This is a genomic window from Solihabitans fulvus (assembly GCF_008386585.1).
Taxonomy (GTDB): domain Bacteria; phylum Actinomycetota; class Actinomycetes; order Mycobacteriales; family Pseudonocardiaceae; genus Solihabitans; species Solihabitans fulvus.
Genome location: NZ_VUOB01000023.1, coordinates 55,487 through 112,082, shown reverse-complemented (window position 1 = coordinate 112,082; position 56,596 = coordinate 55,487). Strand labels below are relative to the sequence as shown.

The 56,596-nt window shown below is 71.7% G+C and carries 53 protein-coding genes (2 of these 53 cut by a window edge); 24 read left to right on the top strand and 29 right to left on the bottom strand.

What is annotated here, in order from left to right; all coding sequences use genetic code 11:
* From F0L68_RS14970 to F0L68_RS14940, 7 genes are all read left to right on the top strand, one after another.
* Window positions 1-555: the end of a pyridoxal phosphate-dependent decarboxylase family protein gene (locus F0L68_RS14970; protein WP_223198804.1), read on the top strand. It extends 1,005 nt beyond the left edge of the window; the window shows 555 of its 1,560 coding nt (coding positions 1,006-1,560); the start codon falls outside the window, past its left edge; the stop codon is at window positions 553-555.
* Complete coding sequence (locus tag F0L68_RS14965) at window positions 552-2,324, top strand: IucA/IucC family protein (protein ID WP_149850155.1); 1,773 nt, start codon at window positions 552-554, stop codon at window positions 2,322-2,324. Before F0L68_RS14970 ends, F0L68_RS14965 begins: the two co-directional genes overlap by 4 nt.
* Entirely contained in the window at window positions 2,321-2,893 is a 573-nt protein-coding gene (locus tag F0L68_RS14960) for a GNAT family N-acetyltransferase (protein ID WP_149850154.1), read from the top strand. The genes F0L68_RS14965 and F0L68_RS14960 overlap by 4 nt, the downstream gene beginning before the upstream one ends.
* On the top strand, window positions 2,890-4,224 hold the full coding sequence (locus F0L68_RS14955; RefSeq protein ID WP_149850153.1) for a lysine N(6)-hydroxylase/L-ornithine N(5)-oxygenase family protein: 1,335 nt from the start codon (window positions 2,890-2,892) through the stop codon (window positions 4,222-4,224). Before F0L68_RS14960 ends, F0L68_RS14955 begins: the two co-directional genes overlap by 4 nt.
* On the top strand, window positions 4,221-6,032 hold the full coding sequence (locus F0L68_RS14950) for an IucA/IucC family protein (RefSeq protein WP_149850152.1): 1,812 nt from the start codon (window positions 4,221-4,223) through the stop codon (window positions 6,030-6,032). The genes F0L68_RS14955 and F0L68_RS14950 overlap by 4 nt, the downstream gene beginning before the upstream one ends.
* Before the next feature lie 133 nt (window positions 6,033-6,165).
* The gene (locus F0L68_RS14945; protein WP_149850151.1) at window positions 6,166-6,630 is read left to right on the top strand and encodes a hypothetical protein; all 465 of its coding nucleotides are present in this window, start codon (window positions 6,166-6,168) and stop codon (window positions 6,628-6,630) included.
* A 73-nt stretch (window positions 6,631-6,703) separates the two neighbouring features.
* Window positions 6,704-7,111: a hypothetical protein gene (locus F0L68_RS14940; protein ID WP_149850150.1), complete on the top strand. Its 408-nt coding sequence runs from the start codon at window positions 6,704-6,706 to the stop codon at window positions 7,109-7,111.
* 89 nt (window positions 7,112-7,200) lie between these two features.
* Here the strand turns inward: F0L68_RS14940 and F0L68_RS14935 are convergent, their stop codons facing one another.
* Window positions 7,201-8,853, bottom strand: a complete 1,653-nt coding sequence (locus F0L68_RS14935; protein ID WP_149850149.1) for a purple acid phosphatase family protein — start codon at window positions 8,851-8,853, stop codon at window positions 7,201-7,203.
* Window positions 8,854-8,959: 106 nt separating this feature from the next.
* Window positions 8,960-10,348, bottom strand: coding sequence for a replication-associated recombination protein A (locus F0L68_RS14930; RefSeq protein WP_223198803.1), 1,389 nt, complete (start codon window positions 10,346-10,348; stop codon window positions 8,960-8,962).
* Between the two features lie 88 nt (window positions 10,349-10,436).
* On the opposite strand from F0L68_RS14930, the gene F0L68_RS14925 reads away from it, so the two are divergent.
* Window positions 10,437-11,093, top strand: coding sequence for a uridine kinase family protein (locus tag F0L68_RS14925; protein WP_223198802.1), 657 nt, complete (start codon window positions 10,437-10,439; stop codon window positions 11,091-11,093).
* A gap of 33 nt (window positions 11,094-11,126) precedes the next feature.
* Here F0L68_RS14925 and F0L68_RS14920 read toward each other — a convergent pair whose 3' ends face one another.
* Both F0L68_RS14920 and F0L68_RS14915 read right to left on the bottom strand, forming a co-directional pair.
* Window positions 11,127-11,885, bottom strand: coding sequence for a bestrophin-like domain (locus F0L68_RS14920; RefSeq protein WP_149850148.1), 759 nt, complete (start codon window positions 11,883-11,885; stop codon window positions 11,127-11,129).
* A 366-nt stretch (window positions 11,886-12,251) separates the two neighbouring features.
* Window positions 12,252-13,076, bottom strand: coding sequence for a helix-turn-helix transcriptional regulator (locus F0L68_RS14915; protein ID WP_149850147.1), 825 nt, complete (start codon window positions 13,074-13,076; stop codon window positions 12,252-12,254).
* 109 nt (window positions 13,077-13,185) lie between these two features.
* Here F0L68_RS14915 and F0L68_RS14910 point away from each other — a divergent pair, with 109 nt between their 5' ends.
* Window positions 13,186-14,373 (top strand): MFS transporter, encoded by a 1,188-nt coding sequence (locus F0L68_RS14910; RefSeq protein ID WP_149850146.1) that lies wholly within the window; start codon window positions 13,186-13,188, stop codon window positions 14,371-14,373.
* Here F0L68_RS14910 and F0L68_RS14905 read toward each other — a convergent pair.
* The 7 genes from F0L68_RS14905 to F0L68_RS14875 form a co-directional block, all read right to left on the bottom strand.
* Window positions 14,370-15,512 (bottom strand): low temperature requirement protein A, encoded by a 1,143-nt coding sequence (locus F0L68_RS14905; RefSeq protein WP_188316587.1) that lies wholly within the window; start codon window positions 15,510-15,512, stop codon window positions 14,370-14,372. The genes F0L68_RS14910 and F0L68_RS14905 overlap by 4 nt on opposite strands.
* Before the next feature lie 2 nt (window positions 15,513-15,514).
* Window positions 15,515-16,543, bottom strand: coding sequence for an aldo/keto reductase (locus F0L68_RS14900; RefSeq protein WP_149850144.1), 1,029 nt, complete (start codon window positions 16,541-16,543; stop codon window positions 15,515-15,517).
* A 49-nt stretch (window positions 16,544-16,592) separates the two neighbouring features.
* Window positions 16,593-17,693 carry a pyridoxal-phosphate-dependent aminotransferase family protein gene (locus tag F0L68_RS14895; RefSeq protein WP_149850143.1) on the bottom strand — a complete coding sequence of 367 codons (1,101 nt, stop codon included), beginning with the start codon at window positions 17,691-17,693 and terminating at the stop codon, window positions 16,593-16,595.
* Window positions 17,694-17,737: 44 nt separating this feature from the next.
* Window positions 17,738-18,583, bottom strand: a complete 846-nt coding sequence (locus F0L68_RS14890; protein WP_223198801.1) for an SGNH/GDSL hydrolase family protein — start codon at window positions 18,581-18,583, stop codon at window positions 17,738-17,740.
* A 96-nt stretch (window positions 18,584-18,679) separates the two neighbouring features.
* Window positions 18,680-19,879: a hypothetical protein gene (locus tag F0L68_RS14885; RefSeq protein ID WP_149850142.1), complete on the bottom strand. Its 1,200-nt coding sequence runs from the start codon at window positions 19,877-19,879 to the stop codon at window positions 18,680-18,682.
* A gap of 174 nt (window positions 19,880-20,053) precedes the next feature.
* A complete protein-coding gene (locus tag F0L68_RS14880; RefSeq protein ID WP_149850141.1) occupies window positions 20,054-20,974 on the bottom strand; it encodes a DUF389 domain-containing protein in 921 nt (306 codons plus the stop codon).
* Between the two features lie 90 nt (window positions 20,975-21,064).
* Window positions 21,065-21,817 carry a GbsR/MarR family transcriptional regulator gene (locus F0L68_RS14875; protein ID WP_149850140.1) on the bottom strand — a complete coding sequence of 251 codons (753 nt, stop codon included), beginning with the start codon at window positions 21,815-21,817 and terminating at the stop codon, window positions 21,065-21,067.
* Window positions 21,818-22,078: 261 nt separating this feature from the next.
* On the opposite strand from F0L68_RS14875, the gene F0L68_RS14870 reads away from it, so the two are divergent.
* Complete coding sequence (locus tag F0L68_RS14870) at window positions 22,079-23,143, top strand: serine hydrolase domain-containing protein (RefSeq protein WP_149850139.1); 1,065 nt, start codon at window positions 22,079-22,081, stop codon at window positions 23,141-23,143.
* Window positions 23,144-23,204: 61 nt separating this feature from the next.
* Window positions 23,205-24,428 carry a serine hydrolase domain-containing protein gene (locus F0L68_RS14865; RefSeq protein ID WP_149850138.1) on the top strand — a complete coding sequence of 408 codons (1,224 nt, stop codon included), beginning with the start codon at window positions 23,205-23,207 and terminating at the stop codon, window positions 24,426-24,428.
* A 105-nt stretch (window positions 24,429-24,533) separates the two neighbouring features.
* Here the strand turns inward: F0L68_RS14865 and F0L68_RS14860 are convergent, their stop codons facing one another.
* A complete protein-coding gene (locus tag F0L68_RS14860) occupies window positions 24,534-25,670 on the bottom strand; it encodes a serine hydrolase domain-containing protein (protein WP_149850137.1) in 1,137 nt (378 codons plus the stop codon).
* 416 nt (window positions 25,671-26,086) lie between these two features.
* On the opposite strand from F0L68_RS14860, the gene F0L68_RS14855 reads away from it, so the two are divergent.
* Window positions 26,087-26,995, top strand: coding sequence for a helix-turn-helix domain-containing protein (locus F0L68_RS14855; protein WP_149850136.1), 909 nt, complete (start codon window positions 26,087-26,089; stop codon window positions 26,993-26,995).
* A gap of 134 nt (window positions 26,996-27,129) precedes the next feature.
* Here the strand turns inward: F0L68_RS14855 and F0L68_RS14850 are convergent, their stop codons facing one another.
* Genes F0L68_RS14850 through F0L68_RS14815 form a run of 8 tightly spaced genes read right to left on the bottom strand, consistent with a single transcriptional unit; the run spans window position 27,130 to window position 37,731 of the window.
* On the bottom strand, window positions 27,130-28,698 hold the full coding sequence (locus F0L68_RS14850; RefSeq protein WP_149850135.1) for an AMP-binding protein: 1,569 nt from the start codon (window positions 28,696-28,698) through the stop codon (window positions 27,130-27,132).
* A 16-nt stretch (window positions 28,699-28,714) separates the two neighbouring features.
* Window positions 28,715-29,872, bottom strand: a complete 1,158-nt coding sequence (locus F0L68_RS14845) for an acyl-CoA dehydrogenase family protein (RefSeq protein WP_149850182.1) — start codon at window positions 29,870-29,872, stop codon at window positions 28,715-28,717.
* A gap of 8 nt (window positions 29,873-29,880) precedes the next feature.
* Window positions 29,881-31,845: an acetyl/propionyl/methylcrotonyl-CoA carboxylase subunit alpha gene (locus F0L68_RS14840; RefSeq protein ID WP_149850134.1), complete on the bottom strand. Its 1,965-nt coding sequence runs from the start codon at window positions 31,843-31,845 to the stop codon at window positions 29,881-29,883.
* 7 nt (window positions 31,846-31,852) lie between these two features.
* The gene (locus F0L68_RS14835; protein WP_149850133.1) at window positions 31,853-33,463 is read right to left on the bottom strand and encodes an acyl-CoA carboxylase subunit beta; all 1,611 of its coding nucleotides are present in this window, start codon (window positions 33,461-33,463) and stop codon (window positions 31,853-31,855) included.
* The gene (locus F0L68_RS14830; RefSeq protein WP_149850132.1) at window positions 33,460-34,641 is read right to left on the bottom strand and encodes an acyl-CoA dehydrogenase family protein; all 1,182 of its coding nucleotides are present in this window, start codon (window positions 34,639-34,641) and stop codon (window positions 33,460-33,462) included. The genes F0L68_RS14835 and F0L68_RS14830 overlap by 4 nt, the downstream gene beginning before the upstream one ends.
* On the bottom strand, window positions 34,638-36,314 hold the full coding sequence (locus tag F0L68_RS14825; protein WP_149850181.1) for an acyclic terpene utilization AtuA family protein: 1,677 nt from the start codon (window positions 36,312-36,314) through the stop codon (window positions 34,638-34,640). Before F0L68_RS14825 ends, F0L68_RS14830 begins: the two co-directional genes overlap by 4 nt.
* 17 nt (window positions 36,315-36,331) lie before the next feature.
* Window positions 36,332-37,123: a TIGR03084 family metal-binding protein gene (locus tag F0L68_RS14820; RefSeq protein ID WP_149850131.1), complete on the bottom strand. Its 792-nt coding sequence runs from the start codon at window positions 37,121-37,123 to the stop codon at window positions 36,332-36,334.
* On the bottom strand, window positions 37,120-37,731 hold the full coding sequence (locus tag F0L68_RS14815) for a TetR/AcrR family transcriptional regulator (RefSeq protein WP_223198800.1): 612 nt from the start codon (window positions 37,729-37,731) through the stop codon (window positions 37,120-37,122). Before F0L68_RS14815 ends, F0L68_RS14820 begins: the two co-directional genes overlap by 4 nt.
* Before the next feature lie 117 nt (window positions 37,732-37,848).
* Here F0L68_RS14815 and F0L68_RS14810 point away from each other — a divergent pair, with 117 nt between their 5' ends.
* From F0L68_RS14810 to F0L68_RS14790, 5 genes are all read left to right on the top strand, one after another.
* A complete protein-coding gene (locus tag F0L68_RS14810; protein WP_149850130.1) occupies window positions 37,849-38,415 on the top strand; it encodes a mycothiol transferase in 567 nt (188 codons plus the stop codon).
* Between the two features lie 111 nt (window positions 38,416-38,526).
* Window positions 38,527-38,838, top strand: a complete 312-nt coding sequence (locus F0L68_RS14805) for a DUF6191 domain-containing protein (RefSeq protein WP_149850129.1) — start codon at window positions 38,527-38,529, stop codon at window positions 38,836-38,838.
* A 50-nt stretch (window positions 38,839-38,888) separates the two neighbouring features.
* The gene (locus F0L68_RS14800; RefSeq protein WP_149850128.1) at window positions 38,889-39,413 is read left to right on the top strand and encodes a GNAT family N-acetyltransferase; all 525 of its coding nucleotides are present in this window, start codon (window positions 38,889-38,891) and stop codon (window positions 39,411-39,413) included.
* 35 nt (window positions 39,414-39,448) lie between these two features.
* Window positions 39,449-39,955, top strand: a complete 507-nt coding sequence (locus F0L68_RS14795; protein WP_149850127.1) for a DinB family protein — start codon at window positions 39,449-39,451, stop codon at window positions 39,953-39,955.
* A 50-nt stretch (window positions 39,956-40,005) separates the two neighbouring features.
* The gene (locus F0L68_RS14790) at window positions 40,006-40,686 is read left to right on the top strand and encodes a GNAT family N-acetyltransferase (protein ID WP_149850126.1); all 681 of its coding nucleotides are present in this window, start codon (window positions 40,006-40,008) and stop codon (window positions 40,684-40,686) included.
* Window positions 40,687-40,698: 12 nt separating this feature from the next.
* Here F0L68_RS14790 and F0L68_RS14785 read toward each other — a convergent pair whose 3' ends face one another.
* Window positions 40,699-41,178: a GNAT family N-acetyltransferase gene (locus F0L68_RS14785; RefSeq protein WP_149850125.1), complete on the bottom strand. Its 480-nt coding sequence runs from the start codon at window positions 41,176-41,178 to the stop codon at window positions 40,699-40,701.
* 88 nt (window positions 41,179-41,266) lie between these two features.
* Window positions 41,267-41,914, bottom strand: a complete 648-nt coding sequence (locus tag F0L68_RS14780; protein ID WP_149850124.1) for an NAD(P)-dependent oxidoreductase — start codon at window positions 41,912-41,914, stop codon at window positions 41,267-41,269.
* 101 nt (window positions 41,915-42,015) lie between these two features.
* On the opposite strand from F0L68_RS14780, the gene F0L68_RS14775 reads away from it, so the two are divergent.
* Window positions 42,016-42,393 (top strand): winged helix-turn-helix transcriptional regulator, encoded by a 378-nt coding sequence (locus tag F0L68_RS14775; RefSeq protein ID WP_149850123.1) that lies wholly within the window; start codon window positions 42,016-42,018, stop codon window positions 42,391-42,393.
* Window positions 42,394-42,403: 10 nt separating this feature from the next.
* On the opposite strand, the gene F0L68_RS14770 is transcribed toward F0L68_RS14775, so the two are convergent.
* From F0L68_RS14770 to F0L68_RS14760, 3 genes are all read right to left on the bottom strand, one after another.
* A complete protein-coding gene (locus tag F0L68_RS14770; protein WP_223198799.1) occupies window positions 42,404-43,027 on the bottom strand; it encodes a DUF4865 family protein in 624 nt (207 codons plus the stop codon).
* A 97-nt stretch (window positions 43,028-43,124) separates the two neighbouring features.
* Window positions 43,125-45,917 (bottom strand): AfsR/SARP family transcriptional regulator, encoded by a 2,793-nt coding sequence (locus F0L68_RS14765; protein ID WP_149850122.1) that lies wholly within the window; start codon window positions 45,915-45,917, stop codon window positions 43,125-43,127.
* Window positions 45,918-46,054: 137 nt separating this feature from the next.
* Complete coding sequence (locus F0L68_RS14760) at window positions 46,055-47,098, bottom strand: Rv2578c family radical SAM protein (RefSeq protein ID WP_149850121.1); 1,044 nt, start codon at window positions 47,096-47,098, stop codon at window positions 46,055-46,057.
* Between the two features lie 132 nt (window positions 47,099-47,230).
* On the opposite strand from F0L68_RS14760, the gene F0L68_RS14755 reads away from it, so the two are divergent.
* Entirely contained in the window at window positions 47,231-48,085 is an 855-nt protein-coding gene (locus F0L68_RS14755) for a hypothetical protein (RefSeq protein ID WP_149850120.1), read from the top strand.
* A gap of 556 nt (window positions 48,086-48,641) precedes the next feature.
* The gene (locus F0L68_RS42360) at window positions 48,642-48,911 is read left to right on the top strand and encodes a PDZ domain-containing protein (protein ID WP_188316586.1); all 270 of its coding nucleotides are present in this window, start codon (window positions 48,642-48,644) and stop codon (window positions 48,909-48,911) included.
* Between the two features lie 166 nt (window positions 48,912-49,077).
* On the opposite strand, the gene F0L68_RS14745 is transcribed toward F0L68_RS42360, so the two are convergent.
* The 3 genes from F0L68_RS14745 to F0L68_RS14735 all read right to left on the bottom strand — a co-directional run bounded on the left by F0L68_RS14745 (window position 49,078) and on the right by F0L68_RS14735 (window position 53,586).
* Window positions 49,078-49,500 (bottom strand): hypothetical protein, encoded by a 423-nt coding sequence (locus F0L68_RS14745; protein WP_149850118.1) that lies wholly within the window; start codon window positions 49,498-49,500, stop codon window positions 49,078-49,080.
* Window positions 49,501-49,687: 187 nt separating this feature from the next.
* Entirely contained in the window at window positions 49,688-49,924 is a 237-nt protein-coding gene (locus F0L68_RS14740) for a hypothetical protein (protein ID WP_188316585.1), read from the bottom strand.
* A 413-nt stretch (window positions 49,925-50,337) separates the two neighbouring features.
* Entirely contained in the window at window positions 50,338-53,586 is a 3,249-nt protein-coding gene (locus tag F0L68_RS14735) for an AfsR/SARP family transcriptional regulator (protein WP_188316584.1), read from the bottom strand.
* 388 nt (window positions 53,587-53,974) lie between these two features.
* Here F0L68_RS14735 and F0L68_RS42355 point away from each other — a divergent pair, with 388 nt between their 5' ends.
* A complete protein-coding gene (locus F0L68_RS42355; protein WP_188316583.1) occupies window positions 53,975-54,355 on the top strand; it encodes a hypothetical protein in 381 nt (126 codons plus the stop codon).
* 38 nt (window positions 54,356-54,393) lie between these two features.
* Here the strand turns inward: F0L68_RS42355 and F0L68_RS14730 are convergent, their stop codons facing one another.
* Window positions 54,394-55,434, bottom strand: a complete 1,041-nt coding sequence (locus F0L68_RS14730; protein ID WP_149850116.1) for an NAD-dependent epimerase/dehydratase family protein — start codon at window positions 55,432-55,434, stop codon at window positions 54,394-54,396.
* A gap of 93 nt (window positions 55,435-55,527) precedes the next feature.
* Here F0L68_RS14730 and F0L68_RS14725 point away from each other — a divergent pair, with 93 nt between their 5' ends.
* The 3 genes in view from F0L68_RS14725 to F0L68_RS14715 are tightly spaced (at most 50 nt apart) and all read left to right on the top strand, a layout consistent with a single transcriptional unit that may run on beyond the window.
* The gene (locus F0L68_RS14725) at window positions 55,528-56,109 is read left to right on the top strand and encodes a TetR/AcrR family transcriptional regulator (RefSeq protein ID WP_149850115.1); all 582 of its coding nucleotides are present in this window, start codon (window positions 55,528-55,530) and stop codon (window positions 56,107-56,109) included.
* Between the two features lie 50 nt (window positions 56,110-56,159).
* On the top strand, window positions 56,160-56,558 hold the full coding sequence (locus F0L68_RS14720; RefSeq protein WP_149850114.1) for a (R)-mandelonitrile lyase: 399 nt from the start codon (window positions 56,160-56,162) through the stop codon (window positions 56,556-56,558).
* A gap of 20 nt (window positions 56,559-56,578) precedes the next feature.
* A protein-coding gene (locus tag F0L68_RS14715) for a DUF4865 family protein (protein ID WP_149850113.1) crosses the window boundary here: on the top strand, window positions 56,579-56,596 show its 5' end (the start). 579 nt of this gene lie beyond the right edge of the window; the window shows 18 of its 597 coding nt (coding positions 1-18); the start codon lies at window positions 56,579-56,581; its stop codon lies beyond the right edge, outside the window.

Below are 56,596 nucleotides of genomic sequence, written 5' to 3'. Positions count from 1 at the left end.
GACCGGGCCGCGTTCGCCGCCCTCGACCGGTCGGTGGACTACCTGAACCCAGCCGACGACCGCGCCGCAGGCTACGACGGGCTGCTTGGCCGCACCCTGCAAACCACCCGGCGGCCCGACGCGGTCAAGATCGCCGCCACCCTGCTCGCCTACGGGCGGCACGGGCTCGGCCAGTTCGTGGACACCTGCCACCGGCTGGCCAGGCACGCCGAGGCCCGTATCGCCGCCGAACCCAGGCTGGAACTGGTCGCCGGGGCGGAGCTGACCACCGTGGTGTTCCGTTACCTTGCCGAGGATCCGGCCACCCGCGACCGGGTCAACGGCGAGCTGCGCCGCAGGCTGCTGCATCGGGGCACCGCGCTGATCGGCCGCACCTCCGCGCGCCCGGCCGGGCCGGCCGACGAGCCCGTCACCTGCCTGAAGCTGACCCTGCTCAACCCGACCGCGACCGAGGCCGACATCGACGACCTGCTCGCGCTGGTGTTGGACGCGGGCGCGGCCTGCGAGCGCCACTCCCCGACCGTCGCCGAGGCGCACGAAGAAGGTGCCGCATGACCAGCAACAGCGCCGTCCACACGGACGCCCCCGCCGATCGGCTCGACGCGGCCAGCCCGAGGACCTCGGCCGAGCACGCGCATCTGGAGGCGCTGCTGCGGTGTTGGCTGCGCGAGACCGGGACGGACGTGCCGGCCGGCCAGCTGCGGGTGCCGCTGCCCGCCACCGGCCTGACCCTGGCCACCGAGGTCCTGCACCGCTCCCCCACCGGCTGGCACCGCTTCGGCCCGGTCTCGCTGCTGCGCGCCGACGGCGTCCCCGTCGGCCCGGCCGACCCCGTGCTCGCGGTCGCGCTGGTCGCCCAGGAGGCGGCCGCGCGCGGCGGCGTGCCGGCCGGCGAGGCGGACGACCTGGTCGAGCGCACCGCCGAGTCCGTCCGGCGGGTCACCGGGTACGTGGCGCACCGCCGCGCGGAGACCGCCGTGCCCGAGGGGGTCAACGGCTTCCTCGACGCGGAACAGGCCCTGCTGCTCGGGCACCTCAACCATCCCGCGCCGAAGAGCCGGGACGGCGTCTCGGTCGCCGAGGACGCCGCCTACGCCCCCGAGCTGCGCGGCTCGTTCCGGCTGCACTGGTTCGCGGCCGACGAGTCGGTGGTCTCGCACGACGCGGTGGCCGGCTCGTCCTCACTCGGCGGCCGCGACACCGTCGCGTTGCTGGCCGAGCTGAGCGAACGACGGCTGGCCGACGGCAGGGTGCTGATCCCCGCGCACCCGTGGCAGGCCCGCGACCTGCCGCACCGGCCGAGGATCGCGGCGCTGTTGGCCGACGGGCGGCTGGAGGCGCTCGGCGAGCTCGGCCCGCGCTGGTGGCCGACGTCCAGCCTGCGCACGGTCTACCGGCCCGACGCCCCGGTGATGCTCAAGCTCTCGCTCGGGTTGCGCATCACCAACTCCCGGCGCGAGTCCACCCGCACCGAACTGCGGCGCGGGCTGGAGATCCATCGCCTGCTGGACGCGGGCTACGCGGCCGGCACCGAGCTGGCGCATCCCGAGTTCCACGTGGTGCGGGACCCGGCGTGGCTGGCCGTCGACGAACCGGGCCGCGCGGCGGGCCCCGAGGTGACGGGTCTCGACGTCGCGGTGCGGGAGGTGCCGGCCGGGATCGACGCGCTGCGGTGCCTGGTCGGGCTGGTCGCTCCCCGGCCGGGTCTTGGCCGCAGCCGCCTCGGCGAGCTGGTGGCGGCGTCCGGTCCCGGCGCGGCTCGGCGCTGGGTCGGCGACTACGTCGACCACGTGCTGGTGCCGATGCTCCGGCTGCACGCCGAGACGGGCATCGGGCTGGAGGCGCACCAGCAGAACACGTTGGTGCGGCTGAACGAGCGCGGCGAGGTCGTCGGCGGCGCGTTCCGGGACAACCAGGGCTACTACCTGGCCGCCTCGCACCTGCCGGGACTGCTGGCCCGCGCCGAGGCCGACACGAGCACGCTCGCGGTGGTCGACGACGCGATCGTCGACGAGCGGCTGTCCTACTACCTGCTGCGCAACCAGGCGCTCGCGGTCGTCGGCTGCCTCGCGGTCGACGGGCTCGCCAGCGAGGAGGACCTGCTCGGCGTGGTCGCCGAACGCCTGGACGCCGCACTGGGGTCGCTCGCCGACGCCGGACCGGACGGGGATCGGTTGGCGCGCCGCTGGCTGGACGCGGACACGTTGCCGTGCAAGGGGAACCTGCTCACCAGGCTGCACGGGATCGACGAGGTGCTCGCGCCGCTCGACGCCCAGTCGGTGTATCTGGACGCGCCGAATCCACTGCGGGGGGCGCGGCGATGAGTGAACAGTTGGTTGGCGTTTCGGCGCCGCCGGTACCTGTGCTCGGGGACGGTTGGGCGTTGCGGGTGGTCGATCCGGACAGCCCCGACCTCGACCTCGTCCAGCGCTGGATGCAGGCCCCGCACGTGGCCGCGTACTGGCTCCAGGCGTGGCCGAGGCAGCGCTGGCACGAGGAGCTCAGCAGGCAGCTCGGCGGCACGCACTCCCGGCCATGCCTGGTCAGCCGGGACGGGATTCCCGTGCTGTACCTGGAGATCTACCGCCCGGTCCTTGATCAGCTCGGGGCCTGCTACCCCGCGCGGCCGCAGGACGTCGGGCTGCACCTGGCGATCGGCGAGTTGGGCAGGACGGGCCGGGGGCTGGTCAGCTCGCTGCTGCCGGTGCTCACCGCCGCGTTGTTCGAGGCCGATCCGTTGTGCGGCAGGGTGTTGCTGGAGCCCGACGTCCGCAACACGGCCGCCGTCAGGGCGTTCGGCTCCGGCGGCTTCCGGCTCGCCGGCGAGATCGACCTACCAGACAAGACGGCCGCGCTGTTCGTGTGTCCGCGCACCGAGGAGGACATGCTGTGACCGACCACCGGACACCCGCGCAGGAGACCAGCGAGCACGACGTGATCGCGGTCGGCTGCGGCCCGTTCAACCTCGGGCTGGCCGCGCTCGCGTCCACGGTCGACGGCCTCGACCTCGTGGTGCTCGAGGCACGCCAGGAACTGCGCTGGCACAGCGGGCTGATGTTCGACGACGCGCTGCTCCAGGTCAGCTTCCTGGCCGACCTGGTGAGCCTGGTCGAGCCGACGCACCCGCTGTCGTTCCTGGCCTACCTGCGTGACAACGACCGGCTGTACCCGTTCTACATCCGCGAGCGGTTCCACCCGACCCGGCGGGAGTACGAGGACTACCTGCGCTGGGCCGCGTCCCGGCTGCCGTCGGTGCGGTTCTCGCACCGGGTCGAGTCGGTGCGCTGGCGCGAGAGCGACGGCCGGTTCGAGGTGCGGGTGGTGCGCGGCGACGGCGCCAGGTTGCTGATGCTGGCCAAGGACGTGGTGGTCGGGGTCGGCACCGAGCCCTCGGTGCCGCGCTCGCTCGCGAACCTGCCGGGCGACCGACTCATGCACACCAGCGAGTACCTGCACCGACAGTCCGATGTGGACAAAGCAGGTCACGTGACGGTGGTCGGCTCCGGGCAGTCCGGGGCCGAGGTGGCGCTGGACCTGTTGCGGCGCAACCTGGCCGGCGGTGGCGGGATGAGCTGGCTGACCAGGACACCGACCTTCGCGCCGCTGGACTACACGAAGCTCGTGCTGGAGATGACCACTCCGGCCTACGTCAGGTACTTCCACGAGCTGCCAGAGCGGACCAGGGACGAGCTGGTCGCCGAGCAGTGGCGGCACTACAAGGCGATCTCGGCGGAGACACTGGAGGAGCTGCACGACCTGCTCTACCGGCGGGAGCTGACGCACGGGCTGGCCGACGTCGAGCTGCGCTGCGCGACCGCGATCCAGGACTCGGCGGTGGACAGCGCCGGCCGGGCGGTGTTGACCTGCCTGCACCGGGACACCGGGCGGACCTTCACGCACACCACGGACCTGGTGGTCGCGGCGACCGGCTACCGGCAGCGCCGACCCGTGTTCCTGCAACCCGTAGAACCGTTGCTGCGTAGGGACGACAGCGGCAGGTACCGGGTGCGGCTGGACCACTCCGTTGAGCTGGATCACGCCGTGACCGGGCGGATCTTCGTGGCCAACGCCGATCTGCACAGCCACGGGCCCGCCGCGCCGGACCTCGGCATCGGCGCGGTCCGCAACGCCACCATCCTCAACGCGGTGACCGGGCGCGAGGCGTACCGGCTGCCCAAGCGGACGGCGTTCACCAGCTTCGCGGCACCGGGAGACCTGGCGTGAACACGACGGAACTCTGGCTGGACCGGTCGGCCGCGCTGCTGGCCAAGACGATCGGTGAGCTGTGCTTCGAGCAGCTGCTGACACCTGAGCCCGTGGCCGGCGGCGCCGAGGACGACGCGGGCTTCGTCGGCTACCAGCTGTCGCTTGGCGCCGCCGGGTACACGTTCTCGGCCCGCCGCACCTCCTTCGAGGGATGGACGGTGCTGCCGGGGTCGGTGCGGCGCAGCGCGAGCGGGATCCTCGGCGACGACGTCACCGAGCCGACCGAGGACGTGCAGCAGTTCCTGGTCGACGCCTGCGACGCGATGCGGGTCGAGCCCGCGACGGTCGCCGGCCTGCTGGCCGAAGTGACCGCGACGCTGACCGCCGACGTGGCAATGGCCGCCACCGCGCGCCCGGCCGCCGAGCTGGCCGAGCTCGGCCACGCCGCGCTCGACGGGCACCTCACGGGTCATCCGTGGCTGTTCGCCAACAAGGGCCGCATCGGGTTCTCCGCGCAGGACCAGGCGCGGTACGCGCCGGAGGCCCGCACGCCGCTGCGGCTGCCGTGGCTCGCGGTGCACCGGGGGTTGGCCGAGTTCCGCGGCACACCCGAGCTGTCCGAACACGTGGTGCGGCAGCGGGAACTGGGCGAGGAGACCGTGGCGCGGTTCGCCGAGACGCTGCGGCTGGCCGGCGCGGATCCGGACAACTTCGTGTGGCTGCCGGTGCATCCGTGGCAGCTCGACCACGTGGTGCGCACGCTGTGGGCGCCGGAGCTGGCGACCGGCCGGATCGTGCAGCTTGGCGAGAGCCAGGACCACTATCTGCCGACGCAGGCGATCCGCACACTGTCCAATGTGGACTCGCCCGATCGCCACCAGGTCAAGCTGCCACTGCGGATCCTGAACACCTCGGTGTACCGGGGCATTCCGCCGCACTGCACGCTGGCCGCGCCGATGACCTCGCAGTGGCTGCGCGGCATCTTCGCGGCGGACCAGCTGCTCGGCGAGTGGGGCACGATCCTGCTCGGCGAGGTCGCCTCCGTGACGGTGCGGCATCCGCAGCTGTCGCGCGCGGGCGCCGTGCCCTACCAGTGGTTGGAGACGCTCGGCTGCATCTGGCGGGAGCCGCTGACGCCCCGGCTGCGCGACGGCGAGCACGCCTGGGCGCTGGCCGCGTTGCTGCACCTCGACCCGGCCGGCGACGCGTTGGTGAGCGAGTACGTGCGGCGGGCGGGCGGCGACGCGGCCGCGTGGGCGGCGGCACTGCTGCGCGCCCTGCTGCGGCCGCTGCTGCACCTGCTCTACACCTACGGGATCACGGTGAACCCGCACGGGGAGAACGTGTTGGTGGTGTGCGGGCCGGACGGGCTGCCCAGCCGGGTCGTGCTCAAGGACCTCGTCGACGACGTGAACGTGTCGGTGGACCGGGTGCCGCAGCGGGGCGTCGAGCCCGACTCGCACGACCGGGTGTTGCCGAGGAAGCAGTGGCCGGTGCTGCGCCAGTATGTGGTGGACGCCTTGCTGGTGGGGGTTTTCCGGCCGCTGGCCGGGTTGCTCGCGCAGCGGCACGACCTGCCGGAGGAGCGGTTCTGGGGCATGGTGCGGGGCGAGATCGAGTCGTATCGGACGCGGCACTCCTCGGTGGCCGACCGGATGGACGCAGGCGACCTGCTCGGGCCGACCTTCGCCAGATATCCGCTCAACGGTTACCGGTTGACGATGGGGTACGGCGACCTGGCGCAGCGGCCGCCGGTGCCGTCGAGCGGACGGCTGCCCAATCCGCTGCACGCCGTCCCCCAGGTGGCTCCGGCCGATGGTTGGTAGTGGCCGCAGCCAACATGGAATACGTCACTCGTCCGAGTGGTCCGGAGCGAGAACCGCTCTCCCGCCTCGACATCGTGAGCGACTCTGGGGGTACGGCGAAGCACGTTCGCCGTATATCGCACCAGGGGGAATGATGCGAAAGATTCTGTTGTCCGTGCTGGCGGCGCTGGCCGTGCTGGTCGGCATGTCCGCACCAGCGCTCGCGGCCAACGCCGAGGAGACGACCGTCGTACAGGGCGGCATGACCGACGCACCCGTTGCGGCGCAGGCCGAAGTGGCGCCCGAGGCGCTGCCGTCCTGCGCACACATCACGTATCCGGGCAACGCCGGGTACATCGCGGTGCAGACCAGCCCGAACAAGGTGGTGGCCTGGGGAATCCAGATGCAGCCGCCATCGCGGTCGGCCGGCAGGTGGGATGTTGACACCTATCTCAACAACCACAAGACCACCAGTGGTTTCCACCGCACGGTCGGCGTGTACGTGCCGCACGGGTCGATCCAGGCGCGCAGCGGCCAGGTGTTCCGGGTAGACGCCACACTGGTGTCGGTCGACGGGAACACCTACCACAGCGTGCCGAACAACTGCCGGGTTCCGTGACCGGAGGGCACCAGCCGCGGGCAGGGCGACCGGTCGCCCTGCCCGCGGCGCCCGAACAGGCAGGAGGTTCGCGATGACCGGTCCTGGATTCACCACCGCGGAACAGGCTGCGCTCAACGGCTTCCCGCCAGAGCAGACCAGCGTGCTGTTCCTGGCCGAGTCCGGCGAACACGCGGTCGTGCTGCTGGCGACGAACGCGGCGGGGCGGTCTTACCCGTACGAGGTGTTCTGCCGCAGGACGGCGGCGGGATGGGTCGAGGTGAGCGGCGTCAACGGGCCAGGCTGGCGGCCGACAGGGGATTCCCTTGGCGTGCTGACCTTCTGGGACCAGGTGGCGGAGGGAACCCCGATCGCGGCGGTCCGGTTCGATGGGGTGGACCACCGGTGCCCGGTCAGGCGCGGGTACTTCCTGTTCACCCGCTGGGACATTCCCGAACCAACGACACCGCCGGTGCTGCTGGACTCGGCCGACACCGACTGACCGACCCCGCACGGAACCCTTGCTACAGAAGGACGTCCGTGCCGGGCGCCCGGCACTCCGCCTCGGCAGGCGGAGTACCGGGCCGCCGGTCAGCTGTCGCCGGGGTCCGCGCCCGCGCCGACGGCTGCCGGAGTCCGCTCGAGGCGGTTGCCGTCGCCGAGGTCGATGCCCACGTGCAGGCCGGCGGTGCGGGACACCACGAACCGGTCGATCTCGACGCCGGTGTTGCTCAGCACGCGCGCGGTGATCGTGGTCTGCCGTCCCCAGGACGCCGGTTGCACGTCGAGGGCCATGAACGCGTAGCCGGTGTAGCGCACCCTCGACCACGCGACGGTGTCGTTCTCCTTGCCACCGCCCCGCTTCCACACGTAGGTGGGCACGTCGACGTGCTCGGTCTCGTGGCCCGCGTAGCTGTCGGGCACCGGGAAGCTGTACAGGCTTCGGCCGCCGGAGCCGCAGGTCGCGTACACGGTGCCGTCGCGGTCGGGCCGCACGGTGCCGCCGATGGGCACCTGCGTCGCGACCTGGCCGCCGCGCAGGGCGTCGGTGCGCTCGTAGACGTGGTTGTGGCCATTGATGACCAGGTCGACCTTGAACCGGTCGAACAGCGGCACCCACTCGTCGCGCACCCCGCCCTCGGACGCGTGCGCGCTGGTCGTGGAGAAGGCGCAGTGGTGGAAGAACACCACGACGAAGTCGACGTCGGGCTGGCAGCGCAGGAACGCCAGCCTGCGCCGCAGCCACTCGGTCTGCCCGCCGTCGCTGTAGCCGAGGTTCGCCGGGATCTCGTACGAGACGTCGTTGGCGTCCAAGGAGATCACGCCGACGTTGCCGTAGATGAACGAGTAGACGCTCGGGCAGCCGCTCGGCCCCGAGCCGGGGAACGCCCACCTGGCCACCTGGCCGCCGTAACCCTCGGTGGAGTACAGCGCCTCCATGTCGTGGTTGCCGGTCGCGACCATCCACGGGATCCGGGACGCCAGCGGCTCGATCTGGGTGAGGTAGGCGTCCCAGACCTTCGGGTCGAAGATGTCGTGGGTGCCGTCGGGCTTCGACCCGATCGGCAGGCCGCGCCCGCTCGGGTCGGCGTACGCGATGTCGCCTGCCAGCAGGTGGAACACCGGGTTCTGCCTGGCCACCACGCCGTTCTCGGCCAGCGCCGCGGTGCTGACGCCCTGGTCGCCGAACGCGGTGAAGGTGAACCGCTCGCCGGGGAAGCCCCGCGCGGGCGCGGTGGTGAACGTGGAGATCGCGGCCGGGCCGCCGTCGCCCTTGGCCGGGTCGAAACCGTCGTGCCCCACGGCGTAGTAGTAGGTCCGGCCCGGCCGCAGCCCGCCGATCTCGGCGTGCAGGTAGTACTGGTCGGTCGGCGCGATCACGCCGGGCACCTCGGAGTGCAGCGCGCGCACCTCGGCCGGCACGCGGTGGGTCAGCTCGTGCGGGCGGGCACCGACGCGCAGGAACGGCCGGCGCACCGGGGCCGGCACCTGCCAGGCGACCCTGATCTCGTGGCGCGGGTTGCGGCCGAAGGCCAGGTGTCGGCCGAAGGGCGCGACCCTGTCGCCGTCGGCGTAGGCCAGGCCCGCCAACAGGGTCGGGCCCGCCGCGAGCGCGGCGGCCGTGGCCATGCCGCCGCGCAGCAGGGTCCGCCGGCCGAACCGGCTGGTCAGGTACTCGTGCTGTTCGGCAATCGAGAGTCTGTTCGCCAGCGCGTCGGGGACGCCAACCCTGGGAATCTCCATGCAGAGCATGCTCTTCGGCGCACGTGTCGCCGAGCCCATGGGTGGATGAACGTTCGGCGATCGTTGCCCATAGTGATGGTCAAGCGTTGGTCAAGAAACGGTGTGGTCAGCCTGCCGGATCCTGGCCTCGGATCATTCGGCGGAGCCTGGGCACCCGTTCGGCCAGCACCCGCTCGGCCCCGCGCGACGTCGGCTGATAGTAGTCCCTGCCAACCAGGTCGCCCGGCGGGTACTGCTGGGCGAGCACGCCGTCGGGCACGTCGTGCGGGTAGCGGTAACCCTGCGCGTTGCCCAGCTTGGCCGCGCCCGCGTAGTGGCCGTCGCGCAGGTGCGCCGGCACCGAGCCGACCGCGCCGGCCCGCACGTCCGCGATGGCGCCGTCCAGCGCGGTGATCACGGAGTTGGACTTGGGCGCGGTGGCCAGGTGGACGGTGGCCTGCGCCAGCGCAAGGCGACCCTCCGGCAGGCCGACGAGCTGGACGGCCGTCGCGGCGGCCACGGCGGTCTGGAGCGCGGTCGGGTCGGCCATGCCGACGTCCTCGCTGGCGTGGATGACCAGCCGGCGCGCGATGAACCGAGGGTCCTCCCCCGCCTCGATCATCCTGGCCAGGTAGTGCAGCGCGGCGTCCACGTCGGAGCCCCTGATCGACTTGATGAACGCGCTGGTCACGTCGTAGTGCTGGTCGCCCTGCCGGTCGTAGCGCACGGCGGCCTTGTCGACCGTGGCCTCCAGGGTGGCCAGGTCGATCACGCCGCTTGCCGTGCTGCTCGCCGAGTCGGCCGCGGCCTCCAGCGCGGTGAGCGCGCGGCGGGCGTCGCCGCCGGCCAGCCGGACCAGGTGGTCCTCGGCGTCGGCGGTCAGCTCGACCGTCCCGGCGAGCCCGCGCTCGTCGGACACGGCGCGGCGGACCACCGCGCGCACGTCCTCGTCGGTCAGCGGCCGCAGCTGGAGCACCAGGGAGCGGGACAGCAGCGGCGAGACCACCGAGAAGAACGGGTTCTCCGTGGTGGCGGCCACCAGCAGCACGATGCGGTCCTCGACCGCGCCGAGCAGGGCGTCCTGCTGCGTCTTGGAGAACCGGTGCACCTCGTCGATGAACAGCACGGTCGCCTCGCCGGAGCGCACCAGCCTGCGGCGGGCCTCCTCGATGACCGCGCGGACCTCCTTCACCCCGGCCGAGAGCGCGGACAGCGCGGCGAAGCGCCGGCCGGTGGCCTGCGAGACGAGGGTGGCCAGGGTGGTCTTGCCCGTGCCAGGCGGCCCGTACAGCATGATCGAGGCCGGCGCGGCGCCCTCGACGAGCCTGCGCAGCGGCGCGCCCGGCCCGAGCAGATGGTCCTGGCCGACGACCTCGTCGAGCGACTGCGGCCGCATCCGGACGGCCAGCGGCGTGTTCGGACCTGGACGCGCCGGGGCGAGCGGCCCACGCCGCGCACCGGTGTCCCCGGTGCCGGCGGTGAACAGCTCCTGGTCCTCGAACAGCCCGTCCTCCACGACGCCGACGCTACCTGTGGGCACCGACACCCGGGACGCGGCCTGCGGCGGCGCGAGTTCGGCCAGCCTTGTGCGAGACTTGTTTCTCGTGCCGCCATCCGCCGTTCACCGCAGGGCCGTGTTGCTCGCCGGCCCCTCCGGTTCCGGGAAGTCCACGCTCGCCGCGCACCTCGGCCTGCCGGTGCTGCGGTTGGACGACTTCTACCGCAACGGCGACGACCTGCTCCTGCCCCGGGACGAGCACGGCATGGTCGACTGGGACGACCCCGAGTCCTGGCACGTCGAGGACGCCCTCGCCGCCGTGGTGGAACTGGCCACCACCGGTCGCGTCGAGGCGCCCGTGTACGCGATCGGCGAGGACCGCAGGGTCGGCACGCACACCGTCGCGCTGGACGGCGCGCCGCTGTTCGTCGCCGAGGGCCTGTTCGCGGACCGGCTGGTGAACGGCTGTCGCGAGGCCGGGGTGCTCGCCGACGCGATCGTGCTCGCGCCGAGCCCGGGAGTCACGTTCCTGCGCAGGCTGGCGCGGGACACCGCCGAGGCCCGCAAGCCGCTGCCGGTGCTGCTGCGCCGCGGCTTCCGGCTGTGGCAGGAGCAGCCGGCCGTGGTGCGCCGCTGCGACCAGGCCGGCATGCGGTCCTGCACGCCGGACCGGGCAAGGAAGCAGCTGACCGAGGTGATCAACGCCATGGCCGCGCCGTCCATCCCGGCCGGGCATTGGCAGGGAAAGGTCGAGGTGCTCTGAATCGGGGTCTGTTCCCGACGAGGACCGGCCCGATCAGCTGATCAGGTTGATGCGTTGCAACGCCAACTCGAACGCGGTGGGTTCGACCCGCAGGGTGCCACTGAAGGGCTGGCTGAGTTCATATACCAACAGCAGCATCGAGCCGATCAACAGGGTGATAGAGAAGACAACGACGATGTGGGCTCGCAGACTCGTCATGCCGAACATGAACGCGAACCCGACAGTGACCAGGCCGCCGAGAATGAGCGCCACCCACAGCAGGGCGGGCATCGTGTCGGATGCCCGGTTGAGTCGTTCCCGGCGGGCGTCGCCGAGTCTGGCGACGGCATCGAGTGCCTGGGCGTAGCGGACCTGGTCGGCGCCCGTGGCGGGCTGTTGGGAGACGACGGTGTCGCGTAGCGCGGTGAACTCCCGCCACGCCTGATCACTGGACTGTCGCTTGGCCAGCAGCGGCCATTCGGTGTTCTCGACGGCCTCGGCGTACCGCTGGTTGAGGTCCCGAATCTCGTTGTGGGCGGGCTGCGGCAGCGAGTGGGCGTACCAGGAGATCTGGAGCAGGGCGTTGGTTTCGCTGTAGGTGTTCGTGCGAGTCGCGTCGGCCGTGGTCCACAGTCCCACCACGACCATTGCGAGAATCACCGCGTAGATGACGCCAACCACGGCGTAGACGAACCCGACGACCTCGTTCTGGAGCGCGCGACGCTCGGACGGCACGAACCGTGTCACCAGGACCAGCAGGACGCAGGTGGCGACGGCGATGCCCAACACGAGAAGGCTGCCTGACACGGGCATGGCGGAGTTCCTTCCTGTGACGCGTGTGGCGACCAGTGATGTCGAGGCTTTGCCGGGTTGCCCGAATAGCACTGGCGAGTTCGCCTTGTGGCTCGCGGAGGATTCCGCCGCTGAAGCTAGCACTGGGAATCCCGCCGGGTCAGGCGCTTGGTTTTGCGTTCGACAGTTCGGCGCCACAGCAGCTTCCGGCCGGTCACCCTGTTGGATTATCGCGACAATGACGGCGGGTAATCCGAGGAAAATACATTTACTCGAAGTGGGTGGCGGGACGGCGTGATCGGGCGATGATCTGGCGCGGCGATCGGCCGACACGGTGAGCCCGGATGGGCCACAGGTGTTGTAGCCGTTCGGCCTAGTCGGCTGGGGTCAGTCGGCTGCGGTCAGCAGCCACAACCGGCCGGCCGAGTCCTCGTCGGTCGGGACGCGCGTGATGATCTGGAGCTCGGTGTCCTCGGCGGCCAGCAGCTTGGTGGTCCGCAGGCGCATCGTGCCGACCCGCTCGTGCCGGAACTCGCGGTGCACCACCTCGAAGCCGGCGATGTCGTGCCGCTCCCAGAACTGCGAGAAGGCCGGGCCGGTCTCGTGCAGGTCGGCGATGATCTCGGCGAAGCGCGGATCGTCGGGATGGCGGTCGGCGGACGCGCGGAACTGCGCGACCAGGTGCTGGGCGTGCGCCGCCCAGTCGACCAGCAGCGTCCGCACCGGCGGCCAGCCGAACATCACCCAGATCATGTTGCGCAGGCGGGCCGGCAGCTCGGCGAAGTCGGTGAACAGCGCCGCTTCTGCCCGGTTCCAGCCGATCAGGTCCCAGTGCCGGTCGCGCAGGCAGGCCGGGTGCGGTTCGAGCGCGCCAAGCACCGCGAGCAGGTGGTCCAGCCCCTCGCCGGACGGCGTGTCCTGGGGCGGCGGGAGTTCGTCGGCGAGCAGGTAGAGGTGCCGCCGCTCGGGTCCGACCAGCCGCAGCGTGCGGGCCAGCGCGTCGAGCACCTGCCGCGAGACGTTGATGTCGCGCCCCTGCTCCAGCCAGGTGTACCAGCTCACGCTGACCCCCGACAGCAGCGCCACCTCCTCGCGGCGCAGCCCCCGCGCCCTGCGGCGCAGGCCGGGCGGCAGCCCGACGGACTCGGGGCTCAGCCGCTCCCGGCGGGACCGCAGGAACCCGCCAAGCGCCCGCCGTTGCGCCTCGCTCATCGCGTCCCCCCTTGGGTGGTGGTGCCGGTGACAGGTTGACTGGTCTCTGGTTCACCCGCCGCGCCAATTCGACCATGAGTGCACACACATCGACCGCGAGGGAACCTTCATGACCAGCCCGACCCGCTCCGACCCCATCGACGCGACGGCCTCGACGCGGCCGCCGTTCGCCCTGTCCGCCGCGTGCTTCGTCAGCAACTTCGACCGCTTCGCGATCACGCCGATGCTGGTGCTGGTCGCGGCGGGCCTCGGCGCGCCGCTGGCCGCCACGGTCACCGCCGCGAGCGGCTACTTCCTGGCCTACGGGCTGTCCCAACCCGTGTGGGGCCTGCTGTCAGACCGGTTCGGCCGGGTGCGGCTCATGCGGGCAACGCTGTTGGCCGGCGCCGCGGCGGGATTCGCGTCCGCGCTGATGCCCAACCTGGCGCTGCTCGTGGTGACCAGGATCGTCGCCGGCGCGTGCTTCGGCGCGGTGGTGCCGACCTCGCTCACCTACGTCGGCGACACGGTGTCCGCGCGGCAGCGGCAGCGCGCGCTGTCGGACCTGATGGCGGCGATGGCGCTGGGCACCGCGCTGGCGACGGCGGCGGGCGGGCTGCTCGCGCACCTGGTCGACTGGCGGGCCGTGTTCGCCGTGCCGGCGGCCTGCGCGGCGGTGTGCTCGGTGGCGATGCGGGGCCTGCCGGAGCCGCCGCGCGGCGCGGCGGCCGGGGTGCGCGCGCAGCTGGGCAGGGTGCTGCGCAACCGGTGGGCGCTGCTGGTGTTCGGCCTCGCCTTCGTGGAGGGCGCGGTCCTGTTGGGCACCATGGCTTTCCTCGCGTCCGCGCTCGAACACCACGGCGTCGGCGCGGCGACGGCCGGCCTCGCCACGGCCGCCTACGGCGTCGGCGTGTGGGTGTCCTCGCGGCTGGTGAAGGCGCTGTCCCAGCGCCGCCCGGTCTGGCAGCTGATGACGGTCGGCGGCACGCTGATGGTGCTCGGCTACGCGGTCGTGGCCGCGCAGGTGACCATCGCCACGGTGACGGTGACCGCGCTGCTGCTCGGCGGCGGTTGGTCGTTCCTGCACTCGTCGCTCCAGACCTGGGCCACCTCGCTGGCGCCGGAGGCGCGCGGCACCGCGGTCGCCTTCTTCGCGGCCGCGCTGTTCGTCGGCAGCGCCGCCGCGTCCTCGGCGGACGGGGTGTTGGCCGAGCGGGGCAGCTACCCGCTGCTGTTCGGCATCGCGGCGGTGGTCGCCGTGCCGCTGACCGTGGCCGCCGTGGTGGGCCGCCGCCGCTGCCGGGAGCCTGCGGATTAGGCCGCTTCGGCCTGCGCGGTCAGCAGGTTCGTCGCGACGGTCGCGACCAGCAGCGCCGTCACGGTCCCGGTCAGCAGCTCGGGTGACAAGTGTCCGCCGATCGCGCCGACGGCCAGCAGCAGCACGGCCGCGGCCGACTCGACCAGCGGCGCGCGCCCTGCACCCGGCTGCCTGGCGGCCTGCCGGACGAGGGCGAGCGCCACCAGCATCATCGCGGGGCCCGCGCACAGCGCCCACCAGCCGCCCGCCGGCAGGTCGCCGCCGTCGGACGCGAGGATCGCCTCCTTGATGCCGACGCCGAACAGGGTCAGGCCGAGCGCGACGATCAGGTGGCCGTAGATGAAGGTGTTGCGCGCCAACAGTCCTCGGCCGACGGCGGCGCGGTCCACCCCGTCGAAGTACAGCCACCACAGGGCCGCAGCGCAGCCGAAGCCAAGGACCGCCGTGGTCATCGAGCCGGCCCGCCAGTCGCCGCCGCGCACACCGAACACGACGGCCGCCAGCGACTCGCCGAGCACGATCAGCGTGAACAGTCCGTACCGCTCCGGCAGGTGCGACGCGTGGTAGGGCACGGCGGCCATCGCGCGGCGCGCGAGCCACGGCGTCGCGCCCTCGATGAGCAGCGCGGCCGCCCACACCAGGAACCGCCACGGCTCCGGCACCGCGAGCGACCCCAGCCACAGCGCGGTGCCGACCACGAACACCGAGATGGTGGCGTCGCACAGCGGCCGCGCCGCCGGCACGTGCCGACGCGCCCGCAGGTACAGCACGATCAGCAGGGCCCGGACCGCCGCGTAGGCCACGGCGAACACCTGCGACCGGTGGTGGAACGTGTCCGGGATCGCCACGGCCACCACGGACATGCCGAGCATCGCGGCGAGCACCAGCAGCCGAAACACCACGTCGTCCGAGTCGAACCGGTCGGCGTAGTTGGTGTAGCCCACCCACGCCCACCAGATCGGCACGAACAGCACGGCGAGGCGCACGAACCCCGGCGCGGACAGGTTGCCGTGCAGTGCGAGCCCGACCTGCGTGACCGCGATGACGAACACGAGGTCGAACAGCAGCTCCAACCAGCTGGAGGCGCGTTCGGCGTCCCCGGTCCGCAGCGCGGGCGGGCGGATCAGTCGGGCTCGCACCGTCAGCCGCGCGCCGACCGGCCGTCGACGCGCGCGCTCGCCTCGCCGAACACCCAGCCGCCGATCTCCTCGATGAAGTCCGTCGGGAAGCCGACCTGGAAACCGGTCGCGTCGTTCAGCCGCGCGACCGCCTCCGCCGGCAGCGTCACGTCCACCGCGCCGAGGTTGTCCACGAGCTGGTCGAGCCGCCGCGCGCCGACGATCGGATGCACCGCGCGGGACGCCGCCCTGGTCCAGGCGATAGCGACCTGGGACGGGGTGGCGCCCAGCTCGTCGGCGACGTCCTGCACGGCGCGCGCGACGGTGTGGTCGTGCTCGCTGATGGAGTCGGCGGCGAGGCGGGTGCCGGCCTCGGCCCCGCCCTCCCTGGTGAACTTGCCGGACAGCACGCCGCCCGCCAGCGGGCTCCACGCGGCGACGCTCATGCCGAAGTCCTCGGCCATCGGCAGCAGTTCCCGCTCGATGTCCCGCTTGAGCAGGCTGTAGGGCACCTGGAGGCCGGCGAACTGGCTCCAGCCGCGCAGCTCGGCGAGCGTGTTGGCGCGCGACACCACCCAGGCGGGCGCGTCGGAGATGCCGACGTAGAGCACCTTGCCCGAGCGCACCACGTCGTCGAGGGCGCGCATCGTCTCCTCGACCGGGGTGTGCCGGTCCCACATGTGCACCCAGTACACGTCGACGTAGTCGGTGCGCAGCCTGCGGAGGCTGGTCTCCAGCGACTGCACGAGGTTCTTGCGGTGGTTGCCGGCCGCGTTGGGGTCCGCGCCGTTGCGGCTCACCGTGTACTTGGTGGCCAGCACGAACTCGTCGCGCCTGCCCTCGAGCAGCTCGCCGAGGATCAGCTCGCTCTTGCCGGCCCGGTAGTTGATCGCCGTGTCGATCACGTTGCCGCCGGCCTCGGCGTAGGCCTCCAGCATCCGTCGGCACTCCTCGAGCGGCGCGCCGACGCCGCCCTGCTCGCCGAACGTCATAGCGCCTAAGAACAGCTCCGACACCCGGAGCCCGGTGTTGCCCAACAGTCGATAACGCACGTGCGCGTACTCCCCTTGTCTCGCTTGCGATTCCGCTTCCGCTCGGCCGTCAGCGGCCGAGGACGCGGCGTAGCGCGGCCAGCACCAGCTCGGCGCGGTCCAGCCGCGCGTTGTGGCCCATCAGGCCGATCCGCCAGACGGTGCTGGCGTACTTGCCGGCGCCCGCGCCGATCTCGATGCCGTACTCGTCCAGCAGCCTGCGACGCACCTGCGCGGAGTCGACGTCGGCCGGCACGCGCACGGTGGTCAGCTCCGGCAACCGGTGCCCCTCGGCGGCGAACAGGTCGAGGCCCAGCTCGACCAGCCCCTCCTGAAGGCGTCTGCCGGCGGCCGCGTGTCGTTCGAACACCGACGGCAGGCCCTCCGCGAGGACGCGGCCGAGGGCGGCGTGCAGCGAGGCAATCATGGCGACCGGCGCGGTGTGGTGGTAGGTCCGGCCACCGCCGGCCGAGCCGCTCACGTAGTCGCCGATCAGCCCGAGGTCCAGGTACCAGGTCGGCGGGTGCTCGACGCGGCGTTCCCAGGCCCGTTCCGACATGGTGAACGGCGCGAGACCCGGTGCCACACCAAGGCATTTCTGCGTGCCGGAGTAGGCGAGGTCGACGCCCCAGTCGTCCACCGCGACCTCGATGCCGGCCAGCGAGGTGACGCAGTCCGCGAGCAGCAGGGTGTCTCCGCCGCGTTCGCGCAGCGCCGCGCCGAGGGCGGCCAGGTCGCTGCGCACGCCGGTGGAGGTCTCCGCGTGCACGGCCCCGACCAGCCTCGGCGCGGGATGCGCCGCGAGGACCCGCTCGACGTCGACCGGGTCGCCCCACTCGTGGTCCACCCGGATCACGGTGGCGCCGTAGCGGCCGGCGACCTCGCACATGCGCTCGCCGAACAGCCCGTTGACGGCGACGACCACCGGGTCTCCCGCCCGCACGGTGTTCGCGAACGCGGCCTCCATGCCGATCGAGCCGGTGCCCGACAGCGGCAGCGTGCGCCGGTTGTCGGTGCCCCACACCGTGCGCAGCCGCTCGCAGGTCTCGTCCAGGATCCCCAGGAACACGGGATCGAGGTGGCCGAGCAGCGGCGCGGCAAGCGCAGCGGTCGCCTCGGGATAGGGGTTGGACGGCCCGGGGCCGAGCAGCACGCGATCAACCAAGGTCACGAGAGAACCCTACGACGCCGCTCGGCCTTCTGCCGCAGATACCGCTAGCCCGGTTGACCAACGGTGCCCGGTGTTTCCGGTGTGGGCGGTTCGGCACGCTCGCCGTCGACCAGCGCGCGCAGCAGGATGCCGACGGCGTGCGGCACCAGGTCGCTGCCGCGCCGCCACAGCCACGGCACCCCCTTGACCACCAGCCAGCCGAGGTGGTGCAGCGGGGTGATCCGCGCGCCCCCGGTGCAGACCAGGCTGACCGGCTCCGGCACCTGGCAGCCTGCCTCGGCCAGCCGGTCGGCGAAGGCCCTCGCCAGCATGCGGTGCCCCAGTTCGGAGGGGTGCAGCCGGTCGACGCTCCACGCGGACAGCTCGTACGCGCCGGGCATCAGGTCCAGGTCGACGCAGCCGATCTCGTGCCGGGTGACCACGGTCTCGATGACGTCGTTGAGCTCGCCGATCCGGCGCGCCAGGGCGCGGTGCAACGGTCCGGGCAGCCGGAAGACGCGGCCGTGGTCGTGGAACCGCACGGTGACCACCTCGGCGCCGGCCACGCGGAGTTCACCGACGACGTGGTCGAGGTCGTCGTGCAGCCGCACCGGGTCGAAGTCCGACCGCAGCGTGTCGTTCATGCCGACGACCAGGACAACTGCGTCGGGTCGCAGGGCGATGGCTGTCGGCAGTTGGGTCTCCCGCACGGTGCCGATCCGCGCTCCGGTGAAGGACAGGTTCCGGTACCTGGTGCTGCCAAGTGCGTCCGCCAGCAATGGGCCGAACCCACGCCAGCCACCGCCCGGCAACGGATCGCCGAGCCCCACAGTCGTCGAGTCGCCGAGGGCCACCAGGGTGCGCACCGCGCGCCCGCTCTCCGCCTCGGCTCCGATCAATGGCGCTGCCACGATCACACGATGGCGCAGGCGGGCTCACCTGCGGTGAGGTCGCGATGTCCGGCCGGAGACGGCTCGGGGAACGGTCGGTGCCGTTCCCCCGCTCGGCTACCGGAATGCGGGGTAGAGCGGTAGTTCGAGGGCTGCCGGGCCGTAGCGGCGGGTCAGGGCCGCGACCATCGCCTCGGCGTGCTCGACGATCTCGTCCGCACCGAGCAGCGCCGCGTCGATGCGCAGCCGCGCCCACCGCGCGGTGAGCGAGGCGCTGCGCGGCGGGGACTGGAGCGGCCGGTGCGCCGGGTCGGCCGCGGCGGCGAGCCTTGGCAGCCCGCGCCAGGTGGACAGCCACACCCACAGCAGCTGGGCCTCCAGCAGCCTTGGCATCAGCACGGCGTCGTCGTCGAGGTCCGGCCACACCGAGCCGACCTCGGCCCGCCACGCGGCGACCATCGCCTCGGACATGCCGGCCGGCAGCCCGAACGCGCACCAGCAGGTCGGGAACGGCACCCGCAGGCAGGCCGCGTCGAACACGATGTCGCGGACGCACCCGCCCTCGAAGTCGAGGAACCGCACGCCCTTGCTGGTCACGAGGTTGTTGTCCGGGCAGGCGGTCGACGGGCTGAACGCACGCCTGCGCGAGGTGCTGAACTGGCGGCCCGCCTTCTGCGCGAACGCCACGGCGGCCGCCGAGATCGGCACGCCAAGCGCGGCGTCGCTCAGCTCGGGCAGGCCGGCCAGCGCGGCGGTCAGGTCCTCGGCGAGCGGGTCGCGGCAGCACTGGCCGCCCTGCCGCCGCATCAGCGCGTCGAAGTCGGCGTCGCGGCCCGCCGTGGTGGCGTGCAGCCGCCCCAACGAGTGCGCCCACGCCAGCAGCCCGCGTTCGGCCGCGCGGGCGTCGTTGCCCAGCAGCTTGTCGGCCAGCCTCGGCGCCTTGCCGAGGTCCTCGAGCACCACCAGCCGCCTGCGGCTGTCGTGCGCGACCAGTTCGGGGGTGAGGCGTTCCTCGGCAGGCAGTGCGGTCAGCAGCTGGTGGCTGACGGCCTCGTGCGCGAACGGGTCGCGGTCGACGGCCGCTGGCGGGTAGCGCTTGACCACCAGGGTGCGCGGCATGGAGAACGGCGTCGCGGCCACTCTGACCCGCACCACCACGGATTTGCCTGCCCCACCGAGGTCTTCCGGATCGGCTAACCGGACCTTGGCACCGAAGCGCCCGGTGAGCACGGCCTCCGCCGCGGCCACCGTCTCAGCGACCTCCGGATCGGCTGCGTCGTCGACGTCCGGGGGGCCGGCGGTGATCTCCACGCTCATCTCCTCCGACCATACTCCCGATGAACCACCGACCGGCGGCGCCCTCGACCACGAGCACGGGGTCGAACGCCGTCAAGGAGGAGCGCAAGCGACCGTAGTAGCTGCCGGCCACCTAATCCACCCTGCTGGGTAACGGAGTTCCCCGCCACAAGGTTGCCTGAACCCGTTGGGTTCTCAGCCTGTGGACACCGGAATTCTCCTCGGCGACAGCGTCAGCACGAGCCAGGCCGCGACCACGATGCCGATCAGGTTCACCAGGAGCTGGGCGAGCGAGCCGAGACAGCGGCCCCACTCGCCGACGGCGGCCGCGACCACCGCGTAACCGGCGGCCGGCACCGTGGTGACCGACACGAACACGCCGACCAGCGCGGCCGACTTCGCTGAGGTCAGCGCGAGCATGCCGGCCGCGCCAGCCAGCAGCGCGACGATCAGCGAGAACGGTCCGACCTGGTAGACGAAGTCCACCTGGTTGGCGGCTCGCACGTCATTCCGGTCGAACAGCCCGAACAGGCCGAACAGCAGCGTGCCGGCGGCCGTGACGACCATCGCCGAGGGAAATCCGACCGCGAGCGCGATGGCCGCGCGGCGCACCAGGTCCCACTGCCGCAGGGCCAGCCCGACGGCGATGGCGGCCAGCGGGCCGAACTCGGGGCCGACGATCATCGCGCCGACGATGGTGATCGGCGAGTTGGTGACCACGCCGACCGCGGCGAGCAGGCAGGCCAGCGTGAGGAAGGCCTGGAAAGTCCAGTTCAGCCTCGACTCCTCGCCGGTCTTGGCGAGCAGTTCCTCCCACACCACGGTGTCCGCGCCCTCGCCGGGCGCGTCCTCTCCGGCGCGGTCGGCGGCGTCGGAGAGGACGGTGTCGATCACTTCGAGGGTGATCCCGCCGGTGCGTTCGATGCCCAGTTCGTACAGGTCGCCAAGGACCTCGTCGGTGACCTCCCGCACGACGTCCGCCTCGACGAGGTCGCCGGGCGGTTGGATCGCCGCGCCGGGCAGCAGCACGAGGTGGGCAACGCCGGCTCGCCCGCGCAGCGCGCGCAGCACGGCGTCGGTCTGGCCGGTCGGGCAGACCGCCCGCAGGTGCAGCACGGCTGTGGTTCTCCTTCGCGCCGGGGTCGTCGGCCTGCCGGGGTTGTCGGTCAGCAGTGGGTGTCGACAGTCGGGTCAGGTGACGGTAGGTCAGGCGCCGGTGTCCGGCAGCACGGGCCGCTGGTTCGGGGCCGGTCGGGCGGCGAAGAACTGCCGCCAGTGTTCGGCCGAGGTGACCAGGTCGCGGCCGACGTGGTCGAGGAACCGACCCATGTCGGCGAGCCTCGCGCCGGCGGGTGTGTCGGCGCCGAGGGTCAGGGCGCCGGCGTGGGCGCCCTTGGCAAGCACCGCGTTGGCGGCGGCGCTGGCCAGCATCGCCCTGAACCAGACGTCGTCGTCGATGACGTAGTGCTCGCGGCGGTTGCTCGGGTCGCGTTCGCGGCGGACCAGTTCCTGTTCCTCGAGGTAGCGGACGGCCAGGGAGATCGATGCAGGGCTGACCTGGAGCCGCTGGACCAGGTCCGCCGCGGTGCGGCTGCCGGTATCGGTGGCGTAGAGGCAGCCGAGCACCCTGGCGACCATCTTGGGCAGCCCTGTCTGGACCAACAGCTCGGTGAACTGCTCCTCGAAGCCGTGCACCGCCTCGGGGTCGCGCCCGTAGGCGTCGGCCTCGGCCGGCGACGGCGCGGACGGCGACGCCCTGCGCCTGCGGGCGCGCCGTTCGGTGGCCCGGTGCGCCTGGTCGGCCCGGTAGCCGTTGGGGCCGCCGTTGCGGGTCACCTCCCTGGTGATGGTCGAGGTCGGGCGCGCGAGGCGCTTGGCGATCTCGGTGTAGGCGAGCCCTTCGGCCAGGCCCGTGGCGATCTGCTGGCGGTCCTGCTGGCTGAGCCTGCCTCCCGGCATCGGTGCCCTCCCCTGTCGCACGGCCCTTCCGCTGGCACAACAGTGTGCGTTCAACTCCATCTCATTGCAACACGCGCTGAGTCGAGTTTGCATTCAACGGCAGGCCCATTGCAACAATTGCAGGCAATCTAGCTGCATAAACGCCGACTATGGACAACATCGAGATTGACTGTTTATTGAACGCAACATAGCTTTTACCGCATACCGAACATCAACTGCGGGACGGCGAAGACCGAGCCGCACATCGAATGGGAGACCCTCGTGAACACGATCCAGAACGCACTCGACCAGGCCGTCGCCGACGGCATCCCGGGCATCGTCGCCGAGGTCCGCGACGGCGACCGGACCTGGTTCGGCACGGCGGGCGTGGCCGACCTGGAGACCGGCCGCACACGCACCCAGGACGAGCAGTTCCACACCGGCAGCCTCACCAAGGCGTTCACCGCGACCGTGACCTTCAAGCTCGTGGACGAGCACCGGCTGCGCCTGGACGACACGGTGGAGCAGTGGCTGCCCGGCATGGTCACGGGCAACGGCAACGACGGCAGCAAGATCACCGTCAGGCACCTGTTGCAGCAGACCAGCGGCCTGGTCAACTACGCCTACGACGACAAAGACATGATGGACCGGTACATCACCACCGGGTACCTCACCCACCGCTTCGACAGGTGGACGCCCGAGGAGCTGGTGAAGATCGGCATGAAGTACCCGCCCTACTACGCGCCGGGCACGGACTTCCGCTACTCCAACGCCAACTACCAGCTGCTCGGCCTGATCATCGAACGCGCCAGCGGCCGCACCTACGCCGAGGAGCTGTCCCGACTGGTCCTCGGCCCGCTCGGCCTGACCGGTACGTACCTGGCCGGCAACGAGGTCACGATCAGCGGACCGCACCCGAGGATGTACACGAAGCTGCCGATGGGCGAGCCCGACGCCAAGGTCTACGACGTCACAGAACTGGACTCGTCGCTGGGTTGGGCGGCCGGCGGCATCGTCTCCACCACCGGCGACCTCGCCCGCTTCTTCGGCGCGCTGCTCGGCGGCGAGCTGTTCTCACCCGCCCTCCAGGCCGAGATGTGGGCCACCGTCTCCACCGAGGGATCGGGCTGGATCCCCAACACCCGCTACGGCATGGGCACCTTCGAGCAGAACCTGCCCAACGGCGTCACCGTGTTCGGCGGTGGCGGCGCGCTCAACGGCTCGTGGACGTACGTGATGGGCACCCGCGACGGCAGGCACCTGGTGGTGTGCAACGTGAACGGCGACTTCGTCAACCCCATCGCCGAGTTCTGGAAGATCCTCGAAGCGGAGTTCCCGGCGGCCTGACGGGGATCCCCCGCCGCCGACCAATGACATCCAGGTTTCCAGCACACACAGGAAGAGACCCATGAAGACCACCACCCGAGTCCGCGCCGGCCTGCTCACCGCGGCGATGGCCGTGACGGTCGCCACCGTGACCACCCCCACCGCCTCCGCGGAGTCCGCAGAGTCCTCGGCAGGCCGCAACGCCGCCATCCAGCAGGTGCTCGACCAGTCCACGGCCCAGGGCGGTGTGCCCGGCATGGTCGCCGAGGTCCGCGACGGCCACCGGACCTGGTTCGGCAAGGCGGGGGTCGCCGACACCGACACCGGCCGCGCCCGTGCACGCCAGGACCGGTTCCGCATCGGCAGCGTCACCAAGGCCTTCACCGCCACCCTCGCCCTGAAACTCGTCGCCGACGGCAAGCTGAGCCTCGACGACACGGTTGAGCAGTGGCTGCCCGGCCTGGTCAAGGGCAACGGCAACGACGGCAGCGCCATCACGATCAGGCACCTGCTGCACCAGACCAGCGGGCTCAAGAGCCCCGACGCCGACGACCCCGAGCGGCTCATCGAGATGACCACCCCCGCCTACCTGGAGCACCGCTTCGACAAGAAGACGCCCGAGGAGCTGGTGGGGATCGCCCTGAAGTACCGGCCCTACTTCGCCCCTGGCGGAGCACCGGAGCACGAGCAGGGCCCCGTGCTGCGCTACTCCAACGCCAACTACCTGCTGCTGGGCAGGATCATCGAGAAGGCCAGCGGGCGGACCTACGCCGAGGAACTGTCCAGCCAGATCCTGCGGCCGCTTGGCCTGACCGACACCTACCTGCCCCGCGACGGGGAGCTCGACCTGCGCGGCCAGCACACCAAGGAGTACTCCAAGCTGCCCCTTGGCGACGCCAACGGCAAGGTCTACGACGTGACCGAGGTCGACCCGTCCTGGCCCTGGGCGACCGGCGGCATCGTCTCCACCACCGACGACCTCGGCCGTTTCGTCAGCGCCCTGCTGGGCGGCCGGCTGTTCCCCGCCGCCATGGCGCGGGAGATGTGGGACACCGTGACGGTCGACCCCGGCGCGCGGTGGATCGACAAGACCCGCTACGGCATGGGCACCTTCCAGCAGACCCTGGGCTGCGGGGTCACGGTCTACGGCACCGCGGGGGCCATCCCCGGGTCGTGGACCTACTCGATGGGCACCCGCGACGGCAAGCACCTGGTCACCGGCAACATGAGCGGCGACTGGGTCAACCCGCTCACGGCCTTCGCGAAGGTCCTCGAAGCCAAGTTCTGTCCCGCCGGAGCCAAGTGACCCCGGCTGTGCTGTGCTGACCGAACACGCCGGGCCGGTGCCGATGCGGCCAACGGCGTCACCGTGTTCGGCGGTGGGGCCGAAGCCCGTCCCACCGCTACCGGGTCAGGCGCTGGGGCACATCGCCGCGTCGACGAGCCCGGCCGCCGCCGCGTATACCGCGTCGCTGGTCGGACCGGAGATTGAGATGACGATCTGTCGCGCGCCGTCCGCGCTGCGCAACGTGACCGTGCTGTAGCCGGGGATGCCGCCGTCATGCCCGAACGCCCGCAGGCCGCACCTGAGGTTGGGCGAGGCCAGCCCGAGGCCGTAGCGCGGAATGCCGGCGTTTCCGGTGTCCCGCATGGTTTCCATCTGCGCCAGCTGGTCGGGCGGCAGCAGGTGGCCGTCGAGCAGCGCCGCGTAGAACCGGCTCAGATCCTCCGTGTCGGACACGATCGCACCGGCCGAGCCGGCCGGCGACGGGTTGAGTTCGGTGACGTCGGCGGCGGGACCGGTCGGGGCGAGCTGTTCGTACCCCCGGTTGTTCGGCCCGAGAATCAGCGGGAAGTCGCCGGGATAGCTGGTGTGCGCCAACCGAAGCGGCCCGAACAGGCGCGCCTGGAGCTCCTGGCGGAGGGGATGGCCGGTGACGCGCTCCGCGAGCAGGCCGGCCACCAGGTAGTTCGTGTTGGAGTAGGACCAGCCGGTGCCCGGCGGGAACAGCGGAGGGTGGCTGACCGCGTAGGCGATCAGGTCCCTCGGCTCGTAGTGACGGAACAGGTTCTTGACCCACTCGGCGGTCCACGCGTCGTCGGTGAAGTTGTAGATGCCGCTGGTGTGGCCGAGGATCTGCCGGACCGTGATGCCCTGCCCGTTCGGCAGCAGGCCGGGCAGCCAGCGCTCGATCGAGTCGTCCAGCCCGAGTCGGTGCTCGCCGACGAGCTGGAGCAGCACGGTCGACACGAACGTCTTGGTGACGCTGCCGACCCGGAAGCGGCCGTTCGGGTCTGCGGGTCGCCCGGTGCGGCGGTCGCCGACACCGCTCGCGGCCGACCACTCGCCGTGTTCGTCCCGCACCCGCGCGATCGCGCTCGTCGCGCCGCCCGCCACCACCGCGTCCAGCGCGCGCCGCAGGTCGGCGCGGTCTGCGGCCGGCGCGGCCGAGGCCGTCGACGGCCGCGCGCCCGCCGGGCTCGCGACGGCCGGCACGGCGGAGCCGACACCCAGCGTGATCGCGATCGCCGCGACGCAGCTCAGCATTCTTGTCCGTAGCACAATGCCCCCTCTACTCTCCGTGGTTCCCGTTTCGACGGTATCGGCCAACGCGGACAGATGCTATGAAAGCGGTCGAACGGAGCAGCGTGTCCGCCGTTTGCGGTAACGGCGCGTGCACCTCACGCGAATCCGTCGCAGACACCCGCAATGCACATCCCGGAAAAGCGGGAAAATATCCCGGTTACCGCTTGGTCACACACTTAGCGTGATCACCCGGATTGCGTCCTGGACCCCGATCGGCCGTACCCGGAACACTATTCGACACCGTAGAGTCGCGGCCGTGTCGAGGTGACCAGGGAGTGGAGATGCCGGGCCATACAGTCGTGCGAGAATCCGCCACGGACGTTTCCTCGCGGCCCGACACTTCCTGTTGCGATTCGCCGAGGTCGAGCCGGGCAGCGTTGGCCGATCTGCTTGTCACCGGGCCGTTCCCGGACGCGCTGCGCGCCGCGATCGAGGCCAAGGGCCTTAGTCTGCAACGAATCCAGCAACGGTTGTCGGCCAAGGGCGCACCGATCAGCATCGCGGCGCTGAGCTACTGGCAGTCCGGCCGCCGCCGCCCGGAACGGCAGGAGTCGCTGGCGGCCCTGCGGCACCTGGAGGACGTGCTCGACGTGCCGGCCGGCGCGCTCGGCGCGCTGCTCGGCCCGCCGCGCCCGAGGGGCCGTGGGTACGGGCCGAGCGCGGTGCTGCCCATCGAGGCGTTGTGGCACAGCAACGAGCGGCTGGCCGAGTTGCTGGCGAAGGTCGACACCAGCTCCGACGCCCTGCTCAGCCGGATCAGCCAGCACGACAGGGTGGAGATCGCCGAGAACGGCGGCCACCGCAGCCTGCGCGTGCGCCAGGTGCTGCGGGCCGAGCGCGACGGAGCCGACCGCTGGGTGCTCGTCTACGACGGCGCCCCGCGCGGCGGCCCGCTGCCGCAGGTCAGGGCGCTGCGATCGGCCCGCCTTGGGCAGGTGCTCGCCGACGAGTCCAGCGGCGTCCTGGTCGCCGAGCTGATGTTCGCGGTGCCGTTGGCCAGGGGCGAGACGGTAGTGATGGAGTACGAGCTGGCCTATCCGGGGCCGCACTACCCGACCGGCGACGACAGCTACTGCCGGCGGTTCCGGCTGCCGGTGCGCGAGTACGTGCTCGAGGTCCGCTTCGACCCGGCCGCGCGGCCGGTCCGCTGCCAGCAGTTCACCTCGGCCCCCGGCGAGCGGAGCCCCGAGTTCTACCGCAACCTCACCGTGGACGCCTGGGGTTACGCGCACGCGGTGGCGCTCGGCTTCGGCCCAGGCGTGTTCGGGATGCGCTGGCAGCACTGACCCGCGTCCACCTGCCGGACCATATTGACGGTTCGCGCCGCACTCGGTCGAATGGATCGGGCACGCCGGCGGCCGATCGACCCTCGGCCACCGGAAGAGCATGCCGGGCCACGAAATACCGTGCTGCGCGAAAATTACATCGCCGACGGCGGTCGCTGGCGCAATTCGCGGCGAAGAATCTTGCCCGAGGTGGCCCTGGGTATCGCGTCCACAAATTCCACCTGCCGCACTTTCCGATAGGGCGCGACCCGCTCGGCCACATAGGCTTTGACGGATTCGGCGGTCAGCCCGGCTCCCGGCGTCGGCACCACGAAGGCCACCGGTTCCTCGTCACCGTCCGCGTTGTAGCGGCCGATGACCGCCGTGTCGGCGATCCCGGGATGGCTCAGCAGCACGGCCTCCAGCTCGGCGGGTGGGACCTGGTAGCCCTTGTACTTGATGAGTTCCTTGACGCGGTCGACGATGAACCAGTTGCCCCTGTCGTCGACGCTGGCCAGGTCGCCGGTGTGCAGCCAGCCGTCCGCGTCGATGGCCGCGTCGGTCTCCTCCGGCTGGCCGAAGTAGCCCTTCATCACCTGGGGGCCGCTGATCAGCAGCTCGCCGACCTCGTCCGCGCCGACGTCGACACCGGTCTCCGGATCCACGAGCCTGGCCCGCGTGCCGGGCAGCAGCTTGCCGACCGTGCCCGGCGCCGGGTCGGTCTCGCCGTCGGGCACCAGGTGCGTGCCCGGGGACAGCTCGGTCATCCCGTAGCCCTGCACGACCGGGACGCCGAGCCGCGCGGCGCACGCCCCGGCGAGATCGGGGTCGAGCGGGGCCGCTGCGCTGAACACCATGGTGAGGCTGGACAGGTCGTAGTCGTCGACGGCGGGGTGCTTGGCCATCCCCAGCACGATGGGCGGCACCACGATCAGCCGGTTGACCCGGTACTCGGCGATCCCGGCAAGGAACTGCTTGAGGTCGAACCTGGGCAGCACCACCAGCGTCGCGCCGCGGGACAGGAAGTCGAACAGCATGGCCATGCCGAAGATGTGGAAGAACGGCAGCACCGCGATGGCCCTGGTATCCGGCCCGATCTCCGTCCAGGCGGCGTGCACCTGGTCCATGTTGGTCGCCACGCTGCGGTGGCACAGCATGACGCCCTTGGGGCGCGCGGTGGTGCCGCTGGAGTAGGGCAGCACGAACAGGTCGTTGTCGACGTCGATCGGCACCTCGGGCACGGGTGCGGTGCTGGCCAACAACTCCTGGACCGAACGGTGTCCCTCGGCGGTGTCGCAGACCAGCACCTCCTCGACGCCCGCCTGCGCCGCGGCGGCCACCGCGGCCGGCAGCAGCGCGGACACGGTCACCACCAACCTGGCGCGTGCGTCGGCCAGCTGGGTGGCCAACTCCCCCGCCGTGCTCAGCGCGTTCAGCGTGGTGACCACGACGCCGAGCCGGGACGCGGCGAACAGCACGACCGGGAACAGCACGGAGTTCGGGCTGTGCAAGGCGAGCACGTCGCCCTTGCGCAGCCCGGCCTCGGCGAACCCCGCCGCGAGGCGCTCCACCGACCCGGCCAGTTCGGCGTAGGTCACGGTCTCGCCGGACCCCGCGTCGATCAGCGCGGGATGATCGCCCCGCGCCGCCGCCCCGGACAGGACGTGGACGTGCACCGGCTCGTCGACGGTGGCGACGTCGGGGAACGGACTCGCGAAGACCATTGGCGCCCCAGGGTGCTCAGTAGGACCGTGGCAGCTTGAGTGTGTGCTGCGCCACGAAGTTGAGGATCATCTCACGGCTGACCGGTGCGATGCGGCTGACGCGGGAGGCCGTCAGCAGCGCGCCGAGCCCGTACTCGCTGGCGATGCCGTTGCCGCCGTGCACCTGGATGGCCTGATCCACGGTCGCGGCGCACGCCTCGGCCGCGGCGTACTTGGCGATGTTCGCGGCCTCGCCCGCCGCCTTGTCCTGCCCGGCGTCGTAGAGCGCGGCGGCCTTCTGCGTCATCAGCCTGGCCAGTTCGAGCTGCATCGCGCACTGCGCCAGCGGGTGCGCGATGCCCTGGTGCGCGCCGATCGGCGTGCCCCACACCGAGCGGGTGCGCGCGTAGGCGGTGGCCTTGTCCAGCGCGAACCTGGCCATCCCGGTGGAGAAGGAGGCGGCCATGATGCGTTCCGGGTTGAGCCCGGCGAAGATCTGCGCGAGCCCGGCGTCCGGCGCGCCGACGAGCGCGTCGGAGGGCAGCCGGACGTCGTCGAAGAAGCAGGTGAACTGTTTCTCCGGCGAAACGATGTCCATCTCGATGGGCTGGAAGGTGAAGCCGGGCGCGTCGGTCGGCACGATCATCAGCGAGGGCAGCAGCCGCTGGCCGTTCTCGTCGACGTGCCGGGCGACCACCAGGACGGCGTCGGCCTCGTCCACGCCGGAGATGTAGTACTTGCCGCCGTTGAGCACCCAGTCCGTGCCGTCGCGGCGCACCGAGGTGGCCAGCTCGTGCGCGTTCGAGCCCGCGTCCGGCTCGGTGATCGCGAACGCCATCGTCGTGGTGCCCTCTGCGAAGCCGGGCAGCCAGCGCTGCTTCTGCTCGTCCGTGCCGAACCTGGCGATCACGGTGGCGCAGATCGCCGGCGACACGACCATCAGCAGCAGCGGGCAGCCGGTCGCGGCCAGTTCCTCGCACACCGCGGCCAGGTCGCCGATGCCGCCGCCCCCGCCGCCGAACTCCTCGGGCACGGCGACGCCAAGGTAGCCGAGCTTGCCAGCCTCGGCCCACAGCTCGGTGGTCTTGCCCCCGGTGCGGGCCTTGTCCAGGAAGTACCGTTGGCCGTAGCGCGCGCCGAGGTCCGCGACGGCGGCCCGTAACGCCCTGCGCTCAACGCTTTCCGTGTAGTTCACGGTGTCCGTCACGACTGTTCCTCCTCCGGTTCGAGCACGGCGAGCACCTCGCCGGCGTCGACCTGCTGGCCTGCCACCACGCGGATCTCGGCCACGGTCCCGCCGCAGGCCGTGACGACCCGGTGTTCCATCTTCATCGCCTCCAGCACGAGCAGTTCCGCGCCGGCCTCGACCCGCTGGCCCGCCTCGACGGCGACGCGCACGACGGTGCCCGGCATCGGCGCGACGGTCGCGCCCTGCACGGTCCGCTCGGTCGGATCGGGGAACCTTGGCACGGTGAGCAGGGCGACCGGCCCGAGCGGCGAGTCCACCTCGACGACCCTGCCCCGGTCGGTGTCGTAGCCGGCCACGGCGAACCGCTGCCGCACCCCGCTGAGGTCGAGCACGACGTGCAGGTCGCCGTCGGGGCCGTCGGTCACCGACACCAGGCCGGGCGCCGGGTGCCGGTACTCCACGTCGATGGTGTCCTCGTCGCGCGTGAACGAGGTCCGGTTGGGTTGCGAGACAAGGTTTCGCCAGCCGATGGGCAGGCCGGCGAGCACCGGGCGGTCGCGGTGCCGCCGGTGCGCCTCGGCCAACGCGGCGGCCATCGCGCTGTGCCGCACCGCGTCCGCGTCGGCCAGTGGGGCGGCGAGCGCGGCGAGGTCGTGCGTGTCCAGGAAGTCGGTCGCGGTGTCGCCGGCGAGGAAGTCCCTGTGGCGCAACACGGTGACCAGCAGTTCGCGGTTGGTGACCAGGCCGTGCAGGCGGGTGCCGGCGAGCGCGGCGGCCAGTCGGCGGGCCGCCGACGCGCGGTCGGGCCCCCACGCGATCAGCTTGGCCAGCATGGGGTCGTAGTGCACGCCGATCTCGTCGCCGTCACGGACTCCGCTGTCCAGCCGCAGCCCGTGCCCCGGCGGCACCGCGAACTCCGCGTCGACGCCCGGCACGGCGAAGCGCAGCAGCCGCCCGCTGGCCGGCCGCCAGTCCAGCGCCGGGTCCTCCGCGTACAGCCGGACCTCGATGGCGTGCCCGCTCGGCGTCGGCGGGTCGGCCGGCAGCCGCGCGCCCTCGGCGACCGCGAGCTGCCAGGCGACCAGGTCGAGGCCGAACACGCACTCGGTGACCGGATGTTCCACCTGGAGCCGGGTGTTGACCTCAAGGAAGTGGAACTCGCCGGTCGCGGACAGCAGGAACTCCACGGTGCCGGCGCCGACGTAGCCGATGGCCCGCGCCGCTGCCACCGCGGCCGCGCACAGCCGGTCCCTGGTGTCCTGGTCGACGCCGGGGCTCGGCGTCTCCTCGATGATCTTCTGGTGCCGCCGCTGGATGGAGCACTCGCGCTCGCCGAGCGCCCACACGGTGCCGTGCCGGTCGGCGAGCACCTGCACCTCGATGTGCCGCGCGCCCTCCAGCAGCGGCTCGCAGAACACCGTGCCGTCGCCGAAGGCCGACTCCGCCTCGCGGCGGGCGGCGGCGACCTGCTCTGGCAGTTCGGCGAGCGACCTGACCACCCGCATGCCTCGGCCGCCGCCGCCGGCGGACGCCTTGACCAGCAACGGGAGTTGACCGTCCATAACGGACTCCGGGTCCAGCTCCGGCAGCACCGGGACGCCGGCAGAGGCCATCCGCTTCTTGGCGGCGACCTTGGCGCCCATCACCTCGATGCAGTCCGGGTCTGGCCCGACCCAGGTGAGCCCCGCGGCCAGCACGGCCCGCGCGAAGGACGCGTTCTCCGAGAGGAAGCCGTAGCCGGGGTGCACGGCGTCGGCGCCGGCGGCCAGCGCGGCGGCCACCAGCGCGTCGCCGCGCAGGTAGGTCTCGGCCGGGGTGGCTCCCGGCAGCGGGACGACCGTGTCGGCCTCGGCCACGAACGTCGCGGCCGCGTCGGGGTCGGAGCACACGGCGACCGTGCCGACCCCGAGCGCGCGGCAGGTGCGGATCACCCTGCGGGCGATCTCGCCCCGGTTGGCGACGAGCAAACGCGAGATCATCGGTGCCTCACATCCGGAAGATGCCGTAGCCGTCCGCGCCCTTGACCGGTCCGCTGTGGATCGCGGACAGGCACAGGCCGAGCACGGTGCGGGTGTCACGGGGGTCGATCACGCCGTCGTCGTACAGGCGGCCGGACAGGAACTGCGCCAGCGACTGCGCCTCGATCTGCGACTCGACCATCTCACGCATGGCCGCGTCGTGTTCGTCGAGGTAGGGCTGCCCCTTGGCGGCGGCGGCCTGCCGCGCGACGATCGACAGCACGCCCGCGAGCTGCGCTGGCCCCATCACGGCGGACTTCGCGTTGGGCCAGGTGAACAGGAACCTCGGGTCGTAGGCCCGCCCGCACATGCCGTAGTTGCCGGCGCCGTAGGAGGCGCCGAGCACCACGGTCAGGTGCGGGACCTTGCTGTTGGACACCGCATTGATCATCATCGCGCCGTGCTTGATGATGCCGCCCTGCTCGTAGCGGGCGCCGACCATGTAGCCGGTGGTGTTCTGGAGGAACAGCAGCGGGGTGTCGGAGGCGTTGGCCAGCTGGATGAACTGGGTGGCCTTCTGGGCCTCCTCGCTGAACAGCACGCCGCGCGCGTTGGCCAGCACGCCGACGGGATAGCCGTGCACGGACGCCCAGCCGGTGACCAGACTCGTGCCGTAGCGGGGCTTGAACTCGTCGAAGTCGGAGCCGTCCACGATCCTCGCGATGACCTCGCGGGGATCGAAGGGCACTCGCAGGTCGGTCGGCACCAGGCCGAGCAGTTCCTCCGGGTCAAGGCGCGGCTCGCGCACCTCGGGCCGGGGCGGCGGACCCTGCTTGCGCCAGTTGAGCCTGGCCACCACGCGCCTGGCCAGCCGCAGCGCGTCCGCCTCGTCCTCGGCGACCAGGTCGGCGAGGCCGGACACGGTGCCGTGCATCTCCGCGCCGCCGAGCGCCTCGTCCTCGGCCTCCTCGCCGGTGGCCATCTTCACCAGCGGCGGACCGCCGAGGAACACCTTGGACCGGTCCTTGATCATGATCACGTAGTCGGACATGCCAGGCACGTAGGCCCCGCCAGCGGTGGCGTTGCCGAACACCGCGGTGATGGTGGGGATGCCGGCGGCGGAGAGCCTGGTGATGTCGCGGAAGACCCGGCCGCCCGGGATGAAGATCTCGCTCTGGCTCGGCAGGTCCGCGCCGCCCGACTCGACCAGGCTGACCACGGGCAGCCGGTTGGCGAGCGCGATGTCGTTGGCGCGCAGCGTCTTGCGCAGCGTCCACGGGTTGCTCGCGCCGCCGCGCACGGTCGGGTCGTTGGCCACGACGAGGCACTCGACACCCTCGATGACGCCGATGCCGGTGACCACGCTCGCGCCGACCTGGTAGTCGGTGCCCCAGGCCGCCAGCGCGGACAGCTCCAGGAACGGCGAGTCCTCGTCGAGCAGCAGCTCGATCCGTTCCCTGGCCAGCAGCTTGCCCCTGGCCCGGTGCCGGTCGGTGTACTTGGCGCCGCCGCCGGCCACCGCCCTGGCCTGCTCGGTGTCCAGCTCGGCGAGCTTGGCCAGCAGCGTGTCACGGTTGCGGCGGTAGTCGTCCGACCGTGTGTCCACTGTGGACCGCAGAGCCTGTGGTGCCGCTGTCATGCCGTGAACCCCATTCGCCGTGCGGCCAGTTCCGTCAGGATCTCGGTGGTGCCGCCGCCGATACCGAGAATGCGGGCGTCCCGGTAGTGCCGCTCCACCTCGGCGTCGCGCAGGTAGCCCGCGCCGCCGTGCAGCTGGACGGCGGCGTCGACGACGAACGAGCAGGCGTCCACGGCGGAGTTCTTCGCCAGGCACACCTCGGCGACGCGCTCCCGGCCGCCGGCGACCATCGCGGCGACCTCCCTGGTGTAGGTGCGGGCCAGCGCGGTCCGCTGCGCCATCTCGACCAGGCGGTGCCGCACCACCTGGCGGGAGACCAGCGGCCTGCCGAATGTCTCACGCAGCCGCACCCAGTCCAGGGCGAGGTCGAGGCAGCGCTGCGCGGTGGCGTACGCCTGCACCGCCATCGACAGGCGCTCCACCTGGAACTGCCGCATGATCAGCGCGAAGCCGCCGTCCCGCTCACCGACCAGGTTCGCCGCGGGCACCCGAACATCCACATAGGACAGTTCGGCGGTGTCCGAGCAGTGCCAGCCCATCTTCTCCAGCGGCCTGGTCACGGTGAACCCCGGCGTGCCGCGCTCGACGACGAGCAGGCTGACGCCGCCGTGCCCCGGCCCGCCGGTGCGCACGGCCGTCGTCACGAAGTCGGCGCGACAGCCGGAGGTGATGAACGCCTTCGAGCCGTTGACGACGTAGTGGTCGCCGTCGCGGACGGCGGTGGTGCGGATCGCGGCGACGTCCGAGCCGCCGCCGGGTTCGGTGACCGCGAGCGACCCGATCAGCCTGCCGGCGAGCGTTGGCCGGACGAACCGGTCGATCAGGCCGGGGTCGCCGGTGTCGACGATGTGCGGCAGCGCGATGCCGTGCGTGAACAGCCCGGCGATCAGCCCCGATGAGCCGCCCGCCTGGATGATCTCCTCGTTCAGCACCACGGTGTCCAGCAGCGTGCCGCCGCTGCCGCCGACCGCCTCGGGGAAGCCGATGCCGAGCAGGCCGACCTCGGCGGCGCGCTCGTGCAGCGATCTCGGCAGCTCGCCGGCCCGCTCCCAGTCGGCCAGGTGCGGGCGGACCTCCTCGGTCACGAACCGGCGCACCGACTCGCGCAGCTGCCGACGCTCTGCGGTCTCGAACAGGTCGCCGGTAACGGGCTCGGCATCGACCGATGTTCCTGTCACAGCAGCACCTCCGGGATGTCGACCAGCCGCGACCGCAGCCACTCGCCGAGCGCCTTGGCCTGCGGGTCGAACCGCGTGGAGGCCGCAACGCCGTCGCCGAGGATGCCGTGCAGCACGAAGTTCAGCGCCCGCAGCTCGGGCAGTTCGTACCGGTCGACGGCGAGCTCGGCGGCCTCCGGCAGCAGTTCGCGCAGCCGGGGCACGGTCAGCTCGTGCGCGAGCCACCGGTACGCGTCGTCGCCGCGCACCCACACGCCGAGGTTCGCGTCGCCGCCCTTGTCGCCGGACCGCGCGCCGACCAGGCGGCCCAACGGGACGCGGCGGGTCGGGCCGTCCGCGAGCGGCTGCGGCTGCGCCACCGGGGCCGGTTGGTCCAGCGGCCTGGTCTCGGCGGGCGGCGGCACCGGCACGCGGCGGCCGGTCGGCAGCACCGCGGTGTGCGCGACCGCGTCGTGCGGGACGTGGGCGGCCGAGAAGACGCCGAACGGCGTGCCGTCCGACGGCGGCGCGGTGACGTGGAAGCCGGGGTAGGACGCGAGCGCCAGCTCGATGCCGGCGCGGGAGAACTCCTTGGCGCGCTTGGGTTCCGTGGTCTTGATCGTCACGTGCAGCAGCGCGCTCGCGGTCTCCTCCGACTCGGCGTCGGGGTGGTCGGTGCGGGCCAGTGTCCAGGTCAGCCCGTCCGCGCCGACGGCGGCCTCCAGCTGCCGCCTCGCCACGTCGGCCTTGGCCTCGATGTCCAGGCCGCACAACACGAACGTGGCGCTGTTGCGGAAGCCGCCGAGCGTGTTGAGGCAGACCTTCGCGGTCGGCGGCGGCGGTGTGCCGCGCACGCCGCTGATCCGCACCCGGTCCGGGCCGTCCTGGGTCAGCCGAGCGGTGTCAAACCGGGCGACCACGTCCGGCCCCGCGTAGTTCGGGCCCGCGATCTCGTAGAGCAGCTGGGCGGTGACGGTGTCGACGGTGACCGCGCCGCCGGTGCCGGCGTGCTTGGTGATCACGGCCGAGCCGTCGGCGTGCAGCTCGGCGAACGGGAAGCCGGGCACGTCCTTGCTCGGCAGGTCCTTGAAGAACGCGAAGTTGCCGCCGGTCACCTGCGGGCCGCACTCCAGCACGTGGCCGGCCACGGTCGCGCCGGCCAGCGCGTCCCAGTCCCTTCTGTCCCAACCGAAGTGCGCCGCCGCGGGCCCGGCGACCAGCGCCGCGTCGGTGACCCGGCCGGTCACCACCACGTCGGCGCCGGCCGCGAGACACTCCGCGATGCCCCAGCCTCCGAGGTAGGCGTTCGCGGTCAGCACACCGGGAAAGCCCAGCTCGTCGGCGCGGTCGAGCAGGTCGTCGCCCTCGACGTGGGCGACCTGCACGCGCAGGCCGACCCGGTCGGCCAGCTCGCGGACCGCGTCGGCCAGCCCGGCCGGATTCAAGCCGCCTGCGTTGGCCACGATCCGGACGCCCTTGTCGACCGCCAGCCAGAGGCCGTCCTCCAGCTGACGCAGGAAGGTGCTCGCGTAGCCCCGCGTCGGGTCCTTCATCCGTTGCCGGCCAAGGATGAGCATGGTCAGCTCGGCCAGGTAGTCGCCGGTGAGGACGTCGAGCCTGCCGCCTTCCAGCATCTCCCGGAACGCGGTGAACCGGTCGCCGTAGAAACCGGAGGCGTTGCCGACGCGCAGCACGTCGGGGTCGCGGCCGATCACGCGAACTGCCCTGCCTTCCTACCGGCCCCAGGCGGACCGGCGAACGCCTGCGCGATCGGCAGCCAGCGGGCCGCGGTCTCGCCGCGCACGGTCAGTGCGAGGTCGTCGAGGTGCCGGCGTTGCGTGGCCAACAGGCAGAAGTCCACCGCCGACCCGGTGACGCGGTCGTTCGCGTCCTCCGGCCCCCAGCTCCACGCCTCCCCCGCCGGACCGGTCAGCTCGACCCGCACGGGATCTGTCGGCGCGGGCAGGTCGTGCAGCGCGAACACGAAACCCATGGTGCGAATGCCGATGTGCGAGATGTGTCGCAGCCGCGCGGTCGGCTCCCTGCGCACGCCGAGCGCGTCCGCGACGTCCTGGCCGTGCGCCCAGGTCTCCATGATCCGCGCGGTCGCCATCGACGCGGGGCTCATCGGCGGCCCGAACCACGGGATCTTGACCCCCGGCGGCACGTCGGCCAACGCGGCGGCGAGCCCGGCCCGGCGGCCCCGCCAGTCGGCCAGCAGCTCGGCGGGCGGCAGCGCCGCGCCCTCGGCTGCGGTCGACTCGACGTAGTCGGCCGACCGGCTCATCGCCGTCCGGACGGAGTCGGCGAAGGCGGTCCCGTCGGTGACGGCGAGCACCGAGACCCGGTCGGTCCAAGCCAGGTGCGAGATCTGGTGCGCGATGTTCCAGCCCTGCGCCGGGGTCGGCGTGCCCCAGGCGTCGTCGGGCAGGCCGGAGACGAGCGTGTCCAGGTCCTCGCCCTCGGCGCGGAGGTCGTCGAGCACGGTCGCGACGTCGATCATGTGCCAGCCCTTCCCAGTTCCTGGTCCACCATGGCCGCCCACTGCCGGACGATGCGGGCGCGTCGTTTGCTGTCGTCGGTGAGCTGGTTGGCGAGCGCGAGCCCCCGGCAGAGGTCGAGCGTGGCCTGCACCGCCTCGCGCACGCCGGGCCGCGCCTCGTCGGCACCGAGCAGTTCGACCGTCAGCCGGTGGGTCTCTCGGCCGAGCCGGACCTCCAGCGGCACGACCACGGTCCTCAGCTCGGGATCGGTGCGCGCGGCCACCCACAGTTCGAGGGCCGCGGTGAACAGGTCGCTGGCGAAGAAGTCCGCGATCAGCGTGACCACGGCGGTGGTCCGGTCGGCCGCGTCGGCGACCTGCTCGGCCCTGGCCTTGAGGTGCTGGACGCTCTCCGCACCGACGTGCTCCACGGCGGCGGCGACCAGTTCGCCCCTGGTCCGGAAGTGGTGCAGCTGCGCGCCGCGAGACACCCCGGCCCGCTCCGCGACCAGCGTCGTCGTCGTGCCCGACCAGCCGCGCTCCACCAGGCACTCCACGGTCGCGACCATCAGCTTGCGCCGGGTCTCGCGACTGCGGTCCGCCTGCCGTTGCCTCGTCTCGGTCACCACGGGTTCGAGTGTGCTGGCTCACTAACAAACAGTCAAGACTGCTTTTTAGTTGTCGGACCACACGGATCCGACGGCTTCCGGAAGCGGAACGTCCGCAATGAGACCTACGGTGCCGCCATGACCGACAACGAGCGCCCCTGGGAACCGCCCCTCGCCGGCACCGAGGTCGAGCACCTCGTCGGCGCGTTGGAGCGTCTGCGCACGACCTTCCGCTGGAAGGCCGACGACCTCGACCCGGCTGGGCTGCGGACCTCCGTCGGTGCCTCCTCGCTGACCCTCGGCGGCCTGCTCAAGCACCTGGCGCGCGCCGAGGATCAGATGTTCAGCACCAAGCTCAGCGGTGCGCCGGTCGGCGCGCCGTGGCACGCCGTCGACTGGGCCACCGACCCCGACTGGGACTTCGACTCGGCCGCCGACGACACCCCGGAACAGCTCTACGCGCTCTGGGACGACACCGTCGAACGGTCCAGGGCCAGGCTCGACGCCGCCCTGGCCGACGGCGGACTCGACCAGCTCGTCCATCTTGCGTGGCCCGACGGCCGCCGCGCCAGCCTGCGGCGCCTGGTGTGCGACCTGATCGAGGAGTACGGCCGGCACACCGGCCACGCCGACCTGCTCCGCGAGGCCATCGACGGGCGCGTCGGTGAGGACCCGCCGGCCGGCTGGCGCGCCAGGGTCGGCTGACCCCGTCGTCGGCCGCAGTCGGCGAGGTAGCGCGCCTCCGCCGGTCAGCGTCCGTGTACCGCGGCGGCTCGCGACGCGGAACTCCTTCGGGCGCATGGACGTTACGGGTGCATGGCGGCTGCGCTGTTCGAGTGGAGCATTCCCGGCTGGATGGTGCTGTTGGTCGTCGTCGGCGCGTACGAGCTGATGCGGGACCGGCGCAGGAAGCGCACCAAGCCCCGGCTGTCGGGGACCTACATCGACGAGTACACGGCGATCTTCTACGGCACGAAGCGCGTCGAGCTCGACCACCGGGACTCGATGTCGATGATGCGCGAGGAGGAGGCCCAGGGCGCCCCGCCGAGGAACGGGGTCGACCTGGATCGCGGGATCGTGATCCTGCGGCCGGAGGAGTTCGGCCAGGGCAGGGCGGCCGGTCGATAGCGGTCGGGTCAGGACGCCCTCGCCACCGGACGAGGATTACCTTCTCCCCCATGGCTTCCCTGGAGCGGACCACGGCTCGGCTGCGCCTGCGTCGCGTCACCATGGCGGACCTCGACGCGTTCGTCGCGCTCGAAACCGCGCTGCGGGCTGCCGAGGAGCCGCCGCGCGAACCGCCGGCCGTGGCGAGCTCCGCCGGCTACCTCGCCGACTTCGCGCGCGTGTGGGATCGCGGCGAACTCGGCTACTGGGCCATCGAGTTCCTCGGGCAGGTCGCGGGCTTCGGCGGCGTCCAGCCCAAGCTCTGGCGGGACCGGCGCTGCTGGAACCTCTACTACCGCGTCGACCCGGCTTTCCGGGGGCTGGGCATCGCGACGGAGACCGCGCGCGAGGCCGTCGCAGCGGGTTCCTCGGTGCACCCCGGGTGGCCGGTCCTGGTGGAAACCCGGCCATGGAACACCGCGGCCATCACGGTCGCGGAGCGCGCCGGGCTCACCCGCCAACCGACGCGGGACGGCGACGAACACGCGGTGCTGCTGCTGGAAACCGCGTTGGGGCGAAACGACGACGCAACATAGGGTGGAACCTTCGTCGTCGAAGGGAAGCGTCCGCCGTGACCACCGAACGAATCGGCCCGCCCAGCATCGCGGACGAGCGCGAGATGATGCGCGCCTTCCTCGACTTCCATCGCGCGACGCTGTCGATGAAGTGCGACGGCCTGACCGACGACGAACTGCGCGAGCAGTCGATGCCGCCGTCGACGCTGTCGCTGCTCGGCCTGGTGCGGCACATGGCCGAGGTGGAGCGCACCTGGTTCCGCCGCGTGATCAACCGCGAGGACATCCCGCTCGTGTGGTCCGACGAGATGGACTACCAGGTCGCCTACGACGCGAGCGCGTCGACGCGGTCCGAGGCCTTCGCGGCCTGGCAGGCGGAGGTCGAGCACTCCCGCCGGATCGAGCGGGAGGCGGAGTCCCTCGACGTCATCGGCCACCAGCCGCGCTGGGGCGAGGACGTGTCGCTCCGGCTGGTGATGCTGCACATGATGCACGAGTACGCCAGGCACAACGGCCACGCCGACCTCCTGCGCGAGGGAGTCGACGGGACCGTCGGAGCGTGATTCGGGACGGCAGGGACATCGTTGTCGGGCTTGTGTGATCTGCTCGGGTCATGACCGAACTCGTGGTGTCGCTGCCCGATCTCGTGCGCCAGTGGCAGCTGGGATGGGGGCTGGCCAAGGGCCTCGCGCCGGCAGCGGAGGCGCGCGGCGGGCTGCACGTCGTCCTCGGGCAGCCCGGCCGGCACCGCGAGGTCGTCGCGGTGCGCCCGGACGAGGACCCCGACTCGCTGCGGGACCTCGCCGAGGAGGTCGCCGCCTCGGCCGACGCCGACTGGCTCACCGTGCCGACCAACCGTCCCGAGGAGGCCACGGCGGTGCTGCTGGCCGCCGGGCTGACGCTGCTGGACCGGCCGGAGTGGCTGATGACCACCGACCTGGCCGGGCACCCGACGCAGGCCGCCCCCGAGCCGTACGCCGTCACCACCACGGTGGCGGGGCCGGTGATCGAGGCCGAGGTCAGGGACGCGTCCGGGACGGTGGCGGCCAGGGGCACCATGGGCGTCGCCGGAACCGAGGCCGTCGCGCACAACATCCGCACCGACCCCGAGCACCGGCGCCTCGGCCTGGCCAGCGTGGTGATGAGCGCCCTCGTGCTGCGGGCGCGCGAGCGGGGCGCGACGGCCGGGTTGCTGATTGCCAGCGCGGACGGCCAGCACCTGTATTCGGCGTTGGGCTGGGTGCGCCGCGCGACCATCCTGATCGCCAGGAACGCCAGGGCCGCCACGGGTTGATCCCGTCGGCGTTCAGTCGGTGAGGTCGCGGTAGTAGAAGTACATCGGTTCGGGTGCACCTGGTTCGGTGTGGCGGAAGCCGTGGGCTTCGTAGAAGCGGCGGGCGTCGGTGTCGACGCCGTCGACGTTGATCTGTAGTTCCTCGGCACCGCGGGTGCGGGCCAGGTGACAGGTGGCTTCCAGCAGGGCGTGGCCGAGGCGGTGGCGGCGCAGGGCGGGCTGGACGTACAGCTCCTCCAGCAGGGCCACCGGTCCGTCGGTCCACACGGCGGGGCGGAAGGAGACGACCGCGACGCCGGTGGCCGGGTTGCCGCTCAGCAGGGCAACCAGGTCACCGCCGGTCAGGGTGCGACGCAGGCGTGCGGTGAGGATCTCGATTCCCGGTGTGGGCGTGTCGAATTCGCGATTGAAGGCGTCCAACAGCGTGGCAACGGTGGCCGCGTCGGCCGCTGCGGCCGTGCGGATCTGTCGATCCAGCTCTTGCCTGGTCATCCAGGCAGCATCGCAGCGGATGATTACGGTCGCAACGCCATGGAAAGGTGCAGGCTGGCCCGCACCAGCGGGCCAGCCACCTGAGTTCTCAGACGCTCGCTCCGGCCGTCTCGACGCCGAGATGGCCGCCGTGGTGTTTCGGCGAGTCGACCTCGTCGAGCAGCGCGATCGCGAAGTCGGCGTAGGAGATCCGGCTGTCCGCCGCCGCAGGGGCGAGGCGGTAGCCGCCGGTGCGCGGGCCGCCGTGGTCGAAGTCGCCTGCCGGGCTGAGGACCACCCAGTCGACCTCGGTCGCCGCCGCTCCGAGTGCCCGCACGCCGGCCGCGTGCCCGAGGTAGAAGGCGCGGTACTCCTGCGGGTAGCCGGGCGTGTCCATCAACAGCGCCCCGGACGACGTCTCCAGGACGGAGGCGAGGCCGACCGCGACCAGCCTGCCGACCCCGGCCTTGCTCAGCCCGTCGAGCAGGGCGCGGGCCGCCCCGGTGAAGAACTCCTCGAACCGCGCGGTGAGGTCGACCGCCGCGGTGATCGCCGCGTCGTGGCCCGCGGCGGCCTCGGCGATCCTGGCGGCGTCGGTGACATCGCCCGCGACGAGCCGGACGCCATCCTCGGCGAGATCCTGGTGCCCCGCCGGGTTCCTGACGACGGCGGTCACCTCGTGGCCGCGCCGCCGCGCCTCCGTGACGGCCGCCCGCCCGGCCCGACCACCCGCGCCGAAAACGATGATCCTGCCCATCGGTGCACCTCCGGTTCGTGCGGCCGGGCCTGATCGCCGACCGCTGTCCGGACGGTAGCCAGGCACCCGGTTACCAAAGGGGTACCAACTACTGTTGAGCCGTGACCACGCCACTTGACCCGGACATGTTCGACCCGGTCTGCCCGTCGGACCTGTCGCCGATCCGCTTCGGTGACAAGTGGGCCGGCCTGATCATCCGTTGCCTCGAGGACGGCCCCCGGCGGTTCTCCGAGCTGCGTGTGCCGCTGCGCGGCGTCACCGCGAAGGTGCTCACGCAGTCGCTGCGCGCCCTCGAACGCGACGGCCTGATCGCGCGCGCCGAGCACCCGACGCCGGTGCGCCGCGTCGAGTACGCGCTGACCCCGCTCGGCCGCAGCATGCTCGGGCCGATGGCCGCCGCGTGCGAGTGGACGGCGGAGCACTGGGACGAGCTGCTCGACGCGCGCGAGGCGTCGATGTCGTTGCGCAGCGCCAACTAACACCGCCCAGCTACCAGGCGCGGCCGGCCGGCAGGTCGGCCAGCTGCGGCGTCGACAGGTGCAGGACCTGGTAGCGCTTCTCCTCCGTGGCCGGGGATTCGTTCTCCCACAACGTGAAGCGGGTCAGCTCCCAGTGTTGCGGGTTGATCGCCAGCGCGGCCGAGTGCACTCCCGCGCCTACCGCGTGGTCGGCCAGCTCGGCGAGCGCGCGCTCCACCGCGCCAACGGGGTCGGCGCCTGCGGGCAGCGGCTCGGTGTGCCGGCTCGCGGCGCGCGGGACGGTCGCGTTGGCGGGACCCCGTTCCAGCGCCACGCCGGTCCAGTTCAGCACCGATGGCCGGCCGAAGTCCGCCACGATGCCCTGGAATCCCCCGCCGCCCCACAGGAAGCGGTTCATGCCGTCGACGGCGTGCCACAGGTAGAACGGCGCGTACTGGTTGACCGGTGAGCCGTCGACGCCGCGCTCGCGCATGAGGTACGCCTTGAGCCCGAGCCCGGCGAAGTCGTCGAGCAGGTGCCCCCTGGTGGCCACCCGGTTGCGGATGATGCCCATGTCGTAGTCGGCGGGCAGGGTGATCTCGTACTGCATCGCGTACATGAGCTGGCCGTTCTCGTGTCGGGATCTTCTCGCCAACCAGAATGTACATACTAGTAGGTACAGACTCAAGCGGCGACCGCGCCGAGAGCGCCGACCGCCCGATCCGGACCGGCAGCCCGAGCCGGGTCGCGCGTCAGCCCAGTTGGTCCACTGTGGACAGTTGGCGGCGGACGGCGTCGGCCTCCGCGCCCCGGTGCTGGTCGAGGTAGAGGTCGAGCGCCTGCCGCCACGCCTCGCGGGCCTCGGTGTGCTCGCCGAGCGCCGCGTGCGCGGCCCCGAGGTGGTCGAGGGTGGTGGCCTCGCCATAGCGGTAGCCGAGGTCGCGCCGCAACGCCAGCGCGTGCCGGTAGTGGTCGACGGCGTCGGTGTGTCGGCGGGTGTGGTGGGCGATGTAGCCAAGGCTGTCCAGCGTCGCCGCCTCGCCCTCGCGGTGTCGGTGCCGCCGGTGCAGGTCAAGCGCCCGCTCGCAGGACGCGGCTGCCTCCGCGTAGTCGCCGACCCTGGCCTGGTACCAGCCGACGGCGCTGAGCGCGTCGGCCAGCGGCACCGGACTGTCCAAGCCGGAAAGCAGCCGCAGCGCGTGCCGGGCGTGGTCGAGCGCGCTGTGGTCGTCGCCCCGCTGCGCCAACGCCATCGCCAGGAAGCGGTGCGTGTGGCCCTGCCCGAGCACGTCACCGGTCCGCTCGGTGATGGCGAGGCACCGGCGCAGGTAGCCGAGGGACTCGTCGTGCCGGCCGAGCTGCGAGCAGGCGAGGGCGAGCAGGCGCAGCGCGGGGGTCTGCATGGTCGGCTCGTCGAGCCGGTCGGCGGCGGCGAGCCCGGCCCGCCAGGTGTCGAGGTGGCAGTGCACGTGGCCGCGCCGCAGGTGGAAGGAGTCCAACGTCCTGGCCAGCCGCCACACCTCCACGTGCCGGCGCTCGTCGACGGCCAGTCGCTGCGCGGCCAGCAGGCACGGGTGTTCGGCCGCGAACCAGGACAGCGCCGCGTCCTCGTCCGGCAGCGGGCAGGCCACCGCACCCTCGGCCGACGGCTCCAGTTCGAGCGGCGGCCGGTGCGGGTACAGCAGTCGGTCGCCGGCCCAGGACGCGCGGACGTAGTAGTCCAGCAGCCGCGTCACGGCCCGCGTGCGCGCGGCCGGCGAGTCGGCCCGCTGCGCGGTCTGCCTGGCGTGCTGGCGCAGCAGGTCGTGGAACTGGTACCGCTCCGGCGCGGGCTGCCGCAGCAGGTGCACGTCGACCAGGTCCTCCAGCAGTCGCTCGGCCTCCCCCACCGGCAGGTCGGCGAGCGCGGCGGCGGCGCGCACGTCGAAGTCCGGGCCGGGATGCAGCCCGAGCAGCCGGAACAACCGCTGCTGCGCGGCGGTCAGGTGGCGGTAGGACAGCGCGAACGCGGCGGCCACGCTGCGGTCGCCCGCGGTCAGCTCGGACAGCCCGCTGTGCCCCTGGGCCAACCGTTCCACGAGATGCTGGACCGTCCACATCGGACGGCTGCGCAACCGGGCCGCGGCGACCCTGATCGCCAGCGGCAGCTGGCCGCACAGCCGCATCACCTCGGGGACCAGCGCCGACTCCGGGGCGATCCGGCCGGCGCCGACGATCGCGGTGAACATGGTCTCGGCATCCACGGCCGGCAGCACGTCCAACGACAGCGTCCTGGCGATCTCCAGGTCGGCCAGCCTGCGGCGGCTGGTGATCAGCGCGAGGCACTGCGGCGTACCAGGCAGCAGCGGCCGGACCTGGGCCGCGGTGGCGGCGTTGTCCAGCACCAGCAGGGCACGCCGCTCGGCCAGTTCGGCGCGCCAGAGCGCGGACCGATCGTCCAGGGCCGTGGGGATCCGGTCGCCCGGCACGCCGAGCGCGCGCAGCAGCACGTCCAGCGCGGCCATGGGTTCGACGACGTTCTGATCGGTGGTGTGGCCATGCAGGTCGATGAACAGCTGGGCGTCGGGATAGCGGTCGGCGAGCTGGTGCGCCGCGTGCACCGCCAGCGTCGTCTTGCCGATGCCGGCCATGCCGTCCACGGCCGCGATGACCACCGCCGTCGCGCCGTCGCGGCCGTTGTCCGCCAGCACGGCGACCAGCCTGCGCACCTCGGTGTCCCGCCCGGTGAAGTCGGCGATGTCGCCGGGCAGGTCGTTGCGGCCGGCCTGGCGGGCCGCCCCGGCCGGCGCTGGCAGGTCGCGGTCGCCGCGCAGGATCCGTTGGTGCAGTTGACACAGCTCCGGCCCCGGGTCGACGCCGAGTTCGTCGGCGAGGGTGCGCCGGGTGTCGTCGAAGACCCGGAGCGCGTCGGCCTGCCGGCCGGCCAGGTGCAGCGCCAGCATGAGCTGGCCGCGCAGGCGTTCGCGCAGCGGATGGTCCGCGACGAGCTCGCGCAGCTCGGGCACCAGCTCGGCGGCCCGGTGCAGCGCGAGGTCGACGGACAGCCGTTCCTCAAGCGCCACAAGGCGTTCCTCCGCGAGCCGGTCCGCCTGCGCCGCGAGGTGCCTGCCGGGCAACGCGACCAGCGGCGCGCCCCGCCACAGCGCCAACGCGGCGCGCAGCTGGTCGGCCGCCTCCGACAGCCTGCCCGAGCCCGCCGCCGTGCGGGCCCCGGCCACCCGCGCCCGGAACACGTCGAGGTCGAGTTCGGCGGGCTCGGTGTCGAGCCGGTAGCCAGAGGAGCCCGGCACGAAGGCGAGGCGCTGCTCCGCGCCGGGCTCGGCGGCGGCCAGCGCCTGCCGCAGCCGGAACACGGCGGTCTGTAGGGTGGCGCTCGCCCTGGCCGGCGGGTCGTCGGCCCACACGGCGTCCACCAGCGTGTCGACCGGCACGACCCGGTTGGCCTGCAACAACAACACCGACAACAGCGCGGTCTGTTTGGTGCCGAGCCGCAGGCGACCAGCAGACCCCTCGGCCTCGACCGGGCCCAGGATTCGGAACTCCATCGCGCCTCCGGTCGCCGATCAACCCAGGGGAACACCCACTGTAGTCGGGCGGGAACGGACAGCTTCGAGGCCGCAGGAGAACCGGGGCGAATCAGGCATCCACGCGGCCCCGAACGGGCAGCCGAGCCCGCCGCCTTTCACAGCAGCGTCAACTGTTCCGGGTCGACGAGCGCAGGCTTCGGCGCGCCGCTCGGCAGACTGCCGTCGGGCCAGCCGACCTCGTCCGTGCCCAGCTCCTGCCGCGTGTGCGGGCCGAGGCCGTGCCGACGCACCAGCGGCCCCACCCTGGTGGCGAGCCTGCGCCGGTACCGGCGGTCGGCGTAGCTGCCGTCGCCGTAGAGCTCCCGGTACCGCGCAAGGAGTTCGGGGCGTTCGCGGCGTAGCCAGGCCGCGAACCACTCGCGCGTGCCGGGACGAAGGTGCAGCGCCAGCACCGTGACGCCGGTCGCGCCGGCATCGGCGACGGCCGCCAGCAGGGCGTCGAGCTGGTCGACGGAGTCGGTCAGGCCGGGCAGGACGGGGGCGACGAACACGCCGCAGGGCAGGCCCGCCTCGCGGACCTTGCGGACCAGGTCGAGCCGCGCCTGCGGGCTCGGCGTGCCAGGTTCCAAGGTCTGCTGGAGATCCCGGTCGAGCAACGCGATGGAGACCCCGATGCCGACCGACACATCCTCGGCGGCCGAGGCCAGCAGCGGCAGGTCCCGCGCCAGCACGGTGCCTTTGGTGAGGATGGAGAACGGCGTGCCCGACGCGGCCAGCGACCGGATGATGCCCGGCATGAGCCGGTACCGGCCCTCCGCGCGTTGGTACGGATCGGTGTTGGTGCCCATCGCGACGTGCTCGTGCTGCCACTTGGCCGACCGGACCTGCTTGTCCAGCACCTCGGCGGCGTTGACCTTCACCACGACCTGGTTGTCGAAGTCGCGGCCAGCGTCGAAGTCCAGGTATGTATGGGAATTGCGAGCGAAGCAGTAGGTGCAGGCGTGGGAGCAGCCCCGGTACGGGTTCACCGTCCAGCCGAACGGCATCCGAGACCCGCTGGGCACTCGGTTGAGCACCGACCGCGCCCGCACCTCGTGGAACGTCACCCCGGCGAACTCCGGGGCCGGGCTGACCACCGTCTGGATCAGACCGGGTATGGCCTGGTCACCGCTGCCGACTCGCTGACGTTCCCAACGCATGCCCCATTCGAACATGCGTTCGAATGGGGGTCAACTCGACGCATCGCGAGACCGTGCACCACCTGGCCCTGGTGAGTAACGCCGCGCTCGGCCGAGCCGAACCACAGGGCGTGGAAGCGAGCCGGGTGGGACATGAGCTGTGACACCAGCGGGCTGACATTCGACATCTCCGGTTCGGCGGCCCTGTTCTCCCAACTGGCCGGCGTGCTGGCGGCCTTCGCGTTCGGGGCCATCGCGCTGGTCCTGCCCGGCGAACACCGGGGTGCCGACAGGCGCAGCGACACCCCGGACTCGAGGCGGGAGCGGGCCGACGTGCACCTGCTGCTCGCGCTGGTGGCCACATTCGTGAGCCTGATCATCGCGACCATGCAGTTCGCGGCCTTGGCCGGGGAACGCGGTTGCGCGCTGTATCAAGGCCGGGCCGCCGCCGAGGAGTTTCTCGGCGGGGTGGCGTTCGCGTTCGCGGTGGTGATGCTGATGTACGCGATCGTGCAACTGGTCGCGCTGTCCCGGATAGCGGCCATCGGCGTGCACGCCAGGCTGATCGTGGTCGTGCTCGGCCCGGCATTGGCGACGCTGTTCATGCTGTCCGGGGCTGAGGACGTCGCCTCGGCCCCGTGGCGGCAGATCGAAGCCGGCCAGCTTCTCGTCGCCCAGAACACCGCCTTCCACCGGCAGATCTCCACCGTGGCCCTGCTGCTGCCTGCCGGGCAACTGGCCGTCTCCTTGCTGGCGTGGAGTTTCCGGCGACGGCTGGGCCGTTGGCTGCCGAGCAGCTTCTGGCCGCTGGCCCCGGTGCTGTTTCCCTACCTGTCCCTCGGCCTGGCCACAGCCGCCATCGTGCGGTCGATGACGTTGATCGCGAGTGTCCCGACTACCAGCCTCCCGCCCTGGGAAGTACTGAGCTGGCTGGCCGTGTGTTCCCTGGTGTTGCTGTGCCAGGTGATCGTGCTCGCCGTTGGGCCACCGCGCCGTGGGCGTCGGTGATCAACGCGCCGCCACGTCCACGAGAAACGGTTCGCAGGCAATAGGGCGTCGGCGGGAGTGTTCTGACACGTGCGGGTCAGTCGCCTGACCACCCATTGGGATGGTCTTCGCATGAGTAGCGATGGGTGCCTGCCTCGGCGGCGAGCTGTCGCACACACGGGAACCCCGTCACCGACGTCGCGGTGTTCGCCGGGCGAGGCCTGCCGGGGCGCGGGGGGCGAAAGACAGGCGTGCAGGAATGTGCTCGCGTGCCACCCAACCGTTCGAGTGGTGCGTGTTGTGGCTGGTCAGGCCGCGAGGAACGCTGAGTCCGCCCGCTCACCAACGAGTCGGGCGCACTGATCGGAGTTGCGATGTCCTCGCGTTTCCGTACGACGTCCATGGCCCTGGCCTTCGTCGCCTCCTGCGGTATGGCCCTGCTCGCCACCCCCGCCCACGCCACCTCACCGCAGGCGTCCCCCGCCCTCCACGGGGCAGCGGCCCCGGCGCACCGCATGGCGCTCAAGGTGAACAAGCACCCGATCCCCGACTCGGCATCACCGAGACCTCACAGATCATGGACCAGTACACCCAGGACGGCGAGCCCGTCGCCGTCAAGATCCACACGCTGAATCCGAAGGGGCCCGCAGCCAAGGCCGGACTGAAGCGGGCCGACTGGATCGAATACATCGACAGCACCGGCAAGTTTGAGAGCGGAACGTCCACCGACACTGCGGACGAACTCAACGCCGCCCTCGCCAAGCACAAGACCGGCGACGTCGTGAAGATCCAGGCCAACCGCAACGTTGAAGGCGACAAGTTTGTCTTCACCGTGACGATCGGCTGAGCGACCGCAGCCGCATCCGCCCCGCACGGACGCGGTCAAGGTCCGTGCGGGGCCGGCCAGATCCGCACACACAACCGACCCACCGGTCGAGGCCCGTGGCCGTTTCGGCGGCTCGCGGGGTCCTGCCCAGCCTCGGTGGCGCCGGGACTGGGCAGGACAGGGGCGATCAACTGTCGATGACGCTCTCCTGCTTGAGGGTCTTCAGCATGCTGGCCAGCTTCTTCTCGCAGAGGCTCATGACGGCCTTCTCGTCGTCGTAGCCAGGCTTGAGGCCGGTGGCGTACTTGGACTTGCCGGTCTTGAACGCGTTGAGGTACTCCGCCCTGAACCCTCGGCTATTACACAACTTCAAGCGGAACTCGTTCGTGTATTCGTAGTGGACGCTGTTGGTCGCCTGCTCGCGCGCGTAGTGGAACGGGTTCGTCGAGAACTTCATCGGTGACATCTGAATGGCCTGATCCAGCTCGTGCAGCGACTGGTCGCTGAATTGCTTCTTGTGGCAGAGGCCCTCGTCGACGCGCAGGGCCGACCCCTCGATGGACCCCCTATCGGCGGCGGTGAGCTCGGCCTCGTCGATGCCGTCCTCCACAGCGTCGTCGCTGGCGTCCGAACGCGCGGATGGGTGGCCCACCGCGTGCGCTGTCGCGGCCTGGGCCGGCAGCGCGCCGATCGCCAGCGCCAGCCCGACCGCTGACGCGGACAGGATGATTCAGCCGGCGTGGCCGCTGAGTGCGACCAGATCAGGCCCGTAGGCCAGCACGACGAGTCGTGCGCGGTCACGGGTGTGACGCGCCTCGGGCGAAATCGCAGTACGGGACGACCCGGCACCGGTGATCATCGCCGAGCTCCCATAGGTCGTGGACCAGGCGCACGGTGGTGTCGATCTCCGCGGCGGTTTCGGCGGGAAAGCCGAGGATGGCATAGCTCTTGACGTTGATCCCCCGTTCGGTCAGCCGCCGCACGACCGTGCGGGTCATGCTGGGGTCGATGCGCTTGTCGATCAGCTCCAGCATCCGCTCGCATCCCGGATGCGGCGGTTGCGGGCCGCTGGAAGGGGATCCCGGTATGGGCCCGGTGCAGCACCCGTTGGCCTGGATGGTCCAGGGAACTCAGTGCGTCACCCACCGCGCGTCGGTGAGTCCCGTATTTGCGCGCCAAACCACGGATCGACAGCTTCTCCATCCGGGAGTCCCGGCGGATGGCCGCGAACAATTCGACCTTCGTTGGTGGTGGCATGGCGTTGCCTCGATCACCCGAGCACGTCGATCCTGGCACCATCAACGCCCGGGTGGGGCCGACACTCGCCCGAGCGGCCTTCGGCGTAGTGCCGTAGCGGTGGGTTCTTCTGGAATTGGTGCCAGCTGGACCTTGTCTGCCCACGTGCTCGGTGATCGCAGTGGTCGGCACTCAGGTCGGGGCGGTGTGGTCAGGAGTCGATGCTGGCTAGGAGTGCGGCGGTGCGGGCTGCTTCGGGTACGCCGAGGCGTTGGTGAATGGCCAGGGCTTGACGCAGCAATGTGGTGGCACCGCTGGGGTCGGCGGCTAGGAGGCAGCGTGCCTGTCCGGCCAGGGCGTTGGCCTCGTGCAGGGCCCAGCCGCTGGAGTGCGCACGGGTGAGTGCCAGGTCAAAGTACGTCCGGGGATCGCCGGCGCCGGAGTGCGCCAGCGCCAGATCGCCTAGCGCGTTGTACGTCTCGGCCTCACCATCGGTGTCGCCGACATCAGTGAACAGGGCGAGTGCCTGGTTGAGAGATTCGATGGCAGCGTCGTAGTGCTGGGTCTGGTGTCGTGTGATGCCGAGGCCCAGCATCGTGGTGGCTTGGCCCTGCGGGTCGCCGAGGTCGGTGTACAGAGTGTCGGCGCGGGTGAGGCTATCCATCGCGGCACCAAAGTCACCCTGCGCATGCTGCACAAGGCCGAGTCGGGCGAGAGCGTGAGCTTGACCAAGCGGGTTGCCGAGGTCGGTGTACAGGGCGTAGGCGCGAGCGAGGCTTTCCATCGCCCCACCAAAGTCACCCCGCAGGCGCTGCACCACGCCGAGATTGGCGAGGGTATTTACTTGACCGAACTGGTTGCCGAGGTCGGTGTACAGGGCGTCGGCACGGGTGAGGCTATCCATCGCCGCACCAAAGTCACCCCGCTCGCGGTGCGCCACGCCGAGCAGGAGGACGGTGTTGGCTTGACCGAGCGGGTTGCCGAGGTCGGTGTACAGGGCGTAGGCGCGAGTGAGGCTATCCATCGCTCCACCAAAGTCACCCCGCACGCGCTGCACGTCACCGAGCTGGAGGACGGTGTTGGCTTGACCGAACTGGCTGCCGAGGTCGGTGTACAGGGCGTAGGCGCGAGTGAGGCTATCCATCGCTCCACCAGAGTCACCCCGCAGGCGCTGCACGTCACCAAGGTTGGTGAGGGCGCTGGCTTGACCGAGCGGGTTGCCGAGGTCGGTGTACAGGGCGTAGGCGCGGGTGAGGCTATCCATCGCCGCATCATTGTTGCCCCGCAGGCAATGCACGTCACCAAGGTTGGTGAGGGCGCTGGCTTGACCAAGTCGATCACCGGTGTGCTGGGCGGTGTCCAGCGCGGTCTGGTGGATACCCAGCGCGCGGTCCCAATGCCCCTGGGCACGCAGGAAACCGTGCAGAGCCGCTGCCAGATGCACGGCATGGGTGGTGTGGAGGGCGTGCTGCGCGGCGAGGTTGACCATGGAGGTGAGGGTGGTGACCTCGGTGTTCAGCCAGGTGCGTGCGTGCTGGGCGTCGCTGATCGGGTACGGATGGTCAGGAGCGATCGGAGCGACCGACACCAACGGCAAATGCCGAGTGGGCAGATGACCCGTGGCGGTGTGGGCGGTGTGCAGGTAATACTCCAGCACCCTCGCAGTGGCCCGGCCACAGTCGTCGGGGTCGAGGTCAACCGCGTGGTTGCGGGCGTGGGCACGCAGCAGGTCGTGCAACTGATACCGGCCGGGAGTGGTCTCCTGGATCAGGTGATCCGCGTGCAGGGCATCCAGTGCATGGTCGGCGGCGGTGGGGGTGGTGCCGGCGAGGGCGGCGGTGGCGTGGGCGTCGAGGTCGGGGCCGGGGTGCACGCCACCGAGCAGGAGGAACAGGCGTTGACGGTCGGCGGGCAGTTCGCGCAGGGACAGGTCGAAGGCGGCGGCGACGCTGCGGTCGTCGGTGGCCAGCTCGGTCAGGATGCGGTGCTCTGCGCGCAGTCGGGTGGCCAGGTGGTCGGTGGTCCAGGCGGGGCGGCTGCGCAGGCGGGCTGAGGCGATCCGGATCGCCAACGGCAGGTACCCGCACAGCCGCACCACCTCCGCGACAGCCTCCGGCTCCGCCGCGACGCGGGCAGCTCCGGCGACACGACCGAACAGGTCGACCGCGTCCTGTTCCGGCAGCACGTCCAGCGAGAGGGTCTGCGCGGTCTCCAGGTCGCCCAAGCGCCGGCGGCTGGTCACCAGCACCAGACACCCCGGTGAGCCGGGCAGCAGCGGCCGGACCTGGTTGGCACTGACGGCGTTGTCCAACACCACGACCGCCCGACGGTCGGCCAGTTCGGCACGCCAGCGGGCCGCGCGCTGATCCAGGTCGGTGGGAATCTGCTGGCCGGACACGCCCAGCGCCCGCAGCAGGCTGTCCAGGGCGGTGAGCGGCGTGGTGGCGTCGTGTTCGGTGGTGTGGCCGTGCAGGTCGATGAACAACTGGGCGTCGGGGTACCGGTCGGTGAGGTGGTGGGCCGCGTGCACGGCGAGGGTGGTTTTGCCGACGCCGGCCATGCCGTCGATCGCCTCGATCACCACGGCCGCCTGTCCCCCGTCTGCGGGGATCTCCGCGAGCAGCCGGTCCATCTCGGTAGTGCGGCCAGTGAAATCGGCGATGTCGCCGGGCAGATCGTTGCGCGGGGCAGACGGCGCGGGACGCGGGGTGTCCAGGGTGGCGTCGTTGGCGAGGATCCGTTGGTGCAGCCGCGCCAACGCCGCGCTGGGGTCAATGCCCAGCTCGTTGGCGAGGTGGTCGCGAAGCTCGGTGAACACGGTCAACGCTTCGGCGCGTCGACCGGATCTGTGCAAGGCCAGCATCAACTGGCCGCGCGGGCGTTCCCGCACCGGGTGCCGCGCGGTCAGTTCCTGCAACTCGACGACCACTTCAGCATGTCGCCCCAGGGCAAGGTCGGCGTCGACGCGGTCTTCCAGCGCGGCCAGCCGCTCCTCTGCCAACCGAACGGCCTGGGCCTGGAAGTAGGTACCTGGCAGCCCTGCCAGGGCGTCGCCGCGCCACAGCCCCAGCGCTGTAGAAAATGCCGCTGCCGCTGTGTCGTCGTGCCCGTCAGCGGCCACGTCACGGCCGCGCTGCACGTGCTCGCGGAAGGCATCCAAGTCCAACTCGCCAGGCTCGACCTGCAGCCGGTAGCCGGACGAGAACGACAGCCGCTGGCCCCCGTCGGGTTCGACGGCGGCCAGCGCGGCCCGGAGCCGGAACACGTAGGTCTGCACCGCCGCCTCGCTGTTGGGCGGGGGCGCCTCACCCCACAGGACTTCGCTGAGCTGGTCGACCGTGACCACTCGGTTGGCGTGCAGCAACAGGACGGCCAGCAGTGCGGGTTGCCGTTGCCCCGGCAGACGAGCCTGACCGCTGGATCCATGGGCCTCCAGCGGCCCCAGAACACGAAACTCCACTCCAACCCCCTGCGGGTTCTGCCGGATTGGCTGGGGAATCGCTCTCCTGCGCCACCTGCCGGCCACGACCTGATCCCCTGGTGGTGGATGTGCCGCCTGCGATCCCCGCGTCAGTGTCGCGGGCTGTGAGGCGCGACAGGGCGAGGCCAACGAGACGCCACCCCGTCGGAGTAGCCGCAGACGAAGATCAGTGGATTGCCCTGAGCCCCATGGGGAATGGCGCCGGGGCACCTGGCTCGCTCCGGTCAGCCACTCAAGCCCGGAATGAGTAGCAACGCGGATACCGGTGCGGCGATGGGCCGGCGAGGATTCCCCCGTGGCTGATGTCGACGTGTTGCGAGCTGAGCGGTCAGGAGCACGTGACCGCCGTCCCCGGGACCGCCGTCGCATGTCGAAGCCCGCCGGTGCCGATACCCATTTCGCGGGCGACTTCCTTGCCGGTATGCCAACGAGGCGCACGCCTGGCCCGTGGCGCGGGCTCCGGTTGTCGGCCGGTCTCATGCTGGCCTGCGTCCCGCTGTCGCTGCTCCTCATGGGATTCACCGACATCACCGCGTCCCACGACGGGAGCAGGAACCTCAGCACGGTCAATCTGGTGTTGGGGTTTCTGCCGTTGGTCGCCGTGGGGCTCGGCATCCTGCTCACCGTGGCCGGCGGCGGCCTCGCCGCCCGCCGGGGAACACCCACTCTGCCGTGGCTCGTGGCCTCCTGGTCCGTGTTCCTGGTGTCTGTCGTGCCTGCCGTGATCGTCATCGGGCGGGGCTGGTAGGGCGCAATCCCTGTCCGTCACACGGCCTCGGCCGGCGGCTACCGCCCGCTCTGACGGTCCGTCCAGGCCGCCAGCACCTCAGCCTCGCGCTCCGGCATGATCCCCAACTCCCCCGCCCGTTCGTGGCCCACCGGCGCGTCGCCCGTCAACCACTCCCACGTGTCCCGCACCGTCTCCGCCAGTGACCTGGTGACCAGCCCGGCCGCGCGGGCGCGGGAGGCGTCCACGGCCCACGTGCCGGGGTAGGCGCGCCACAGCGGCAGCTCGGTCCACTGCCGAAGGCCTTGGGACACAAGGAATTCGTCCGACGCCCACACCAGTTCCGTACCCGTCGGGGGCTCGACGACGCGCGCGCACGCGTCGAGGAGGTCGCCGAAAGTCTCCGTGCCGGGGCCTGTCACGTTGAACACTCCTGGTGTCCCGGCGGCGCAGCGGAGCGCGAACGCGGCCACGTCACGGACGTCGATTGGCTGGATCCCGCGAAGCGGGTCGCCGGGAGCGAGGACTCGACCGCCGCGCCGCACGCGCCGCAGCCACCACGACAACCGGCCGACGTAGTCGTGCGGGCCGAGGATGACACCCGCCCGCAGGACGGCAACCCGATCCGCGCCGAACGTGCTGGTGACGGCTCGCTCGCAGCCGGCCTTGCCGAAGCCATAGGTGGACGGGCCGGGGTCGCCGTTGTGTCCGGGGTTCGGTCCGGCGTCGGGTGCGCAGTCCAGCGTGGCGGAGTCCTCGGTCAGCGGCTCGATCGGCCAGCCCGCGTAGGCGGAGAGGGTGGAGACCAGCACATACCGCTCGACCACCGGCTCCAGCGCGCGGGCCACGGCCAGCGTTTCCCGTGGCGTATATGCCAGGTTGTCCACCACGGCGTCGAACGGTCCTGCCTCGGCCAGGGCCGCCACGGCGGCCGGGTCGGCGTAGTCGCCGCGGACGGTGGTCACGCCGGCCGGGTCGGCCCCGGACTCGACGCGGCCACGGCGGAACGTGGTCACGTCCCATCCTGCGGTCAGCGCGGCGTCGGTGACGGCGCGGCCGAGGAACCAGGAGGAACCGAGAACGAGCAGGCGACGGGGCATGGTCCACATCTTGCCGAGGGCGGGTGCCCGTTGAAAGGCACAAGATCCACCGGAGTCGTCTTCAACACCGCACCACGCGTTGTACCTACTGGTATGTACACTGACTCCGTGACGTACACGGCGGACCGCCTCATCGAAAGCACCCGCGAGCTGTTGTGGGAGCGCGGGTATGTCGGCACCAGCCCGAAGGCCATCCAGCAGCGGGCCGGGGTCGGCCAGGGCAGCATGTACCACCACTTCGACGGCAAGCCCGACCTGGCGCTGGCCGCGATCAGCCGCACCGCCGAGGAGATGCTCGCGGCGGCCGAAGGGCAGTTCACCGCGCCCGGCACCTCGGTCGAGCGGATCGCCGCCTATCTGCGGCGCGAGCGGGACGTGCTCAAGGGCTGTCCCATCGGCCGGCTCACCCAGGACCCCGACGTGATGGCCGATCCGGTCCTGCGCCGCCCGGTCGAGCAGACCTTCACCGCGATGCGCGGCAGGCTCGCCGAGGTGCTCGCCGAGGGCCGCGACCGGGGCGAACTGACCGACACGCTCGACCCCGCCGCCACCGCCTCCACCATCGTCGCGGTGCTCCAGGGCGGCTATGTGCTGGCCCGCGCCGCCGACTCCACGGCGCCGTTCGACCAGGCCGTCGACGGCGTGCTCGGACTGCTCGCCGCCCAGACCCGCTGAGCCAGGAATCACCCAGCAGAGCCAGGAATCGCCGAGGAGCGCGCCACACCATGCACGTCACGCGTACGCAGGCCCCGACCGCCGCAGCACCGACCGAATGGCTGACCGGGCCCGCCTGGATCGACGAGATCAGCGGCCCGGCCGAGCCGTCCCGGGTGCGGGTCGACAGCGTCCACTTCGCCCCCGGCACACGCACGGTGTGGCACAGCCACCCGCTCGGCCAGGTCCTGTACGTCACCGAGGGCACCGGGCTGGTTCAGCGGCGCGGCGGGCCGGTGGAGACGATCCGCGCGGGCGACAGCGTGCGCGTCGCCGCCGGCGAGTGGCACTGGCACGGCGCAGGGCCGACCACTTTCATGACCCACCTGGCCATCCAGGAGGTCGCCGAGGACGGCACCGAGGCGGAGCGCGGCGAACCCGTGACCGACGCCGAGTACCTGGCCGGCTGATCGAGGAACGGACGCATCCCATGTACGCCATGCAGTAC

What these genes read in the sequence shown, in the direction of transcription:
- F0L68_RS14810 (WP_149850130.1), top strand. Translation starts at nt 37,849, where the DNA reads ATGACCGACAACGAGCGCCCCTGGGAACCGCCCCTCGCCGGCACCGAG.
- F0L68_RS14875 (WP_149850140.1), bottom strand. Translation starts at nt 21,817, where the DNA reads ATGCCGGGAGGCAGGCTCAGCCAGCAGGACCGCCAGCAGATCGCCACG.
- F0L68_RS14790 (WP_149850126.1), top strand. Translation starts at nt 40,006, where the DNA reads ATGACCGAACTCGTGGTGTCGCTGCCCGATCTCGTGCGCCAGTGGCAG.
- F0L68_RS14755 (WP_149850120.1), top strand. Translation starts at nt 47,231, where the DNA reads ATGAGCTGTGACACCAGCGGGCTGACATTCGACATCTCCGGTTCGGCG.
- F0L68_RS42355 (WP_188316583.1), top strand. Translation starts at nt 53,975, where the DNA reads ATGTCGAAGCCCGCCGGTGCCGATACCCATTTCGCGGGCGACTTCCTT.
- F0L68_RS14780 (WP_149850124.1), bottom strand. Translation starts at nt 41,914, where the DNA reads ATGGGCAGGATCATCGTTTTCGGCGCGGGTGGTCGGGCCGGGCGGGCG.
- F0L68_RS14840 (WP_149850134.1), bottom strand. Translation starts at nt 31,845, where the DNA reads ATGATCTCGCGTTTGCTCGTCGCCAACCGGGGCGAGATCGCCCGCAGG.
- F0L68_RS14865 (WP_149850138.1), top strand. Translation starts at nt 23,205, where the DNA reads ATGAAGACCACCACCCGAGTCCGCGCCGGCCTGCTCACCGCGGCGATG.
- F0L68_RS14920 (WP_149850148.1), bottom strand. Translation starts at nt 11,885, where the DNA reads ATGCCCGTGTCAGGCAGCCTTCTCGTGTTGGGCATCGCCGTCGCCACC.
- F0L68_RS14800 (WP_149850128.1), top strand. Translation starts at nt 38,889, where the DNA reads ATGGCTTCCCTGGAGCGGACCACGGCTCGGCTGCGCCTGCGTCGCGTC.
- F0L68_RS14720 (WP_149850114.1), top strand. Translation starts at nt 56,160, where the DNA reads ATGCACGTCACGCGTACGCAGGCCCCGACCGCCGCAGCACCGACCGAA.
- F0L68_RS14835 (WP_149850133.1), bottom strand. Translation starts at nt 33,463, where the DNA reads ATGACAGCGGCACCACAGGCTCTGCGGTCCACAGTGGACACACGGTCG.
- F0L68_RS14945 (WP_149850151.1), top strand. Translation starts at nt 6,166, where the DNA reads ATGCGAAAGATTCTGTTGTCCGTGCTGGCGGCGCTGGCCGTGCTGGTC.
- F0L68_RS14820 (WP_149850131.1), bottom strand. Translation starts at nt 37,123, where the DNA reads ATGATCGACGTCGCGACCGTGCTCGACGACCTCCGCGCCGAGGGCGAG.
- F0L68_RS14860 (WP_149850137.1), bottom strand. Translation starts at nt 25,670, where the DNA reads ATGCTGAGCTGCGTCGCGGCGATCGCGATCACGCTGGGTGTCGGCTCC.
- F0L68_RS14765 (WP_149850122.1), bottom strand. Translation starts at nt 45,917, where the DNA reads ATGGAGTTCCGAATCCTGGGCCCGGTCGAGGCCGAGGGGTCTGCTGGT.
- F0L68_RS14960 (WP_149850154.1), top strand. Translation starts at nt 2,321, where the DNA reads ATGAGTGAACAGTTGGTTGGCGTTTCGGCGCCGCCGGTACCTGTGCTC.
- F0L68_RS14785 (WP_149850125.1), bottom strand. Translation starts at nt 41,178, where the DNA reads ATGACCAGGCAAGAGCTGGATCGACAGATCCGCACGGCCGCAGCGGCC.
- F0L68_RS14915 (WP_149850147.1), bottom strand. Translation starts at nt 13,076, where the DNA reads ATGAGCGAGGCGCAACGGCGGGCGCTTGGCGGGTTCCTGCGGTCCCGC.
- F0L68_RS14885 (WP_149850142.1), bottom strand. Translation starts at nt 19,879, where the DNA reads ATGAGCGTGGAGATCACCGCCGGCCCCCCGGACGTCGACGACGCAGCC.
- F0L68_RS14850 (WP_149850135.1), bottom strand. Translation starts at nt 28,698, where the DNA reads ATGGTCTTCGCGAGTCCGTTCCCCGACGTCGCCACCGTCGACGAGCCG.
- F0L68_RS42360 (WP_188316586.1), top strand. Translation starts at nt 48,642, where the DNA reads ATGGACCAGTACACCCAGGACGGCGAGCCCGTCGCCGTCAAGATCCAC.
- F0L68_RS14760 (WP_149850121.1), bottom strand. Translation starts at nt 47,098, where the DNA reads ATGCGTTGGGAACGTCAGCGAGTCGGCAGCGGTGACCAGGCCATACCC.
- F0L68_RS14740 (WP_188316585.1), bottom strand. Translation starts at nt 49,924, where the DNA reads ATGCTGGAGCTGATCGACAAGCGCATCGACCCCAGCATGACCCGCACG.
- F0L68_RS14940 (WP_149850150.1), top strand. Translation starts at nt 6,704, where the DNA reads ATGACCGGTCCTGGATTCACCACCGCGGAACAGGCTGCGCTCAACGGC.
- F0L68_RS14730 (WP_149850116.1), bottom strand. Translation starts at nt 55,434, where the DNA reads ATGCCCCGTCGCCTGCTCGTTCTCGGTTCCTCCTGGTTCCTCGGCCGC.
- F0L68_RS14910 (WP_149850146.1), top strand. Translation starts at nt 13,186, where the DNA reads ATGACCAGCCCGACCCGCTCCGACCCCATCGACGCGACGGCCTCGACG.
- F0L68_RS14935 (WP_149850149.1), bottom strand. Translation starts at nt 8,853, where the DNA reads ATGGAGATTCCCAGGGTTGGCGTCCCCGACGCGCTGGCGAACAGACTC.
- F0L68_RS14725 (WP_149850115.1), top strand. Translation starts at nt 55,528, where the DNA reads ATGTACACTGACTCCGTGACGTACACGGCGGACCGCCTCATCGAAAGC.
- F0L68_RS14805 (WP_149850129.1), top strand. Translation starts at nt 38,527, where the DNA reads ATGGCGGCTGCGCTGTTCGAGTGGAGCATTCCCGGCTGGATGGTGCTG.
- F0L68_RS14965 (WP_149850155.1), top strand. Translation starts at nt 552, where the DNA reads ATGACCAGCAACAGCGCCGTCCACACGGACGCCCCCGCCGATCGGCTC.